The 57,671-nt window shown below is 45.1% G+C and carries 50 protein-coding genes, 2 rRNA genes and 1 pseudogene (2 of these 53 cut by a window edge); 32 read left to right on the top strand and 21 right to left on the bottom strand.

From position 1 onward, the window contains the following. From ACH19P_RS08525 to ihfA, 7 genes are all read left to right on the top strand, one after another. Positions 1-2,246 (top strand): 23S ribosomal RNA (locus ACH19P_RS08525); it begins 639 nt to the left of the window's first position. Positions 2,247-2,369: 123 nt separating this feature from the next. Next, positions 2,370-2,484: ribosomal RNA gene (rrf, locus tag ACH19P_RS08530) — 5S ribosomal RNA — on the top strand. Positions 2,485-2,819: 335 nt separating this feature from the next. Further along, a complete protein-coding gene (locus tag ACH19P_RS08535) occupies positions 2,820-3,866 on the top strand; it encodes a DUF2066 domain-containing protein (RefSeq protein WP_462158164.1) in 1,047 nt (348 codons plus the stop codon). 3 nt (positions 3,867-3,869) lie between these two features. After that, complete coding sequence (hda, locus tag ACH19P_RS08540; protein ID WP_462158165.1) at positions 3,870-4,574, top strand: DnaA regulatory inactivator Hda; 705 nt, start codon at positions 3,870-3,872, stop codon at positions 4,572-4,574. A gap of 93 nt (positions 4,575-4,667) precedes the next feature. Continuing rightward, positions 4,668-5,648: a phenylalanine--tRNA ligase subunit alpha gene (pheS, locus tag ACH19P_RS08545; RefSeq protein ID WP_462158166.1), complete on the top strand. Its 981-nt coding sequence runs from the start codon at positions 4,668-4,670 to the stop codon at positions 5,646-5,648. Positions 5,649-5,661: 13 nt separating this feature from the next. Further along, a complete protein-coding gene (gene pheT, locus ACH19P_RS08550; protein ID WP_462158167.1) occupies positions 5,662-8,049 on the top strand; it encodes a phenylalanine--tRNA ligase subunit beta in 2,388 nt (795 codons plus the stop codon). Positions 8,050-8,051: 2 nt separating this feature from the next. Next, positions 8,052-8,351: an integration host factor subunit alpha gene (gene ihfA, locus ACH19P_RS08555; RefSeq protein ID WP_022943602.1), complete on the top strand. Its 300-nt coding sequence runs from the start codon at positions 8,052-8,054 to the stop codon at positions 8,349-8,351. Between the two features lie 41 nt (positions 8,352-8,392). Here ihfA and ACH19P_RS08560 read toward each other — a convergent pair whose 3' ends face one another. Next, entirely contained in the window at positions 8,393-9,187 is a 795-nt protein-coding gene (locus ACH19P_RS08560; protein ID WP_462158168.1) for a DUF2989 domain-containing protein, read from the bottom strand. A 285-nt stretch (positions 9,188-9,472) separates the two neighbouring features. Here ACH19P_RS08560 and ACH19P_RS08565 point away from each other — a divergent pair, with 285 nt between their 5' ends. From ACH19P_RS08565 to ccoG, 9 genes are all read left to right on the top strand, one after another. Then, positions 9,473-10,918 carry a glyceraldehyde-3-phosphate dehydrogenase gene (locus ACH19P_RS08565; protein ID WP_462158169.1) on the top strand — a complete coding sequence of 482 codons (1,446 nt, stop codon included), beginning with the start codon at positions 9,473-9,475 and terminating at the stop codon, positions 10,916-10,918. Between the two features lie 154 nt (positions 10,919-11,072). Further along, the gene (locus ACH19P_RS08570) at positions 11,073-12,200 is read left to right on the top strand and encodes a M14 family metallopeptidase (RefSeq protein ID WP_462158170.1); all 1,128 of its coding nucleotides are present in this window, start codon (positions 11,073-11,075) and stop codon (positions 12,198-12,200) included. Positions 12,201-12,558: 358 nt separating this feature from the next. Continuing rightward, positions 12,559-14,061 carry an alanine/glycine:cation symporter family protein gene (locus ACH19P_RS08575; protein ID WP_462158171.1) on the top strand — a complete coding sequence of 501 codons (1,503 nt, stop codon included), beginning with the start codon at positions 12,559-12,561 and terminating at the stop codon, positions 14,059-14,061. Between the two features lie 158 nt (positions 14,062-14,219). Further along, positions 14,220-14,549, top strand: a complete 330-nt coding sequence (locus tag ACH19P_RS08580) for a hypothetical protein (protein ID WP_462158172.1) — start codon at positions 14,220-14,222, stop codon at positions 14,547-14,549. Next, positions 14,546-14,827, top strand: coding sequence for a YeaC family protein (locus ACH19P_RS08585; protein WP_462158173.1), 282 nt, complete (start codon positions 14,546-14,548; stop codon positions 14,825-14,827). The genes ACH19P_RS08580 and ACH19P_RS08585 overlap by 4 nt, the downstream gene beginning before the upstream one ends. Next, entirely contained in the window at positions 14,817-17,519 is a 2,703-nt protein-coding gene (locus ACH19P_RS08590; protein WP_462158174.1) for a DUF349 domain-containing protein, read from the top strand. The genes ACH19P_RS08585 and ACH19P_RS08590 overlap by 11 nt, the downstream gene beginning before the upstream one ends. Next, positions 17,516-18,088 carry a DUF1439 domain-containing protein gene (locus ACH19P_RS08595; RefSeq protein ID WP_462158175.1) on the top strand — a complete coding sequence of 191 codons (573 nt, stop codon included), beginning with the start codon at positions 17,516-17,518 and terminating at the stop codon, positions 18,086-18,088. Before ACH19P_RS08590 ends, ACH19P_RS08595 begins: the two co-directional genes overlap by 4 nt. Positions 18,089-18,161: 73 nt before the next feature. After that, positions 18,162-19,583: a sigma-54 interaction domain-containing protein gene (locus ACH19P_RS08600; RefSeq protein WP_462158176.1), complete on the top strand. Its 1,422-nt coding sequence runs from the start codon at positions 18,162-18,164 to the stop codon at positions 19,581-19,583. A gap of 158 nt (positions 19,584-19,741) precedes the next feature. After that, positions 19,742-21,121, top strand: a complete 1,380-nt coding sequence (gene ccoG / locus ACH19P_RS08605) for a cytochrome c oxidase accessory protein CcoG (protein WP_462158177.1) — start codon at positions 19,742-19,744, stop codon at positions 21,119-21,121. Positions 21,122-21,165: 44 nt separating this feature from the next. Here ccoG and ACH19P_RS08610 read toward each other — a convergent pair whose 3' ends face one another. Together ACH19P_RS08610 and ACH19P_RS08615 are read right to left on the bottom strand one after the other, a co-directional pair. Beyond that, entirely contained in the window at positions 21,166-22,077 is a 912-nt protein-coding gene (locus tag ACH19P_RS08610; protein WP_462158178.1) for a M14 family metallopeptidase, read from the bottom strand. A gap of 119 nt (positions 22,078-22,196) precedes the next feature. Beyond that, positions 22,197-22,595 carry a hypothetical protein gene (locus ACH19P_RS08615; protein WP_462158179.1) on the bottom strand — a complete coding sequence of 133 codons (399 nt, stop codon included), beginning with the start codon at positions 22,593-22,595 and terminating at the stop codon, positions 22,197-22,199. A 183-nt stretch (positions 22,596-22,778) separates the two neighbouring features. On the opposite strand from ACH19P_RS08615, the gene ACH19P_RS08620 reads away from it, so the two are divergent. From ACH19P_RS08620 to ACH19P_RS08645, 6 genes are all read left to right on the top strand, one after another. Continuing rightward, the gene (locus tag ACH19P_RS08620; protein ID WP_462158180.1) at positions 22,779-23,339 is read left to right on the top strand and encodes a GbsR/MarR family transcriptional regulator; all 561 of its coding nucleotides are present in this window, start codon (positions 22,779-22,781) and stop codon (positions 23,337-23,339) included. Positions 23,340-23,663: 324 nt separating this feature from the next. Continuing rightward, entirely contained in the window at positions 23,664-25,844 is a 2,181-nt protein-coding gene (locus tag ACH19P_RS08625; RefSeq protein WP_462158181.1) for a prolyl oligopeptidase family serine peptidase, read from the top strand. Between the two features lie 109 nt (positions 25,845-25,953). Then, positions 25,954-26,442, top strand: coding sequence for a GNAT family N-acetyltransferase (locus ACH19P_RS08630; protein ID WP_462158182.1), 489 nt, complete (start codon positions 25,954-25,956; stop codon positions 26,440-26,442). Positions 26,443-26,517: 75 nt separating this feature from the next. After that, positions 26,518-27,069, top strand: coding sequence for a cytochrome b (locus tag ACH19P_RS08635; RefSeq protein WP_462158183.1), 552 nt, complete (start codon positions 26,518-26,520; stop codon positions 27,067-27,069). 2 nt (positions 27,070-27,071) lie between these two features. Continuing rightward, positions 27,072-27,650: a YceI family protein gene (locus ACH19P_RS08640; RefSeq protein WP_462158184.1), complete on the top strand. Its 579-nt coding sequence runs from the start codon at positions 27,072-27,074 to the stop codon at positions 27,648-27,650. A gap of 186 nt (positions 27,651-27,836) precedes the next feature. After that, complete coding sequence (locus ACH19P_RS08645) at positions 27,837-29,033, top strand: isocitrate/isopropylmalate family dehydrogenase (RefSeq protein WP_462158185.1); 1,197 nt, start codon at positions 27,837-27,839, stop codon at positions 29,031-29,033. Positions 29,034-29,036: 3 nt separating this feature from the next. On the opposite strand, the gene ACH19P_RS08650 is transcribed toward ACH19P_RS08645, so the two are convergent. Together ACH19P_RS08650 and ACH19P_RS08655 are read right to left on the bottom strand one after the other, a co-directional pair. Further along, entirely contained in the window at positions 29,037-29,426 is a 390-nt protein-coding gene (locus ACH19P_RS08650) for a hypothetical protein (protein ID WP_462158186.1), read from the bottom strand. Positions 29,427-29,530: 104 nt separating this feature from the next. Then, positions 29,531-30,463: a LysR family transcriptional regulator gene (locus ACH19P_RS08655; RefSeq protein ID WP_462158187.1), complete on the bottom strand. Its 933-nt coding sequence runs from the start codon at positions 30,461-30,463 to the stop codon at positions 29,531-29,533. 163 nt (positions 30,464-30,626) lie between these two features. Between ACH19P_RS08655 and ACH19P_RS08660 the strand changes: the two genes are divergently transcribed. Next, positions 30,627-31,037 (top strand): hypothetical protein, encoded by a 411-nt coding sequence (locus ACH19P_RS08660; RefSeq protein ID WP_462158188.1) that lies wholly within the window; start codon positions 30,627-30,629, stop codon positions 31,035-31,037. A gap of 26 nt (positions 31,038-31,063) precedes the next feature. On the opposite strand, the gene ACH19P_RS08665 is transcribed toward ACH19P_RS08660, so the two are convergent. Next, positions 31,064-35,122: a hypothetical protein gene (locus ACH19P_RS08665; protein ID WP_462158189.1), complete on the bottom strand. Its 4,059-nt coding sequence runs from the start codon at positions 35,120-35,122 to the stop codon at positions 31,064-31,066. Between the two features lie 174 nt (positions 35,123-35,296). On the opposite strand from ACH19P_RS08665, the gene ACH19P_RS08670 reads away from it, so the two are divergent. Then, positions 35,297-36,265 (top strand): NAD(P)H-quinone oxidoreductase, encoded by a 969-nt coding sequence (locus tag ACH19P_RS08670; RefSeq protein WP_462158190.1) that lies wholly within the window; start codon positions 35,297-35,299, stop codon positions 36,263-36,265. A 72-nt stretch (positions 36,266-36,337) separates the two neighbouring features. Here ACH19P_RS08670 and ACH19P_RS08675 read toward each other — a convergent pair whose 3' ends face one another. Together ACH19P_RS08675 and metG are read right to left on the bottom strand one after the other, a co-directional pair. Continuing rightward, positions 36,338-36,640, bottom strand: coding sequence for a YdeI/OmpD-associated family protein (locus ACH19P_RS08675; RefSeq protein WP_462158191.1), 303 nt, complete (start codon positions 36,638-36,640; stop codon positions 36,338-36,340). 138 nt (positions 36,641-36,778) lie between these two features. Continuing rightward, positions 36,779-38,808, bottom strand: a pseudogene (metG, locus tag ACH19P_RS08680) (methionine--tRNA ligase). 169 nt (positions 38,809-38,977) lie between these two features. On the opposite strand from metG, the gene apbC reads away from it, so the two are divergent. The 3 genes from apbC (at position 38,978) to ACH19P_RS08695 (ending at position 43,231) form a co-directional block, all read left to right on the top strand. Further along, positions 38,978-40,063 carry an iron-sulfur cluster carrier protein ApbC gene (gene apbC / locus ACH19P_RS08685; protein WP_462158192.1) on the top strand — a complete coding sequence of 362 codons (1,086 nt, stop codon included), beginning with the start codon at positions 38,978-38,980 and terminating at the stop codon, positions 40,061-40,063. A 2-nt stretch (positions 40,064-40,065) separates the two neighbouring features. Next, on the top strand, positions 40,066-40,656 hold the full coding sequence (dcd, locus tag ACH19P_RS08690; protein ID WP_462158193.1) for a dCTP deaminase: 591 nt from the start codon (positions 40,066-40,068) through the stop codon (positions 40,654-40,656). 79 nt (positions 40,657-40,735) lie between these two features. After that, complete coding sequence (locus ACH19P_RS08695) at positions 40,736-43,231, top strand: EAL domain-containing protein (RefSeq protein ID WP_462158194.1); 2,496 nt, start codon at positions 40,736-40,738, stop codon at positions 43,229-43,231. On the opposite strand, the gene ACH19P_RS08700 is transcribed toward ACH19P_RS08695, so the two are convergent. Together ACH19P_RS08700 and ACH19P_RS08705 are read right to left on the bottom strand one after the other, a co-directional pair. Then, the gene (locus ACH19P_RS08700; protein ID WP_462158195.1) at positions 43,173-43,952 is read right to left on the bottom strand and encodes a CLCA_X family protein; all 780 of its coding nucleotides are present in this window, start codon (positions 43,950-43,952) and stop codon (positions 43,173-43,175) included. The genes ACH19P_RS08695 and ACH19P_RS08700 overlap by 59 nt on opposite strands. A gap of 8 nt (positions 43,953-43,960) precedes the next feature. Continuing rightward, on the bottom strand, positions 43,961-44,554 hold the full coding sequence (locus ACH19P_RS08705; RefSeq protein WP_462158196.1) for a tRNA-uridine aminocarboxypropyltransferase: 594 nt from the start codon (positions 44,552-44,554) through the stop codon (positions 43,961-43,963). Between the two features lie 123 nt (positions 44,555-44,677). On the opposite strand from ACH19P_RS08705, the gene ACH19P_RS08710 reads away from it, so the two are divergent. The 3 genes from ACH19P_RS08710 to ACH19P_RS08720 all read left to right on the top strand — a co-directional run bounded on the left by ACH19P_RS08710 (position 44,678) and on the right by ACH19P_RS08720 (position 47,214). Then, positions 44,678-45,019, top strand: a complete 342-nt coding sequence (locus ACH19P_RS08710; RefSeq protein ID WP_462158197.1) for an Hpt domain-containing protein — start codon at positions 44,678-44,680, stop codon at positions 45,017-45,019. 89 nt (positions 45,020-45,108) lie between these two features. Then, on the top strand, positions 45,109-46,326 hold the full coding sequence (locus ACH19P_RS08715) for a pyridoxal phosphate-dependent aminotransferase (RefSeq protein ID WP_462158198.1): 1,218 nt from the start codon (positions 45,109-45,111) through the stop codon (positions 46,324-46,326). Between the two features lie 60 nt (positions 46,327-46,386). Beyond that, complete coding sequence (locus ACH19P_RS08720; protein ID WP_462158199.1) at positions 46,387-47,214, top strand: DMT family transporter; 828 nt, start codon at positions 46,387-46,389, stop codon at positions 47,212-47,214. Between the two features lie 17 nt (positions 47,215-47,231). Here the strand turns inward: ACH19P_RS08720 and ACH19P_RS08725 are convergent, their stop codons facing one another. From ACH19P_RS08725 to ACH19P_RS08755, 7 genes are all read right to left on the bottom strand, one after another. Continuing rightward, positions 47,232-47,903 carry a M15 family metallopeptidase gene (locus ACH19P_RS08725; RefSeq protein WP_462158200.1) on the bottom strand — a complete coding sequence of 224 codons (672 nt, stop codon included), beginning with the start codon at positions 47,901-47,903 and terminating at the stop codon, positions 47,232-47,234. Then, positions 47,900-49,030: a succinyl-diaminopimelate desuccinylase gene (gene dapE, locus ACH19P_RS08730; RefSeq protein WP_462158201.1), complete on the bottom strand. Its 1,131-nt coding sequence runs from the start codon at positions 49,028-49,030 to the stop codon at positions 47,900-47,902. The genes ACH19P_RS08725 and dapE overlap by 4 nt, the downstream gene beginning before the upstream one ends. Before the next feature lie 5 nt (positions 49,031-49,035). Next, complete coding sequence (locus ACH19P_RS08735) at positions 49,036-49,383, bottom strand: ArsC family reductase (RefSeq protein ID WP_462158202.1); 348 nt, start codon at positions 49,381-49,383, stop codon at positions 49,036-49,038. Positions 49,384-49,397: 14 nt separating this feature from the next. Further along, positions 49,398-49,877 (bottom strand): PTS glucose transporter subunit IIA, encoded by a 480-nt coding sequence (locus tag ACH19P_RS08740; RefSeq protein WP_462158203.1) that lies wholly within the window; start codon positions 49,875-49,877, stop codon positions 49,398-49,400. Then, positions 49,874-50,257: an ACT domain-containing protein gene (locus ACH19P_RS08745; protein WP_462158204.1), complete on the bottom strand. Its 384-nt coding sequence runs from the start codon at positions 50,255-50,257 to the stop codon at positions 49,874-49,876. The genes ACH19P_RS08740 and ACH19P_RS08745 overlap by 4 nt, the downstream gene beginning before the upstream one ends. A gap of 237 nt (positions 50,258-50,494) precedes the next feature. Further along, positions 50,495-52,639, bottom strand: coding sequence for a phosphate acetyltransferase (pta, locus tag ACH19P_RS08750; protein ID WP_462158205.1), 2,145 nt, complete (start codon positions 52,637-52,639; stop codon positions 50,495-50,497). Positions 52,640-52,641: 2 nt separating this feature from the next. Beyond that, positions 52,642-53,841, bottom strand: a complete 1,200-nt coding sequence (locus ACH19P_RS08755; protein ID WP_462158206.1) for an acetate kinase — start codon at positions 53,839-53,841, stop codon at positions 52,642-52,644. Positions 53,842-54,018: 177 nt separating this feature from the next. Between ACH19P_RS08755 and yfbV the strand changes: the two genes are divergently transcribed. Then, positions 54,019-54,465, top strand: coding sequence for a terminus macrodomain insulation protein YfbV (yfbV, locus tag ACH19P_RS08760; RefSeq protein ID WP_462158207.1), 447 nt, complete (start codon positions 54,019-54,021; stop codon positions 54,463-54,465). On the opposite strand, the gene rlmA is transcribed toward yfbV, so the two are convergent. Genes rlmA through xthA form a run of 3 tightly spaced genes read right to left on the bottom strand, consistent with a single transcriptional unit; the run spans position 54,450 to position 56,698 of the window. After that, a complete protein-coding gene (rlmA, locus tag ACH19P_RS08765) occupies positions 54,450-55,259 on the bottom strand; it encodes a 23S rRNA (guanine(745)-N(1))-methyltransferase (RefSeq protein ID WP_462158208.1) in 810 nt (269 codons plus the stop codon). The two genes, yfbV and rlmA, sit on opposite strands and share 16 nt — an antisense overlap. Continuing rightward, positions 55,256-55,885, bottom strand: coding sequence for an energy-coupling factor ABC transporter permease (locus ACH19P_RS08770; protein ID WP_462158209.1), 630 nt, complete (start codon positions 55,883-55,885; stop codon positions 55,256-55,258). Before ACH19P_RS08770 ends, rlmA begins: the two co-directional genes overlap by 4 nt. A 3-nt stretch (positions 55,886-55,888) precedes the next feature. After that, complete coding sequence (xthA, locus tag ACH19P_RS08775; RefSeq protein WP_462158211.1) at positions 55,889-56,698, bottom strand: exodeoxyribonuclease III; 810 nt, start codon at positions 56,696-56,698, stop codon at positions 55,889-55,891. 331 nt (positions 56,699-57,029) lie between these two features. Here xthA and ACH19P_RS08780 point away from each other — a divergent pair, with 331 nt between their 5' ends. Next, on the top strand, positions 57,030-57,470 hold the full coding sequence (locus ACH19P_RS08780; RefSeq protein WP_462158212.1) for an exonuclease III: 441 nt from the start codon (positions 57,030-57,032) through the stop codon (positions 57,468-57,470). Between the two features lie 100 nt (positions 57,471-57,570). Here the strand turns inward: ACH19P_RS08780 and ACH19P_RS08785 are convergent, their stop codons facing one another. Continuing rightward, positions 57,571-57,671: the 3' end of a DUF481 domain-containing protein gene (locus ACH19P_RS08785; protein ID WP_462158213.1), read on the bottom strand. It continues 988 nt past the right edge of the window; 101 of the gene's 1,089 nt are visible here — the last part of the coding sequence; its start codon lies beyond the right edge, outside the window — the gene reads right to left on this strand; it ends in the stop codon at positions 57,571-57,573.

Consider the following 57,671-nt stretch of genomic DNA (forward strand, 5'->3'; position numbering starts at 1 on the left):
GTTGCAAGGTATAGACCCGAAACCCGGTGATCTAGCCATGGGCAGGTTGAAGGTTGAGTAACATCAACTGGAGGACCGAACCCACTAACGTTGAAAAGTTAGGGGATGACCTGTGGCTAGGAGTGAAAGGCTAATCAAACCGGGAGATAGCTGGTTCTCCCCGAAATCTATTTAGGTAGAGCCTCGGACGAATACCATTGGGGGTAGAGCACTGTTTGGGCTAGGGGGTCATCCCGACTTACCAACCCCATGCAAACTCCGAATACCAATGAGTACTATCCGGGAGACACACGGCGGGTGCTAACGTCCGTCGTGGAGAGGGAAACAACCCAGACCGCCAGCTAAGGTCCCAAAGTGTATGTTAAGTGGGAAACGATGTGGGAAGGCTAAAACAGCTAGGAGGTTGGCTTAGAAGCAGCCACCCTTTAAAGAAAGCGTAATAGCTCACTAGTCGAGTCGGCCTGCGCGGAAGATGTAACGGGGCTAAACATACCACCGAAGCTGCGGCTGCGAGCTTTGCTCGCGGGGTAGGGGAGCGTTGTGTAAGTGGCTGAAGGTGTGCCGGGAGGCATGCTGGACATATCACAAGTGCGAATGCTGACATGAGTAACGACAATGCGGGTGAAAAACCCGCACGCCGGAAGACCAAGGGTTCCTATCCCATGTTAATCAGGGTAGGGTGAGTCGACCCCTAAGGCGAGGCCGAAAGGCGTAGTCGATGGGAAACGGGTTAATATTCCCGTACTTGGTATAAATGCGATGGGGGGACGGAGAAGGCTAGGCAGGCACGGCGTTGGTTGTCCGTGTGAAAGTATGTAGGCTTGAATCTTAGGAAAATCCGGGATTCTTTAAGGCTGAGATACGAGACGACACTCTACGGAGTGGAAGCTGTTGGTGCCATACTTCCAGGAAAAGCCTCTAAGCTTCAGTTTATATCGAATCGTACCCCAAACCGACACAGGTGGTCAGGTAGAGAATACTAAGGCGCTTGAGAGAACTCGGGTGAAGGAACTAGGCAAAATAGTACCGTAACTTCGGGAGAAGGTACGCTCTTGAGTGTGAAGGACTTGCTCCGTAAGCACTTGAGAGTCGCAGTGACCAGGTGGCTGGGACTGTTTATTAAAAACACAGCACTGTGCTAAATCGCGAGATGACGTATACGGTGTGACACCTGCCCGGTGCCGGAAGGTTAATTGATGGGGTTAGTCTTCGGACGAAGCTCTTGATCGAAGCCCCGGTAAACGGCGGCCGTAACTATAACGGTCCTAAGGTAGCGAAATTCCTTGTCGGGTAAGTTCCGACCTGCACGAATGGTGTAACCATGGCCACGCTGTCTCCACCCGAGACTCAGTGAAATTGAAATCGCAGTGAAGATGCTGTGTACCCGCGGCTAGACGGAAAGACCCCGTGAACCTTTACTACAGCTTGGCACTGAACATTGAGCCTACATGTGTAGGATAGGTGGGAGGCTTTGAAGCGGTGACGCCAGTTACCGTGGAGCCATCCTTGAAATACCACCCTTGTATGTTTGATGTTCTAACGTTGGCCCCTGAATCGGGGTTGCGGACAGTGCCTGGTGGGTAGTTTGACTGGGGCGGTCTCCTCCCAAAGAGTAACGGAGGAGCACGAAGGTTGGCTAAGTACGGTCGGACATCGTACGGTTAGTGTAATGGTAGAAGCCAGCTTAACTGCGAGACAGACACGTCGAGCAGGTACGAAAGTAGGTCATAGTGATCCGGTGGTTCTGAATGGAAGGGCCATCGCTCAACGGATAAAAGGTACTCCGGGGATAACAGGCTGATACCGCCCAAGAGTTCATATCGACGGCGGTGTTTGGCACCTCGATGTCGGCTCATCACATCCTGGGGCTGAAGTCGGTCCCAAGGGTATGGCTGTTCGCCATTTAAAGTGGTACGCGAGCTGGGTTTAGAACGTCGTGAGACAGTTCGGTCCCTATCTGCCGTGGGCGTTTGAGAATTGAGAGGGGCTGCTCCTAGTACGAGAGGACCGGAGTGGACGAACCGCTGGTGTTCGGGTTGTCATGCCAATGGCACTGCCCGGTAGCTACGTTCGGAATCGATAACCGCTGAAAGCATCTAAGCGGGAAGCGAGCCTCGAGATGAGTTCTCACTTGGAGTTCGACTCCACTAAAGGGCCGTTGAAGACTACAACGTTGATAGGCAGGATGTGGAAGCGCTGTGAGGCGTTAAGCTAACCTGTACTAATTACCCGTGAGGCTTAACCATACAACGCCAAAATGGTGTGAGACTGTTAAGTTAGAAGTTAGAAATTAAAGACTGAAGTAGACGTTTACTTATAAAGCTTTCCGAATTAATACTGATTGCAATAGCGATTAGTAACCAACTTTGCTTGGTGATAATAGCGTTCTGGACCCACCTGACCCCATGCCGAACTCAGAAGTGAAACGGAACTGCGCCGATGATAGTGTGGCATTTGCCATGTGAAAGTAGGTCATCACCAGGCTCCTAATTAAAGAAACCCGTTGCAGCAATGCAGCGGGTTTTTTTGTGTTTGGGGGTTAAGCTCTATTGAATAACCTCGAGCTTGCTGCAACTGCAGGTCGGTCTTTAGGCCGACATGACAGACGGTAGTAGCGCACTGCAGGAGCATATTACCGAAAAGGCCCAAAATACATCATACTCACGCCACTGTCATGGTAACCCCTAAAGCAAAATATTTTCAATAAAATCCAAAGGATTAAGCCATGCTTCATAGAGTGTTTTAATCGCTGCTTACCTTTTGCTTTGTGCCTGAGTTTGTTTTAGGATCAGGACATTCTCACTAAGGTTAAGAACGAAGTGATTCGAAATTTATTATTACTTATCTTTGCGTTAACTGCCTACAGCACTCAAGCAATTGAAGTAAAAGGCCTCTACCAGTATCGTCAGCCTGTGGAAGACAAGACAAGAGAGAGTCGTGCTACGGCCAGTAAAAATGCGTTGCTGAATGTGATTGTTAAGGTTACTGGCGACAAAAACTCGGCTTCAAACAGCGCTGTACGTGGGGCTCTATCTGATATTTCTAACTATATGACTAAGTACGAATACGCTGACAACAAAGGCCAGTCTTACTTAGTAGTTCAGTTTGATAGCAGTAAAGTCAACGCGCTCGTTAGAGACGCAGGGTTACCTTTGTGGGGCAATCGTCGACCACTTGTAGTTATTTGGATGGCAATTGAAGATGGTTGGCAGCGAGATTTATTGACTCCCGACTCACATCCACAAGTTCAGGCGCTACTGGCAGACAGAGCGACACGCCGAGGTCTCCCTGTTGTGACACCATTACTTGATTTGGAAGATCATCGGCGTGTATCAGTTGCTGATGTGTGGGGTAATTTTAGTGAATCTCTTGATGCTGCCTCACAGCGTTATATGGCTGAAAGGGTTGTATCTGCGCGCTTGTACTCAGATCCAAATTCTGATGCTTGGACGCTCGAATGGCGTTTTACCAATGAAGATCAATTTGAGGCAATCAAACACAAAGGTGACCAGCAGCAAGTTATTTTGGACATGGTCGACTCCCTTGCCAGCGAGTTAGCCAATGAATATGCTGTTGATGCGAGTTCTGGCTACGATACCCAACAACAAACACTTAAACTGTATAACACTCGTAGCTTTGTTGATGTTGAATATGCATTGCGCCGCCTTCGTAGTCTTAGTGTAGTGACCGACGCAACCGTTAGCCATATCACCAAAGGACGGGTTGATATTACCGTTAGCCATACTGGGGATGTCGAGGATCTGAAAAAGGCCCTAACTTTAGATTCTTATTTTGTTGATTATCGTGATCCTAAAAAATTCTATTATTCTGATAATAATGATGATCTTGAGTACGCGTGGCAATAACGAATGATGCATAGTTCACAACTGGCATTGCCAGTCACCTTGCCCGATGATGAAACATATTCGAGCTATTTCGGTGGTGAAGATTCACTTGAGGTTAATCATCTCAAAGCGGCGTTTGATCATTTGAATGAGCAATTCCACTACACATATCTGTGTGGATTGGGAGACTCAGGTAAATCTCACTTACTTTACGCAACCTGTGTGCACGCTCATGAGCTGGGTCTTTCAAGTATGCTGATTTCATTGAGCGAAGTTCAACAGTATGGGCCTCAAGTACTTGAAGGGCTTGATGCGCTGGACGTGGTATGTATTGATGATTTGCATGTTATTGCAAATGACGAAGCGTGGGAAAAAGCACTGTTCAACTTTTTCAACCGATTTAATGAACCCGGAAAACTGTTATTAATCTCCGCAGACTTACTGCCAGATATGCTGCACATCGCATTACCTGATTTGGAGTCTAGGTTGAAATGGGGTACCACCTTGCAGATTCGCTCGATGAGTGACGATGACAAAGCGCATGCCCTCACTAACCGTGCGAAAATGCGTGGATTAGAATTGTCTAACGAGTGCGCACGATTTTTGTTAACCCGATTAAGCCGAGATATGCGCGCATTGTTGGATGTATTAGACAAGCTGGACCATGCGTCAATGGCAGCGCAACGCAAACTGACAATTCCATTCATAAAAGCCACACTTAAGCTGTAGAAACAGGCCTAGAGGGCTAGAATACATGCGGCCCTTTAGTTATCATAAGTAGTTAAATAAACACTTTAAATTATCACCCTAGTCAGGTATCCGATGAACTTAGAAGCGATTTTGGCTGACGCCTTGAAGGCGGTAGAAACAGCCAGCGAAATCGCGCACTTAGAAGATGTGCGCGTAAATTACCTTGGTAAGAAAGGTGAAATAACAGGATTACTTAAAACACTTGGTCAAATGGCGCCAGAAGAGCGTAAGAGCGCAGGTCAAGTAATTAACGAAGCTAAACAACAAGTTACCGAAGCAATTAACACCAAGCGTGAAGTGTTAAGTGCTGCAGCATTGGAAGCAAAACTAGCTGCCGAAACAGTTGATGTGACGCTTCCTGGTCGCAAAATGGCCTCGGGTGGTGTACACCCAGTAACACGCACTATTGAACGTATTGAGTCGTTCTTTGGTGAACTCGGCTTTGCAGTGAAATCTGGCCCTGAAGTAGAAGATGACTTTCATAACTTCGATGCGTTGAATATCCCTGCGCATCACCCAGCTCGAGCAGATCACGATACATTTTATTTCAATCCGAAATTGGTACTTCGTACGCAAACCAGTGGTGTGCAGATCCGTACTATGGAAACTGAGCAACCACCACTAAGAATTATTTCTCCGGGCCGAGTTTACCGTAACGATTACGATCAGACGCACACGCCAATGTTCCATCAAGTTGAAGGCTTGATGGTTGATACCGATGTGAGCTTCACAGAGTTAAAAGGTATTTTGCACGATTTCTTACGCAACTTCTTCGAAGAAGACATGGAAATTCGTTTCCGCCCATCTTACTTCCCTTTCACGGAGCCTTCAGCGGAAGTAGATGTAAAAGGTAAAGATGGTAAATGGTTAGAGGTTCTTGGTTGTGGCATGGTGCACCCAAATGTACTTCGCTCAGTCAATATCGACCCAGAAAAGTACACTGGCTTTGCCTTTGGTATGGGCGTTGAACGTTTAACCATGCTTCGCTATGGCGTGACAGACTTACGCGCATTCTTCGAAAATGATATGAAATTCCTAAACCAGTTCCGTTAAGAGGTCGACAGAAATGAAATTCAGTGAAAAGTGGTTACGCGAGTGGGTTAACCCAGCTATCGACGCGAACGAACTGGCAGAGCAACTTTCAATGGCTGGTCTTGAAGTAGACAGCGTTGATGCTGCGGCAGGCGAATTCAGTGGTGTGGTTGTTGGTGAAGTGGTTGAATGTGGCCAGCACCCTGACGCAGACAAATTACGTGTAACCAAAGTGAATGTTGGCCAAGACGAGCTATTAGATATCGTGTGTGGTGCGCCAAACTGTCGCCAAGGTCTTAAAGTAGCGGTTGCCAAAGTCGGCGCGGTATTACCGGGTGACTTCAAAATTAAAAAAGCCAAACTTCGTGGTCAGCCATCTCACGGCATGCTTTGTGCGTTCGTTGAATTGGGTATCAGTGAAGAAGGTGACGGCATCATGGAATTGCCAGCTGATGCGCCAATCGGTCAGGATTTACGCGAATACTTGGCACTCGATGACAACATTATCGACGTTGATTTAACCCCTAACCGCAGTGATTGTTTGGGTATTAAAGGCCTTGCTCGTGAAGTCGGTGTACTAAATAGCCTCGATGTCAACGAGCTAGAAATCCCAGGTGTAGCGCCAACAATTGATGATGCTATCACCATTGAACTTGTGAACGAGCAGGCATGTCCTCGCTATCTTGGTCGTGTTATTAAGGGTATTAACCTAGACGCGCAAACACCGCTATGGATGGTCGAAAAGCTGCGTCGCAGTGGGATTCGCTCAATCGATCCAGTTGTCGATGTAACTAACTATGTACTTATAGAGCTGGGTCACCCTATGCATGCATTTGACTTGAATGCAATCGAAGGGGGCATCAAAGTACGCAACGCTAATCCAGGTGAAGAATTAGTCTTACTTGATGGCAACACAGCAAAATTGAACGAATCAACACTCGTCATTGCAGATCACAACAAAGCGCTGGCAATGGCCGGTATTTTTGGCGGTGAGAAATCAGGTGTGACAGAGAGTACTGCTGATATCTTGTTAGAAAGTGCGTTTTTCAACCCAGTTGCCATTGCAGGTCAAGCACGCAGCTATGGTTTACACACAGACGCTTCACATCGTTATGAGCGTGGTGTTGATTTCGCATTGCAACGCGATGCCATAGAGCGTGCAACAGCACTCCTACTAGAGATTGTTGGTGGACAAGCAGGTCCTGTTGTTGAAGCAGTTGCACCAGAACAATTACCAAAAGTTACGGCTGTACAATTACGTCGTGAACGCCTCGACCGTGTCATTGGTTACCATATCAATGATGAAACAGTGACGAATATCCTTCGTCGTTTAGGCCTTGATGTGCAATTCGAAAACAATACCTGGCAGGCTGATGTACCTAGCTATCGTTTCGACATTAGCATTGAGGAAGACCTCATCGAGGAAGTGGCACGTGTATTTGGTTACAACAATATTCCAAATGAAGCACCACTTGCTAAGTTGAACATGACGCAGCACAACGAAGCAACTGTATCAGTTAAGCGTATGCGCGATACTTTGGTGACTCGTGGTTACCAAGAGGCAATTACGTATAGTTTTGTCGACCCTAAAGTACAAAACGCGATTCACGGTGAAGAAAATAGCTTGGTATTGCCGCATCCGATCTCAATTGAAATGTCGGTTATGCGTAAATCACTTATTCCAGGTATGTTAAGTACATTGGTATATAACCAAAACCGTCAACAACCACGTATCCGTTTCTTCGAGCATGGCTTAAAGTTCATTGCTGATGAAAGCGCTGAAAATGGTGTGCTTCAAAAGGCCGTCATTGGTGGGGTAGTTACGGGGAGCTGTTATGGCGAACATTGGGACTTACAATCTCGTCCAGCGGATTTCTTTGACGTAAAAGGTGATGTTGAAGCGTTACTTGCATTGTGTAATGACAATGCGCGTTTCAGTTTTAAAGCTCAGCAATGTGACGGCCTTCACCCAGGTCAAAGTGCCGCAATTTATGCTGGCGACGAATGTGTAGGTTTCATCGGTGCCGTACACCCGCAATTGCAGAAGCAGCTTGGTATCAACGGTACGGCGTATGTCTTTGAAGTAGAAGTTGAATCTATTTCAAGTCGTTTGTTACCAAAAGCGGTAGGGATTTCTAAGTTCCCTTCAAACCGCCGTGATATCGCTATTTTGGTCAAAGATGACGTAAAAGCAGGCGATGTTTTAGCAGCGATAGAAAAAGTTGGCGGAAATCAATTGGTTGACCTAAACTTATTCGATGTGTATAAGGGTACAGGAATTGAGCCAGATTATAAGAGTTTGGCAATTGCTCTAACACTACAAGCGGTTGATAGAACGCTCGAAGAGAAAGATATCAACTTAGTTGTCGACAACGTCGTAGCCACACTGGCTAAAGAGTTTAACGCATCGTTGAGGGACTAGATATGGCGCTTACTAAAGCCGACATAGCTGAACACCTATTTGAGAAGTTGGGGATCAATAAAAAGGATGCCAAAGAACTAGTTGAAGCGTTTTTTGAAGAAATCCGCTCAGCTCTAGAAAATGGGGAGCAGATTAAGCTGTCCGGCTTTGGCAATTTTGATCTTCGCGATAAAAAAGAGCGACCAGGTCGCAACCCGAAAACTGGGGAAGATATTCCTATTTCGGCGCGTCGCGTGGTCACATTTAGACCCGGTCAAAAACTGAAAACCCGAGTAGAAGTCGGTACCAGTAAGCTAAAATAAGAAAAGCAGCCTTTTGGCTGCTTTTTTACTTCCTAGCCTCATTAAGACTTAGGCGAGTGGAACGTCCCCGAGACTATTTGGTCGTAGGTCGTTTGTGCTAAGTCGTCTAATCTGTCCGTGTCATGACCGGCTTCTTTGGTATAAGTAGTTAATGCGTTGTAGTCGATATTCTCTATCCCCGCGAGGGTAGCAATTCTCGCAAAGGTATAGGCCAAGTTGTAATCATGCCTTTGGTAATGGATATTCACCAATGAGGTCAGTACTTCTGGATTTGGTACTGTGTCTGGTTGATTTAGCTCTAAGTTACGATATAAATGCTGCAAGGTTTTGTCTGTATCGACTTTCATGTAATAGCTTGCCAGATAAAATTGCGCATCCTGCGAGTTAGTGACCTTAGGGTCTTTCTCCATTGCTAATAAGCGCCTAATCGCATCCTGATCATTGTTTCTCGACCAATGATAAAATAGAAGTCCGGGATGATTGGTGCCTTTGGTTTCAAACAACAGGCGATTTATTTCTTTTTGGGCGGTGTGGTAACCCGTATATCGAGAAGTGGTTTTTTCCTTTAGCTTGATGTGCTGAATCTGTGCTGCTAATTCCACACATTTACTGTATTTTTCGAAATGTTTGAGTAGCTGATACTTATTTTCTAGGTCTGGCTTATTCGTTTCATCAAGTCTGGCCATAATCACGTCGGCGCGCTCGTATCGGCAATGGCTATCGGTATTGAGATCTTCACATAACATCGCATGGCTTTCACACACCTCACGGATAGTTGGCTCGGAGTCACAGCCAGCAATAGCACCAATAAACATCACGCCAACTAGTAATCGCATAATTTACCCTTTTAAACAGTTTCTAACAGCTAGTGTAGTCCATGCAGGGGTGCACTTACAGCTTGTACCTAGGGTATATTGATCCGCAACAATAAATAACTATCTGTCGTAAAAACAAACGGCTAGGGCTAATGGGGTGCATAGAGGTGGTTATTATCAAAACTTTGCATTAGAATATGGCCGCCCGACATGCGGTAAATTGTCCTGTATCACGCTCTCACTTTGTGATGGACAGCTCACACGTCGGTTTGATATCCGTTCAAATAAATTTCAAAGGCAGAAACAATGACCTCATCTCACGAGCAAGAATACTTGAACAGTTGGCAGGAACGCCAAGACTTCGCTGAAAGTATGCAACCAATCATCGGTAGATTGTACCGCAACCGTGGTATCGAAATTGCAGTGTATGGCCGTCCACTAGTCAGCGCCAGCACTATTGATATCATCAAAGCGCACAAAACCGTTGCTCAATTTGAAGAATCAAAACTTCGTTTACGTGAAAGCTTCCCGTTCTTAGAAGCTATCGGCAAAATGGAGCTTAACTCTGCACGCATCGATATCGGTAAGCTTGCTTATAACTACCTATATAAAGATGGCGCAAACGGTCGTTCTGTAGAAGAATATCTTAATGATGAGTTAGCAGAAATCACCAATGCGGGTGATGCAAAAGAACCACGTGATGTTGTTCTTTACGGTTTTGGACGTATCGGCCGTCTACTTGCTCGTCTACTTATTGAAAAATCAGGTCCTTACGCAGACCTTCGCCTTCGCGCAATCGTTGTTCGTGGTGGTAAAGATGGTGACCTAGAAAAGCGTGCAAGCTTACTACGTCGTGATTCAATCCACGGCCCATTCAATGGTTCTATTACTGTTGATAAAGAGCGCAACGCAATCAAAGCAAACGGTAGCTACATCCAAGTTATCTACGCTAACTCTCCAAGCGAAGTTGATTACACTGCGTACGGTATCGACAACGCGCTTATCGTTGACAACACAGGTATCTGGAAAGATGAAGCAGGCCTAGGTCAACACCTAGAGGCAAAAGGTGCAGCTAAAGTACTTCTTACTGCTCCAGCTAAAGGCAGCATCAAAAATATCGTCTATGGTGTGAACAACCAAGATATTAAGCCTGAAGACAAGATTGTGTGTGCGGCGAGCTGTACTACAAATGCTATCACGCCAACGTTGAAAGCGTTGAATGACAAGTTTGGTATCCGCAATGGTCACGTTGAAACGGTTCACTCGTACACTAATGACCAAAACCTTATCGACAACTACCACAGCGCTGAGCGTCGTGGTCGTGCAGCAGCATTGAACATGGTTATCACTTCAACAGGTGCGGCCAAAGCTGTATCTAAAGCGCTTCCAGAGCTTGAAGGTAAACTAACTGGTAACGCTATCCGTGTTCCTACACCAAACGTATCAATGGCGATTTTGAATCTAAATCTTGAGAAAGCGACGTCAGTAGAAGAGCTTAACGCTTTCCTACGTGAAACTGCGCTTTACTCAGATCTTCGCGATCAAATCGACTACACAGCGTCAACTGAAATCGTTTCTACTGACCTTGTAGGCAGCCGCTATGCAGGTGTTGTAGATTCACAAGCAACAATCGTTGATGGTGAACGTGTTGTACTTTACGTATGGTACGATAACGAATTCGGCTACAGCTGCCAGGTAGTTCGTTGTATGCAAGACATGGCTGAGTGTACTCACCCAAGTCTACCGCGCTAAGCAACAAAACTACTTTAATAGCCGGCACTGAGTGTCGGCTTTTTTATTGCTAAAATTGTTCGCAAGCGATGTTGAGCAGAAGTACCACTTCTCGCTAACAACGTTTGTGACGCCATTTAGATATTTATTTCGCGCTTTAATTTTAGGAGCAACCATGAACATCACGAGTAATTTCGACAGTGGTAACATCAAGGTTATCGCTTGTGAAAACCCGATGGATATTCAACTTGAGATCAACAAGGACAACCAGTCTGATTTTTATCAATGGTTCCATTTTCGCCTAGAAACCTCTCCGTTTGTTGAGCACCGTCTTCACATCAACAAATTGGCTGAGTCTGCGTATCCACAAGGTTGGGATGATTATCATGCAGTTGCTTCTTATGACCGTCAAACTTGGTTCCGTGTACCCAGTCGTGTTGAAGATGATGCGTTAGTTATCGATTTCGAACCTGAGTGTTCACAGGTATTTTTTGCCTATTTCGCGCCATATAGCTATGACCGTCACCTTGATTTAATTTATTGGGCGCAAAGCCACGATATCTGTCACGCTCAAAACTTGGGATTAACGCTTGATGGCCGTGATATGACGGTATTACGTATCGGCGAGCCAAGTGATGATAAGAAAGTAGTGTGGATCACCGCCCGTCAGCACCCAGGTGAAACAATGGCCGAGTGGTACGTAGAAGGTCTACTGCACAAACTACTGGATGACGAAGACCCACATGCAGCAGCGTTACTATCAAAAGCTGTTTTCTACATTGTGCCAAACATGAACCCCGATGGCAGTGTGCGTGGCCATTTACGCACTAATGCAGCAGGTATTAACCTCAACCGTGAGTGGGCTACACCAAGTATGGAAAAGAGCCCAGAAGTGTTCTTAGTACTTAATAAGATGCGTGAAGTGGGTCTAGACATGTATCTGGATATCCACGGTGATGAAGCGCTGCCTTACAACTTCGTTGCAGGTAGTGAAGGTATTCCTAGCTATGATGCACGCCTTGAGGGCCTTGAAAATAGCTTCAAACAGGCACTGTTGACTATCACCCCTGAATTCCAAGACGAATTTGGTTACGACAAAGATGCTCCAGGGCAAGCGAACCTAACCGTTGCTTCATGTGCGGTAGGTGAAGAGTTTAAAGCGCTCGCTTATACGGTGGAAATGCCGTTTAAAGACAACGCTAATCTGCCAGATGTAGATTATGGTTGGTCTGACCGTCGTTCATATCAGTTCGGACAAGACACATTAGGCGCAATTTTAGCTGTGGTTGATAAGCTAAGATAAACCCTATTTGCACTAGGCAAGGGTCTTGCTTAACCGTGATAATTACAAAGGCATTGGTTGTAAATTTCAGCCAATGCCTTTTTTGTATATCAAGCGTAGGCCGCTCACATGAAAATCCTGTTGATTAAACGCATTTGCATCTAACAAAGAAGATTGCTGGGTTAAGCTTAGGTGGTTACCATTGTGCAGTTACTTTGAAAATTAACTGTTAACAAACTGAGGTGGTATAAGTTAATATTCATTAAGTTGAAAAGCAGTAAGTCTCTTAGCTTGCTTAATTCTCACTGCCTTATGTTACGCATGCCTATTAGCAATGTATCGTAACTAAAAATAAGAAATATAATTATAGAGGATACCCATGGAAGCTTTTGTAAGCGCCGTTAACGACGTAGTGTGGAGTAGCGCACTCATTTACCTATGTCTAGGTGCAGGTCTATTTTATTCCGTATTAACCCGTTTCGCTCAAGTTAGACATTTCAAAGAAATGTGTAAGTTGCTTCTTAGCTCTAACGATTCAGACAAAGGTATTTCATCGTTCCAAGCACTCGCAGTTTCGCTGTCTGGTCGCGTGGGCGTGGGTAATATTGCAGGCGTTGCTGCAGCCATTGGATTCGGTGGCCCGGGTGCTATTTTTTGGATGTGGATTGTAGCCTTCCTAGGCGCCAGTACTGCATACGCTGAATCAACGCTAGGTCAAATCTACAAAGAAGAAGAAGACGGCCAGTATCGTGGTGGTCCTGCCTATTATTTTGACCGTTGTTTACAGCAAAAATGGCTTGCGATTTTGTTTGCTGTATCCGCCATTATTGCCTGTGGTGTGTTCTTACCAGGCGTTCAAGCAAATGCTGTTGGTAATGCCTTTACCCAAGTATTTGGTAACGGTGAGATGGTCACAACCAGTTTTGGTGAAGTAGGTAGCTTCAAGCTCGTTGCGTTGGCAATCATCTTAATGGTGTTAGCGTTTATCATTTTCGGTGGCATTAAGCGCATCGCGAATTTCACGCAAATCGTCGTACCCTTCATGGCTTTGGGCTACATTGTCTTGGCGTTGATTGTAGTGTTCTTAAACCTTGATAAAGTACCCAGTATCTTTTCGTTAATCATTTCTGATGCATTTACCGCGCAAGCTGGCTTTGGTGCGGCTATTGGTTGGGGTGTAAAACGGGGTATTTACTCCAACGAGGCAGGTCAGGGTACAGGTCCTCATGCTGCTGCAGCGGCCGAAGTTGACCACCCTGCACAGCAAGGTCTAGTCCAAGCTTTCTCTGTGTATGTAGATACGATATTTGTTTGTACTGCAACAGCACTGATGATCCTAATCACGCAGCAATACAATGTGGTAGGTGAGCTTCCTGCAGGACAATTCATTGTTCAAAACGTTGATGCAGCGACTGAAATTGGCTCAGCAGCATTCACACAAATGGCACTTTTCAAAGTGTTCGGTGGTTTTGGTGAAGCGTTCGTAGGTATCGCATTATTCTTCTTCGCGTTCACAACTATTCTGGCCTATTACTACATCGCAGAGACGAACGTAGCCTACTTAAATCGCTATGTTAAAGGCAGTATCCCACTGGTCATTGTGAAAATCGTGATTATGTTTATGGTGTCATACGGCATGGTGAATAGTTCAGGTTATATCTGGAACATTGGTGACATCGGCGTAGGTTTAATGGCGTGGATCAACATTGTAGGTATCTTGGCTATTTTCTTTGTCGCTAAACCAGCACTAACGTGTTTGCGTGATTATGAAGACCAGAAAAAAGCAGGTGGTGAAATTACTTTCGACCCCGTGAAATTGGGTATCAAAAACGCAACGTTTTGGGAAAAGCGTCTGGCTAAAAAGACGCAAACACCGGAATAATTACATTTTGGTTTGTTGATCAGAGTTTGAATCCAATGTCGTTTACTTATATAGACAATTGGCGCAAATTCAAAAAAGACATCGACAAATAAAACCAGTACAATGAGGCGCCATAGAGCGCCTTTTTTTATGGCGTGCAATTGCACTAAGGAGTACGCATGGCAATCATTTCTTGTCCGCAATGCCAAAAGTCGATATCTGATAAGCACAAGGCTTGTCCTCACTGCAACGCGGCCCTCGGCGACATGGATCAACAAACTAAACAACGTCTTGCTGCGCGCACCAAATTACAACAGCATCAATCTCTGATGAATCAGTCATTTGTAGCCCTGATTATTTTCCTTGGTGGCTTCTTAGTGCTTTATTGGCAACATCCTGTTCCTGGCTCGTGGCAGCAAACTGCTTGTTATGTAGCGATAGCCGTTGGGGTAGTGTGGTACTTAGTTAACCGTGTTCGTTTAGTGTTTTTGAAAAGAAAGAAATTATGAATATAGAGCAGTTAGTCCAGTCAATAACCCCTGAAGTATTTGAACGTCTTCAATATGGCGCATCGACTGGTAAGTGGCCCGATGGCACAGCCTTAACCGATGCACAAAAAGAACAAACAATGCAATTAGTGATGTTGTATCAAGCGAAAGTGCTCAAAAGCGACGAACAATTTACCGTTGGTGCGGATGGACAGTTAGTACAAAAATCAAAGCAAGAACTAAAACAACAATTTAAATCAGAAAACGAGATAGCTAGGTTTAGTGAAAATGATCTTTAAGCAGTTTTTTCAACCTAAATGGAAACACCCAAAGGAAACAACACGTCTTGGCGCGTTGTCAGCAATGGATTCACAACAAGACGAACAAATTATCCGAGAGTTAGCCAGTAGTGACCCCAGTTCTAATGTGCGTGCAGCTGCATTGAAAAAACTCAATGATGTAAGTTTGTGGTGGCAAGCATGTCAACAAGATGCAGAGCCAAGTATCAAGCGTTTAGCGAATCAAAAAGTGGGTCAAGCCATACTTGAATCGACGCAGACACTCTCCGATAGCGACAAAGAGCTTTATATCGATAGGTTTGCGCCAGAGAAGTTGCTAGAGCAATTGGCTCTACAAGAAAAGACTAACGCAGTTAAAATTAAACTGCTTAAACGCCTTCATAAACCACAATTACTTGAACAGGTTTTTCGAAGCGCTGATGAAGTGCTGCAACAACAGCTTTGTGAGATGGTTATTAATCAAGAATTAGCCACCAAGCTGCAAAAATTTGCCAAGGGTGATGCGAAAAGCCAACTCAACGAATATTTACAGCAGCAGCAACGTGCGCAAGACATGCCCATAGAAGTTGAGCAACAGTCAAAGTTGTTATTGGCCAAGCTCAATGCTCTTCGTGAAAAATCAGATTATCAGCTTGTAAGCACGCAGTTCACTGTGCTCAATAATCAATTCGAGCAGTTAGAGCTCTCCTGGCTTGGTGATGTGCAACGCGAACAGTGTGAACAAAAACACAGTGAATTAGTTATTAAGCTCAATAATCACATTGATAGGCTTAAAGGCGACTATGATCTGGAATTATCAAAACAGCAGGCTCGACAGCGAAGCGTCCTTGCACTGGCGAATCTCAGCGCATTAGCTGAGGAAATAGCCCATGCAATGTCACTGCGCTTTGATGGCAATGAACAGATTCAGACCGATTGGTTGCATGCAAAAGTTGAACAAGCACAAGACATGTTGCAAAACGAAGACTTGCAGCCGGGTCAGGAACTCAATAGTCAACGCGCTGAATTAGAACGTCTGTTTAAGCAAGTTGAACAATTGGCAGCATATGAACAGGATGTCGCGCACGTGCGCAGCGAGCTCGTCGAGTATCAAGCGCACAGTGTTCCTTCGACAACAGATGAGCTGGATGATGCGATGACGAAAGAAACGCAATTGCGGGTCCGTGTTCGTGAGGCTATCAAGGTGCTACCAAAAGAGCTTGCGGGTCACTGGCACCAACAATTCAAAGCAACTCAAAATCAGTGGCAAGCTCAGGTTAAGCCATTGACTGAAGAGCAAAGCAAACTGTTAGAAACCGCGAAAAAGAAAGCCAGAGATCTACGCCGTTTGACTAGCCAAGGGCGATACCGTGTGGCATTTGGCGTATTTAATGGATTACGCGAAGTGTATGAGCAACTTACCATGCACTTCCAACAACAGATTGTTCGAGAATACGAAACTATCGAAAACATGCTTAATGAAGCAAAAGATTGGCATCAGTATGCCGGTGAAGCGCAACAAGAGCAGTTGGTAACTGCGGCAAAGGAGCTTTGCAGTTTGCCATGTGAAGACGCCAATGCTCGATTGGAGCAAGTTAAGCGCCTACGCAAGAGTTGGCAGCTACTTGGACCTGAAGTGGATGCTCAAGCAAAAGAACAGTTCGAACAGGCTATAGAATTAGCATTCGAACCATGCCGTATTCATTTTGCTCATCAGCAAGAACAAAAAGAGCAGGCTGTTGCTCAGCGCGAGCAAATTATTATCGACATGCAGAAATTGTCTGAACAGCGGGAGCAATTAGACATCATAAATATCGAGCGATCATTTAATGTTATCGTCAAACAATGGCGTGATGCTAAACGACTCGAGAGCAAGATATACAACAAGTTCCATAAGCGTTTTACACAAGCTCAAGCTGATGTAGCGAATATTATCGAGTGTTATTACAAGGACAACGCAACAGCCAAGGAAGCATTGTTAGCGCAAGCACAACAGGTACAACTAGAAAACGTCTTTGCGGCTACAAATGAATTGAAAAATTTGCAGCAGCAATGGCAAAAAATTGGCTTTGCTGGCAAAGGTAAAGAACGCAAGCTTTGGCAAGCGTTTAGACGAATTAACGATGAGGTGTTTAAGCAGCGTGATGAAGCTAAAGCGGTCCAGCAAGAAGAGTTTGATGCACAAAAAGCTGAACAATCCGCTCAACTTGATACATTTTCACAAGTATTTTCACAATGCGACACGCTAGCTCAATTGCAAAAATTGGCTGCGGAAATCGCTACACTGAATGTGGTTAAAGAATTACATCAAGCAAAGCAAACTCTAATCGCTGATGTACAAAACTCCATCGAGAAGCTCACAAAGGCTGCACAAAGCGAACACTTAGTGAAGCTGCAAACGAGCTTGCGCGAAGATGCAGCGGTAAATCATCTATGGTTAAGCAATACACAGCTAGGCTTAAGTGCAGAGCAGTTGGTGGTTCGTTTAGAAATTGCCGAAAATGTTGATAGCCCAGCCAGTGATGCCCAACTACGTATGCAAGAGCAAGTTACTATGTTGGATGAAAAACACCATGGTGTGACCCATTCAACAGAGGTATTGCTCAAAGCGTGGCTACAACAAAGCATAGTGGCTGATGGCAAAGTAGATGGCGAGTATGCAGGTCAGTGTCAGCGTGTAATAGCGGTCCTAGAAAAAATGGTGTCCTCATGATGCAATGGATTAAAGCCTCGGTATTCATATTGTTCGCGACAGTTGTCACAGGTTGTGCGTCAACAGCGCCTCTGAGTATTTTTTCACTTAGTAGCGGTGAATTAGAGCAGAACTTATTAAAACAAAGCGACAAGTATCATACTTCAGGCTCGGTACTGGGTGTGCCGATGGACCTGCAGGTTAACGACATCGGTGTGGTGATTGGCGGTCAACAAAGCCCTAAAGGGATTGAGTTAGCGCTGGATAACACGGTGATGATGCAAGCATTGGCAATTAAAGTACCTGTGCGCGTGCGATTGAATATCGCTGCAATCCCGGTATTTAATGCCAATGACGACTCTATTTATTTACAAGACTTCAAGGTATTGAACGCTGATATAGATGCAATGGGCTATCGCGGTAAATTAGCACCACTGTCACAAGAGGTGCAGGAGCTTTTAACGCAAACTCTGAGCCAATATCCTGTTTATACATTAAACCAACAAGATCCGCGTCAGGCACTATTATCGCGTTTCAAATTGGCGCTTGATGTGCAACCTGGCGTTATAACGCTAACTTCAGGTCTGTAACGACAATACTTGCGCGGTTGCATGAGTTCTCTGTAAGATAACGATATATCGTTATCTTACTAATGCAGCCGCTATGGATTCTTCTCTAAAGCAATACCTACACGACCCACGTTTATTACTCGACGCTGCGGGGGAAGGCATCTATGGCTTTGACCTCGACGGTAACGCTGTGTTTATCAATCCTGCAGCAGAACGCATGACTGGCTGGAAGGCCAGTGAACTTCTGGGTAAACGTATCCATCAATTTCACCATCACAGCCATGCTGATGGCAGTGAATACCCGGCTGATGAGTGCCATATCTATCGGACCATGTTTGATGGTCAAACGCGGAAAATAAGCAATGAGGTGTTTTGGCGAAAAGATGGCAGCCAGTTTCCCGTTGAATATACATCCACACCTATCTACAAAGATAATCAGCTAATCGGGGCAGTAGCGATATTTCGTGATGTATCAACGCAGCGCAGTACTGAGCAAGCGTTGCGCGATGCGCTGCAACGTGTCAGTCAGCTAAGTGAGCAACTGCAAGCGGAAAATACTTATCTGTTAGAAGAGATCAATGCAGATTGGCAACATGGCGAGCTCGTTGGGCTTTCGCAGCCATTTCGTAACATGATGCAGCAACTGCAATTAGTCGCCAACACAGATGCAACCGTGCTTATCCTCGGTGAGAATGGCACGGGTAAAGAGTTGGTAGCGCGACATATCCATGCGCAAAGCATGAGAAAAGAGGCGCCGCTGGTTAAGGTGAACTGTGCTGTATTTGCGCAAAGTCTTTTGGAGTCTGAACTCTTTGGTCATGAAAAAGGTGCCTTTACAGGCGCAACACAAAGACGTAAAGGGCGCTTCGAGTTAGCTGATGGTGGCACCTTGTTTCTCGATGAGATTGGTGAATTACCTCTACCTGCTCAGGGTAAGTTGCTCAGAGTATTACAAGAGCACGAGTTTGAACGTTTAGGTGGGCAACAAACCATTAAGGTTAACATCCGCCTTATTGCGGCCACTAACCGAGATTTATGGGATATGGTTCAGCAAGGGACTTTCAGAATGGACCTATATTACCGCTTGAATGTGTTCCCATTGCGTGTGCCTGCCCTTAAAGAGCGAATAGATGATATCGAACTGTTGGCAAGCCAACTCTTAGCCAAATTGTCGCAAAAATTAGGAAGGAAATTTGACTCTATATCCAATAGAAGTCTTTCGTTACTGAAAAGTTATGATTGGCCGGGGAATATCCGTGAATTGCAAAATACGCTTGAACGCGCAGCGATTCTGACCCAAGGTAGCGTGCTTAACATTGAACGTTTCGGTGAGAGTGACGGTCAAGCTGAGCAGCCAATACACACACTGGCTGAATGCGAACGCAGTCATATCGCACGTATTTTAAGTCAATGTCATGGCAAAATTAATGGCCCTAACGGTGCTGCCCAGTTATTGGATTTGGCGCCAAGCACGCTGCGTTCGAAAATGAAAAAGCTCAATATTGAGCGAGAATAATTCGTTAACAACGATATATCGCCATTGGGAACGAAATGTCGTTGTTTTTGTTTTATCTAAATTAATTTAATTTAATATTATCAATGAGTTACGCGTGGTAAATGCTGGCACAGCAATTGCCATATAAGGGCGTTAATGTAGCAATCAAAAGCGTCCTTATGAAGTTTGATATTAAAGAAGAAGATCTCATCATTAAGCCCTATAAACAGTCAGGGCCAATCTATATTCGTGAACAAAAAGGTAAATTCCAAAAAATACGCAGAGTTCTTAGCTGGTGTCTAATGTTTGCCTTTATCGCCTTACCTTGGATTAGTTATCAAGGGCAACAGGCTGTGTTGTTTGACGTTGCCAACCAACAGTTTCGCATTTTTGGCGCCACTTTCTTCCCTCAGGACTTCATGCTAGTGGCATGGTTGTTTATGGCAGGCGCGTTTGCCTTATTCTTTATCACTAACTGGTTAGGCCGTGTTTGGTGTGGGTATTTGTGCCCACAAACAGTGTGGATGTTACTGTTTACCTGGGTAGAGCATCGTGTTGAAGGCACACGCAATCAGCGCATCAAGCTAGATAAGCAGGCGTGGCACGCGAAAAAATGGTTACGAAAAGGCGCAAAGCATGCGATTTGGATTAGCCTCGCGTTTTTCACAGCAACCACCTTTATGAGTTACTTCATTCCCGCGAAAGAACTGTATATGGATTTGTTGGTTTTGTCTTGGGGGGGGATCACAACTTTTTGGGTGTTTCTTTTTGCACTTTGTACTTATGGCAATGCGGGCTGGCTGAGAGAAAAAATGTGTATTTATATGTGCCCATATTCTCGTTTTCAGTCGGTTATGTTCGATAAGGACACCTTGGTCGTTACTTATGATCACACTCGGGGTGAAAGTCGGGGCCCGCGCAAGCGTAAAGTCGACCACAAAGAACTTGGTTTAGGAGATTGTGTAGACTGTAAGTTGTGTGTGGAGGTGTGCCCTGCGGGCATAGATATTCGCAACGGCTTGCAATATGAGTGTATTAACTGCGGTTTGTGTATTGATGCGTGCGACGAAACGATGGAAAAGTTTGCTTATCCTAAAGGGTTAATTAGTTATCAGAGCGAGCGTCAACAACAAGGAGGTCATACTTCAATTTGGCGGTTAAAGCTGGTGGGCTATGCAGTCATGACAGTCCTCGTATTTGGTGTTATGGCTATCTGGTTGCAAGGTCGCGTGCCGATTGAAGCCTATGTTACTCGTGATAGAGGAGAGCTGTCGCGTACAGATTATCGAGGTATTGTGGAAAACCCTTATCGGATATCAATTATCAATAAATCCCAGCAGCCGCATACCTATCAATTGCATATTGTGGGCATCGATGGGGCTAGTTTGTCTGTGCATGGAGATTTACATTTTGTTGGTGCAGAGCAAAAAGAAATACCTGTCACTGTGAGTGTAGATGAAGTTCACCTCACGCAAAAGGTCACACCGTTTAGATTCACTATACAGGCAGTGGGTAATAGCGAAGCAGTAATAGAAAAAGAATCTCGTTTTTATAGGTAGCAGATCAAAAGCCCAACTGTACGACGAGTTGGGCTTTACATATTTTACAACTGAGCGACAAAATCCAGTGCTGATGTTACCGCAGCGACCTGCGCATCAATACAATTCTGGTCATCGACTTTTGGACTATCAGGATACACCTCGGTTGTCGTCACATAAGGTGCGTTGGTGAGGCCCATACACAATCCGAGCTTCTTACCTGCATACTCAATAACACCGCGTTGCTGTAACTCAACACCAATCAGTTGGTTGTTTTCATCTGCTGGCGCTATGTGAGTGACCGATTCTACATGTTCAATAATGGCCTGTTGGAATAATGGCTGTGGGCGCTCTGTGTCAGCTACCAAATAGAAGCCATCTGGAATATTCCAGTTGTGGTTAGTAACACCGTCTCTTGCCGCAAGTGCTGGGCGAAATTGAGAGTTATCTGTATCCGTGGTCTCATGTAAATCGATATGGACCAACACATCCGAGCTATATGGAGCGATGAAATCTAACAGCAACTGCGCTTCTTGCGCATCAGAGCCTTCATAGAATGAACGGTTAGGATCAATAGCGTGTGGATTCCAGCGGTTAATCGTTTCGTATCCCCAAGGACTAACACACGGCACTACTAAAATATTGAAGGTGTCACAGTGGGCGCGGGTTACCGCATCGGCAAATGCCAGTGCACCGTGTACGCCACTCGTTTCGTAGCCATGAACTCCACCTGTTACCAAAGCAATTGGGCGACCCTTTTGCCAGTTTTTGTGTTTCAAAGCGAATAAGGCAAACGTTTGCTCATATTCTAACTGGCCATATTCAATGATGTCGTAGTTGGTACTAAGTTGATCAATCTTACTGCGTACTTCATCGTTATAACTACGCTGTTTAGCTTGTGTTTGGAACCAAGCTTCTTTGTGTTCCTCGGCCCAAGGCTGGCCGGGAACACCTATTGGATAAGTTTCGTTACTCATTACCCTTCCTACTCAACAAGTGTTTAGGCGCAGCTTAGAGTCTTTGCATCGATTGTCAACCGATACAGATGGCAGAATATCATTGTATCGTGAGATACAAAGGGAACGAGTAACGCTATTTAAAGAAACTTTTTGACGTAAGCAAGCGCGTCATCAAGCTCCGAGAAGATGATCTCACTCGTTTTGTTTTCTTTACCGAGTTGTTTGCGGATTTGGTCAAGTTGATTGATGGCGATAGCAGAATCTACCACGAACGCTATCGCTTTACAGCCATGCGCATACATGTGCTGAGCGATACTCACCATGCGCTGTTGTGCTTCTGGAGTTGCTGCTGGTACATCAATTGAATTACCAACATAGGCCCAGCTGTTAAGTTGATGTTCGCTAACCAAAGCCTCAAGCTGGAGGGCAAACGTCGCAATCATGCGATCGTTTATTGCGCCGCTGAACTCACCGATAATGACCGAACCGTCTAACGACAGTTGATATGAGCCACTGGCACACGAATAGTTATACATACATGCTCCTATGTCACTTATGGCGAGATTTTAATCATAATGTCCTTATTGTAAAGCATTATAGTGGTGAAAAAAGGTAAATATAGGCCATTAATACGCTTGTCTGTGCTTAAAGGAAGTTATTTGCTAGATTTAAATTAGATTGCGATAATTTCAGAAAAAATTGAAACAAGAAAGGTTGCTATGGAACTCACTGAAAAGATGGAAGCATTTGTAATGCACTGTGGAGAAATGGGGAGTCGTTGGGGATTCAACAGAACCATTGGACAAATGTATGCTTTGCTATTGATCAGTGAAGAGCCGCTTAGTGCAAATGAGCTGTCGCAGACTCTGCATATCTCTCGTGGCAATGTCAGTATGGGAATTAAAGAGCTTAATTCTTGGCAGTTGATTGCCACCAAACACAAACCAGGTGATAGAAAGGAATATTATCAGCCAGCTGGAAGCATTTGGCAGATGGCCAACAGGGTATTCGAGCAGCGTCGTAAGCGCGAAATAGACCCGACGCTAAGTCTTCTCAGAGACGGTTTACTAGATGAACCAAATAATCAAAGTGAAGCGTACGCACAAACACGAATGTTAGAAATACATGACCTACTTGAAATGATCACTGAGTGGGCATCTGAATTGCAACGGTTGAGTCCTGAGAAATTATCTACGCTAATGCGTCTCGGAGCGGGTGTCACTAAAATGTTGGACCTGCGTGATAAGCTAACATTAAAAAGTGGCAAAGAGAGTAATTAAACACGCCAACGTCCATTCAAATGCAGTGGTGTAATCACCCAATGACATCATTACAGTTTGTGTACCTTTTATTGTAAATTACACAATGGTCTAAGTGGATTAGGCTATATAACGAAACAATAGAGACAAGGTGTCCACTTTGAGTTAATAATTAGTTAATGGTTTCCAGCCTTACCAGATAACCAACTTTAGCTTAGCGAGTTGGTTTTCTTATGCCTCTCTTAAAATACCTCTGACGCTAGCGTCTTTGCTCGCACAAAGCTAGACAAATAGTACCTGTGACGCTAACGTGGGTCCGCTTATAACAACAAGATGAAAAATATTATGCTAAAACGAACACTCGCAGTTGCGGTTTGTGTTGCGCTAACAGGTTGCAATGATAAACCAGCAGACAAATCGACACAGACGCCAGTTGCAGAACAACAAACGCAAGTAACTGATAACGCAGTGGCAAAAAAAGGTTTTGAATACCCAACAACACGCCAAGGTGACGTAGTAGATACGTATTTTGAGCAAGCGATTGCCGACCCTTATCGTTGGTTAGAAGACGATATGAGCACGGAGACTGCAAGCTGGGTGGAGTCGCAAAACAAAGTAACATTCGACTACCTTCAACAAATCCCATACCGCGATGAGCTGAAAAAGAGCCTCAAAAATCTGATGGATTACGAAAAGGTGAGCGCGCCATTTCAAGAAGGTGAGTACACCTATTTCTACAAGAATGATGGCTTACAGAACCAATATGTCCTTTATCGTCAAAAGGGTGATGCTGAAGCGGAAGTTTTCCTCGATCCCAATACATTCAGTGAAGACGGTACGACGTCCCTAGCTGGCGTAAGCTTCAGTGAAGACGGCTCTTTAGCTGCTTATCAGATTTCCGAAGGCGGCAGTGACTGGCGAAAAGTTATTGTGCTTGATACCAATACTATGAAGCCGGTAGGCGAAACATTGGTGGATGTGAAGTTCAGTGGCATCGCTTGGTTGGGTAATGATGGTTTCTATTACTCGAGCTATGACAAACCAAAAGGCAGCGAGCTTTCAGCAAAAACTGATCAGCATAAACTTTATTATCACAAATTGGGCACAGCCCAACAGGATGATCAGCTTGTCTTCGGTGGTAGTGATGAGCAAAAACACCGTTACGTGGGTGGTGCGGTTACTAATGATCAACGCTTCTTAATTATTTCTGCAGCCGTTTCTACGTCAGGCAACAAGTTGTTCATCAAAGACTTAACTAAGGAAAACAGCCCACTTGTAACGGTTATTGATGATATTGCTTATGACAGTGACATTCTCGACAACGAAGGTGACACGCTGTTTATCGTGACGAATAAAGATGCACCAAACAAACGTGTTGTGACCGTAAATGCAAGTCAACCGACCGCTGAGAACTGGATAAATCTTATCCCAGAAACAGAAAATGTGTTGAATATCTCAAAAGGCGGCAACTATTTCTTTGCGCGCTATATGGTTGATGCAATCTCACAAGTGAAGCAGTTTGATAAGTCGGGCAAGCTAGTTCGTGAAATCCAGTTACCTGGCGTGGGCACGGCCTCAGGCTTTGGTGGTAAGAAAGAGCAATCGACCCTTTACTACAGTTTCACCAACTACAAAACGCCAGGCACTATTTTCAGTTTTGATGTCAATTCGGGTGAATCAAAGGTATACAACGAGTCGGGTGCGAAATTCGACCCATCTTTGTATGATTCAAAGCAAGTATTCTATACCTCAAAAGACGGTACTAAAGTGCCAATGATCCTGACTTACAAGAAAGGCATTGAACTTGACGGTACTAACCCAACGATCCTATACGGATATGGTGGCTTTAACGTCAGCCTAACTCCTCGCTATTCGGCAACGACAGCAGCCTGGCTTGAGCAAGGTGGCGTGTACGCAGTGCCTAACCTTCGTGGCGGTGGTGAATATGGTAAGAAATGGCACAAAGCGGGCACACAAATGCAAAAACAAAATGTGTTTGATGACTTTATTGCCGCGGCCGAGTACCTTATCGAAAACAAATACACCTCTAGCGATTTCCTTGCAGTGCGTGGTGGCTCAAATGGCGGTCTACTTGTGGGAGCTGTAATGACTCAGCGTCCAGACCTATTTAAAGTCGCACTTCCAGCGGTTGGCGTATTAGACATGTTGCGTTATCACACCTTCACTGCGGGTGCAGGCTGGGCGTATGACTACGGCACAGCGCAAGACAGTAAAGAGATGTTTGAATACCTTAAGGGCTATTCACCTGTGCACAATGTTAAAAGTGGTGTGAACTATCCTGCAACGCTTGTAACAACAGGGGATCATGATGACCGTGTGGTTCCTGCACACTCGTATAAATTTGCGGCGGAACTTCAGGCCAAAGACGGTGGTGAAAATCCTGTGATGATCCGCATTGAAACGAATGCGGGTCATGGTGCAGGTACACCGACCTCAAAAATCATTGAGCAATATGCTGATATCTATGGCTTTACTCTGTACAACATGGGTATTAAAAAGCTATAAATAATACGTGATTACGCATTTAATGAGCCGGCTCGTAGCCGGCTTTTTCATTTTTTAATCTATGTTCACGGAGTTAAGTTTGCATTTTGAATCTCAGCGGTTGCTTTTGATGCCACTATCTCTAGAACATTGGCCCGTGTTTTTGGCGCTTCACCAAGACCAAAGCGTCATGCATTATGTGGCAGATATGCAGTCTGAAGAGCATATAAGAGTGCGTTTTGAGCAGCGTGTAGGTGGCAACTCACACCACACTCATAAATTTTGTTGGGCAATCACCTGCAAACAAACCTCCGCGGTGTTGGGTGTGATTGGATATGACTTGGTTAATACTTCACACGCTGAGCTGGGTTACATGCTGCTACCGCGCTACCAAGGTTGTGGCTATGCGTCCGAAGCGCTTAATACGGTAGTTGGTGGTACGTCACAAAGCCATAATATTACTCGTTTTACTGCGACAGTCACGCAAGGGAATGAAGCTTCAAGAAAGTTACTGATTAATTGTGACTTTATTCAATTGCCCACCCGTAGCTCAGGCTACGTTATTAATGGAGAAGAAGTAAACGATTGGTGTTTTGAGTTGTGCACATACGCACAGTAATAGGTGCTGTTCTGTCATATTTCTTTTTATCTTAAACGCTTATCATCATGTCCATACTTCTTAGTGGACATTTCAATGCTTAAAAATTCCAAACACCATTACGGCTGGGTGACTATCTCAATGCATTGGCTGATGGCGATTGCCGTAATTGGCATGTTTGCCCTTGGCTTATATATGGTCGAACTGACCTATTACGATGCCTGGTATAAAGGCTCGCTTGATTTGCACAAAAGCGTAGGAGTTATTGTTGCGATTGTTCTTCTTATACGCTTAGCGTGGCGTTTGAGCCAACCTCAACCAGAAGCACTCACCCACAGTAAAATGCAAAAGCGGGCTGCCTCTGCTGTTCATGTGCTGCTCTACATTGTTTTAGTGTTGCTCATTGTCACGGGTTACCTTATTTCTACCGCAGATGGGCGTGCTATTGAGGTATTCGGTTTGTTTCACGTGCCAGCTTTGGGCTCATTCATAAACAACCAAGAAGACATAGCAGGAAAAGTTCATTTTTACCTTGCTTGGACAGTAGTCCTTACTGCTGCAGTTCATGCCCTAGCAGCGTTAAAACACCATTTCATCAATCGGGATCGCACCTTGGTGCGCATGCTTAAAGTAACCAAAGGAAATTAATTATGAAAAAGTTATTTGCTCAACTTGCCATTGCAGGCGCACTTGTCACATCGAGCTATAGTGTCAGTGCCGCCGATTATGTGATTGATACTCAAGGTGCTCACGCATTTGTAAATTTTAAAATCAAACACTTAGGCTATAGCTGGTTGTACGGACGCTTTAATACTTTCTCTGGTGAATTCAGTTACGATGCAGCCAATGCCGATGCGTCGAAAATTAAGGTTGTGATCGACACCGCCAGTGTTGACTCAAATCATGCAGAGCGAGACAAGCATTTGCGTGGAAGCGACTTCCTAAACGTCGAAAAGAACCCAAAGGCGACGTTTGAAAGTACAACAATCAAATTTTCTGATGCCGATAACGCGGTGGTTACCGGTGACTTCACTCTTAATGGTGTCTCGAAATCAATCAGTTTTGATATTCAGAAAGTAGGGGAAGGCGATGACCCATGGGGCGGTTATCGTGTGGGTTTTGTCGGTACAACAAGTATTGCCTTAAAGGATTATGGTATCGACTATAACCTTGGCCCAGCATCAACGCATGTTGACTTGGAACTGTCAATTGAAGGCATCCGTCAGTAGTAACATGCAGTTGTGCGGTGCTTGCCACCGCACAACACGCTATTTTTTCTTACTCATCGCCCACCTCTATTCAATATTTATATCCGTATCACCCTTATGAATACTAACCACAGCGCAGTAAAATTTGAGCCCGCGCAAGTCGGCTGATATAACAATAATTAGTGTCGTTACAATTGGAAGTCACTGATGACTATGAAATATACCCACACGGTTGGATTTATCGAGGGCGATGGCATAGGGCCTGAAGTTCTGCCGTTAGTACGTGATCTGATAAACCATGTTGTGGATGTGTGTTATCAGGGTGAGCACAGTATTACGTGGCGACCTTTATTATTGGGCGAACAAGCGGCGATGACTGGTGATGGCGAGTGGTTCCCACAAAGTACAGTTAGTGCTTTGCGAGAGCTGAAAGTTGCCCTAAAAGGACCAATGAGTAGCGCCATAGGTGGGGGATTTCGCTCATTGAATATCGCCTTGCGTGAAGAACTAGATTTGTTCTGTAATATGCGAGTTATCAAATCCTTGGCGGGTCTTCCATCGCCCCTGAGCAACGCTGAAGGTATTGATTTAGTTGTCTTTCGCGAATGTAGCGAGGATAGCTTTGCGAGTATAGAGCTTGGCGCAAACACGCCTGATGCGCAGCGATTAATTGAAGTATTAGAACAAGAGCTCGGATATTATCGTCTGCGTTTTGTTGATGACTGTGCGTTGGCGATAAAAAATTGCTCAAAATCAGCGACAGAGCGATTGGTCCAAAGAGCAGTCGATTACGCGCTATCACATAATCGCCTTAAGATTACTATAGTGCACAAGAGTAACGCATGGCAGCTTACTGATGGGCAGTTTCAACGTTGGGCTAGCGATTATATCGCCCAACATTATGAACTAAAGAAACACGAAAGTGGTGAGCAATACCTTCTAAATCCTGATGGAACAGAAATTTTGGTAGAACAAATGATGTTAGACCAAGTAATGCAGCGCCTTGCCCTGCAACCGCAGCAATTTGATGTTCTGATATGCAACAATCTCGCTGGTGATTTGATTTCGGACCTCGCAACGTCGCTGGTGGGCGGTGTGGGTATTGTACCCAGTGTGAACTGTAATAATGATATGGCTTTGTTTGAACCTAGTCATGGTCCCTTTAGACGGATTGCCGGAAGCGGTTTAGCGAATCCTAGTGCCACGGTGTGGGCTGGGGTGTTAATGTTGCAACATCTAGGGATGAACAATGCCGCCTTGATGCTTTGGCGCGCTTTAAAAGACGTAATAAATGCGCACGATGCGCTCTTCCAACTCGATACCCGAGAGAGCCTTAATCAAGGTGTAACGACACGCAATATTATCGCCGCTATTGAAGCGGCGATACCCATGCCAGATAGATAACCGTTATGCAGCGATTGCGCCTTGCAGTAACTCGCGAGCTCTGATGCGTGAGGGCTCTTGACTCCCTAAATTAGGCGCCAAACCTAGCTCATCGAGCATAGTAAATAGCATCTTGACCGGGACCGGGCAGTTGTTTTCATCGAGAATATCAGCTTGGTTTGTCGTCACTAACGCAGCATTAGGGTAATGTTCACGCAAGGCATCTAGAGTAATCGCGGTATCACCACACGCGCGGCAGTAACTACCAAATTCGTCGTTTAATTGAGCTAAAGCCTCATAGAAATCTTTCAGGCTTAATGTCGAGCCGCATGCCTGAAGTTGGGTTTGAATAAATGTGTCTAGTTCTGCGTTGATATGAATGCAATCATAGTGTTTGTATTGACGTGATAGCATGAGTGCCTCCAGTGGCGTCTTATTGTCTTACATATACCTTATGCTCAATCATGCTATTTATGAAATGGATGAAATCGATAATTAGTATTTACACTATAAATATTCTAGGTGTATTGCTGTAGTTTCTGTCTTAACCATAGGTGTGCGGGGCTGTGATGTACTAACGGACTCCACAGCATAGATACGCTGATTGGGACAATGGGAAAGGGCACAGGGCAAAGTGCTAGGTTTGCACTGTTGTGGGAAATTATATGCTCTGCAAGGCGTCGAGGTAACGTAGCCAGCAAGTCTGTTTCTGAACATAAGTCTGCAATAAGGCTGTGATGCCGTGCATACACTGCGATATTTCGCTTGTGGCCGAGTTGGATAAGCGCTTGGTCAACCCATCCTAACTTTTGTGGTTCTCGATTCTTAATAACGGGTTCTGGGCCAAAGCCACTGCGATTCAGCCAAATATGGGAGTGAGCTAGGTAGGTTTCAATATCTAACTGTTGATGAAGAGGGTGACTTTCTCTAGCAAGGCAACAGTAATTATCTCGCCACAAGGTTGATTGATGAAAAGATGCAGGCATTCGGGTAAAACGATCAATCGCGATATCCACCTGACCCTGTTCTAGTTCACTTAAGTTCACATCACTAGGATGAATTAAATCCACTTTGATGCCAGGATAATGGACTGCGACGTCACGCAAAAAATCCACTAATAATGGCGCAACGAGAAATTCATTGGCCATAATTCGGAAGGTATGTTGCGAGGTTTGTGGGTCAAACGTCGTTTCTTGAATAGTGATAGCTTGGGCCACACTCAGGAAGTGCTCTAGCTGTGGCTTTAATGCTAACGCCTTTTCTGTACACATCATACTACTTCCGCTTCGCACTAAAAGGGGGTCACAAAACAAGTCCCTAAGGCGTTTCAATGCGTTACTCATGGCGCTTTGAGTGAGTGCGAGTCGGTTCGCAGCATGCGAAACACTTCGCTCTTCAAGTAGCACGTGTAAATAGACCAACAGATTTAAGTCAACTTGACGTAAGTTCATAAGGACTCACAACTTATACTCTTTACACCTAATGTATCTCAGCTCTTTTGATAAAGCTAACTCCTTGCTAAATAACGATAATAGGCACAGTTAATAGTGAACTATTTTCAATTTAAATCGACCAAATTCACACGTATGCTATTGCCAAAAAGGAGCTATAAATATGGGTTTATTGACTAAACTGGCAGTTCTAGCCATGTTGATTTGTGCGCAGCAGGCTTGGTCCCATCCTCTCGAAGGGAGTTGGCAGTTTGTTTCAGGTGAGTACTTTACTGCATCGGGTAATTTTAAAGCCAAGGCGCCAGAAATTACCTCAACAAAAGTGATAGCAGGAGGACACTTTAATTACGTCACCCTTAAACATGACCAATTTCACTATGCAGCAGGTGGTCGCTATCAAATCATCGACACGCAATTCGTTGAATACATTGACTATGGCAATATTCCAACTTTGCTTGGTAAACGCTTAGCATTCGATTTTGAATTGGTGGGCGATGAATGGCATCACAGACTATACGAACAAGGTAAGCTCATTGAATATGAAATTTGGCGGCGTTTAGAATCACTTGAATAAAAAAAGGCGCTAATGAGCGCCTTTCTTTATGCAGATTGGGCCTCGTTGAAGCCATCATCCATGGGCTTTTTTACGCGGTTACCATCCTCTTGCGCTCTTAGACGCTCTAACTCAGCGGTGGTTTCAGCTAACGTTGTTTCAAGTTCGCTGAGGCGGTTTTGTGCCAATGTTGCACTTTTCGATAGTCGTTCAAGTGTCGCGCTTGAGTTTTGTTTCAAGAAGGTAATTTGTTCTCTTAGACGTTTGTTTTCGTCAATTTGCTCTTGCAAACGCTCGCTGTCGCCATTGTCTGTATTTTCAGGTTGTGCTGTTGCTTGAGGTGCAGGTGCGGTCAGTTGCTCTTGAAGCTCTTTAATCTTTTGTTGTAACTGCTCGTTGCTTGAAGTTAAGCGCTCAATGGTTGAAGCAGAGTTATTTTTCAAGAAACGTACTTGCTCCATTAATTTATCACTGGCTTGCTGTGCTTGCGCTTGTTCGGCTTTTGCAGCTTCAAGTGCCTCGGTTTGAATTTTACTCTGTTCACGCATTTGGCGTAAGTCTTCACGTTGCGTTTCTTGGTGACGTGCAGCAACGGTACTTTGCTCTTTGAGCATCATGTTTTCATTTTTGAGCCTATCAACCAAAGGTTGCTGCTCTTGCAATTGTTGTTGCACTCGCTCAATCTTAACTTCGAGTTCAGCCTTAGCTTGCTGCATTTCGTTGTGCTGTATGGTCAACGCGTCATGCTTTTGCGTCATTGCATCGCGCTCTTGCACGATAGCCGCGATTTCTTGGTCAAAATTATCGATGCGATGTTGCAGTGCTGCCACTTGTTCATCACTACCCGATTGCAACAACTCAACTTGCTTTTGTGCTTTTTCAAGCGCTTTTTGATTACTTGCTAACTCTGCTGCTTGAGTATCGATATGTTTTTGTTTTGCGACGATATCTTCACTGAGCTGCAGAGTTTGAGCAGTTAATTTTTGCTGCTCTTGCTGCAGTGTTTCTGTGCGTTTATCTGCATCTGCTTGGGCGTTATCAAGCTGAGTTTGAGTTTGTGTTAAAAGCTCTTGTTGCTGTGCAAGCTGTGTAGTTTGCTCTTCTATCAGCTGTTTATTGGCCGCAACTTCACTTGTTAGACCTTGATTTTGTTCACTAAGTTGCGTGTTCTCTTGCTGTAAGCTTGCAACTTGTTCATCAACATTAGATTGTGCTCGTTGCAATTGCTCTTGAGCTGCTGTCAATTCTACTTGTTGTTGTTCGAGCTTTTGTGTGTGCTGATCAATCAACTTCTGCCGAGCTATCACATTGTCTGTGAGTTCTTTGTTTTGCTCGCTTAATTTAGCGTTTTGCTGCTGTAGCGTTGAGACTTGCTCATCTAATTGGGCTTGTACACCACTGAGTTGTTCTTTCGCAGTCGCTAATTCTGCTTGTTGCTGTTCTAACTTTTGACTTTGCTCATCAATTTGTTTTTGACGAGCAGTTACTTGTGAGCGCAAATCTTGGTTTTGGTCGTCTAACTCAGTGTTGGCGAGCTGCAATGACGCAACTTGCTCATCAACATTAGACTGCGCACGCTCTAGACGTTCTTTTGCGCTTTGTAATTGATGCAGTTGTTGTTCAATTGTTGCTGTTTGTTCGTCAATTAAGGCTTGTTTGGCGTTAATGTCGTCACTCAGTTGCGCGTTTTGCTGGCCAAGTTGCTGTGTTTCCTGCTGTAGTAGCTCAGCTTGTTGTTGTGCTTGGGTCTGTACTTCGCTGAGTTGTTCTTGGGCCTCGGCTAACAACTGTTGTTGATTGACTAATTGCGCATTTAGCTCATCAATCTGCTGCTGAGATGTCTCTATTGCAGCGTTCGCTTGTGCGTTTTGCTGAGTTAACAATTCACATTGCTGCTGTAACTCGGCCGCCTTGCTATCACCCGACGCCATTGCTTCTTGTGCTTGCTGTTGTGCAGATTCAAGCTGTTGCTGTAACGTGGCCAATTCTTGGGTTTGTGAATTGATATGACTCTCAAAACCTTCGATACGCTCGCTAAGAGTTTGGTTTTGTGATGTCAGCTGTTCACATTGTGCGTTTAGCTCGGTGATTTGCTCGGCACTTTGGCTTTGCTGTTGTTCTGCGGCTTGCTGGGTTTGCTCAAGTTGCTGCTGCTGATCTTGTAATTGCTTAGCTTGCGTTTGCAGTTGTTCATTCGCGTTGGCAACTTGTGCTTTTAGCGATTGATTTTGTTCGTCATACTGGTTGCACTGCAGCTGTAATCGAGCCGTTTTTTCATCGCTGTCTGCAAGGGCACTTTGGACTTCTGCTTGAGCCTCAGCGAGCTGTTGCTGCTGCTGTTCTATTTGCTCGGCTTGGGCCTGGATCTGCTCTGTAGAGCTAGCAACTTGATCGTTCAGGGACTGATTTTTCAGCTCAAATTCATTGCATTGCTGTTCGAGCTTTGCCGCTTTATCGTTGCTTTGTGCAAGGGCCTGTTGGGCATCAGCTTGTGTTTGCTCAAGTAAATTTTGCTGCGTTTCTAATTGCTCAGCCTGGAGCTTGATTTGCTCATTGGCACTCGTAACCTGTTCACTAAGAGACTGATTGTGTTCCGTGAGCTCATTGCATTTTTGCTGTAATTCGGCTGTTTTCGCGCCGCTATCTGACAATGCATCTTCAAGTTGTTTACTAGAGGCTGCAAGTGCTTGCTCTTGCTCTCTGAGCAGCTGGGTTTGTTGCTCTAACTGATGTTGAGCTGCACTGATTTTTTCATTCAGGGATTGGTTTTGTGCAACGAGTTCATTGCACTGTTGTTGCAATGCTGCGCTTTGTTCGCTGCCGTCACTCAATGCTTTGTCTAGCTGCTCTTTTAGCGTGGAGAGCTGTTGTTGTTGCTGTTCCAACTGTTCAGTCTGACCGACAATTTTGAGTTGTGATTCACTCATTTGTTGGTTAAGCGTGAGGTTTTGAGTGCTCAACTGCTCACATTGTTGTTGCAAAGAAGCAGTCTTTAATTCGCTTTCCGCAAGGGCGGTAACAAGTTGGTCTTTAGCAGCCGTCAATTCTTGTTGACGTTGCTCTAACTCTTGTGCTTGTGCAGTAAGTTGTTGCTGGGATTCATTAATTTGCTTGTTAAGCGTTTCGTTTTGGGCTGCTAATTCATCACATTGCTGCTGCAATGCAGCCACTTGGGTGTCGCTGTTGGCAAGCGCGTTTTCAAGCTGTTGTTTGGTGTCATCAAGTTGTTGGCGTTGTTGTTCTAATTCTCGTTCTTGATTTTCGAGAAGTTGTTGTGATTGCGTAACTTGATTGGCTAACTCATGCTTTTGCTCTGCAAGTTCAGAACATTGCTGTTGCAATTGAGTTGCTTTATCGTCGCTGTCGGCAAGGGCCGTTTCTAACTGTTGTTGTGCGGTTTCAAGCTGTTGTTGGCGCTGTTCTAACTCTTGCTCTTGCGCTGAAAGTTGTTGCTCAGTTTTATTTACCTGTTCACTGAGCGCTTTATTTTGCTCTTCTAACTGTTCACATTTTTGCGACAGGTCAGCGGTTTTACTTTCACTTTCTGCTTTGGCGTTGGCTACGAGTTCTTGAGCATTAGATAAGTTTGCTTGCTGTTCTTGAAGCTGCTCAGCTTGCGTGTCGATTTGCGTTTGGCGTGCTTCAACACGCTCTAATAGTTCTTGGTTTTGCTGCACAATCGCATCGTATTTTTCTTGAAGATCTTCAAGGTTTTTAACGGCGACATGTTCAGCTTGAATAACTTTTTGTAAATGAGCTTGTACAGGCTCTAATTGTGCTCTTGCATAGGCTTCACTTTGCGCTTTGAAGGCATCCATGAATTGATCAGAGAACTGCATATCTGGATTAGGTTGGAATCCAGCGCCAGGATTAGGAGGTGGTGCAAAGCTGCCCTGAGTTGGGGGTGGTGCAGCTTGTTGTGTAGGAGCAGGTTGAGGTGCTTCTTGGGGGCGAACTGATCTATCTTCACTTCGCCATAATCGATAATGCTCAAGGACTTGCGAGCGATCGCCATCATAACGCTGTAGAATTTTTTCTAGCGTAATTGGTGTTCCCGCTCTGTGAAGTTCATCACAGATCGCCTTAATCTCACTATACTGAGCCATCAACCTATCCTCCCAACAGATATTTAGGATAGCATTAAAACTGCCAGTGAACAGCTTTTCTAATAAAAAAATTCGAGCTGTTTAATGGGTAGCAGCTAATAAGTACTATTTTAGTTGTAGTTTTGTCCCTAAAGGTGCTGTTTCTATCATACTACGTTAAATCGGGCTCACACAATGCTAACAATTGATTTAAATGAAAATAAACAACTAGTTATTGTTCAAACGCAAAAAACTAAAGTTAAACCCTCACATTTACTGATAAAAGTGTACGCCAGTGGCGTCAATCGTGCTGATTTATTGCAACGAAAAGGACAATATCCTGCACCAGCGGGTGACAGTGATATTCTTGGTTTGGAAGTCGCGGGGGTTGTTGAAGAAACCGGCGAAGGTGTGAGCCAAGACTGGGTTGGGAAACGGGTGATGGCCTTGTGCGCAGGTGGTGGATACAGTGAGTATGTAAGTGTTGATGTTGGTCACTGTATTGAAATACCAGAAAGTTATTCTTTTATTCAAGGGGCTGGCTTTTGTGAGGTATTTTTTACAGCCTATGATGCGCTGCTGCAATATCCTAATTTTGGCGCACAACATACCTTACTTGTTCACGCCGGTGCCAGTGGTGTTGGCACAGCCGCGATTACACTTGCCAAGGCACTTGGAGCTAAGGTTGTTGCCACTGTTGGCTCTGAAGTTAAGCGCAAGGCTTGTGAGCAATTGGGTGCAGATTTGGTGGTGAATTACCGAACTCACGACTGGGTTGATGTTATGCGTGAAGCAGGCATCTCTGCGGACGTGATTATCGACCCCATTGCCGGTGAATATTTGAATCGCGATTTAAACGTTATTGCTAAAGATGGACGAATTGTTGTCTTGGCTATGCTGGGCGGTCGTTTTAGTGAACAGTTCGACACCGCTAAGCTGTTGCTTAAGCGCGTGCATTTGATTGGCTCAACGTTGAGAAATCGCAGCCATGCTTACAAGTCAGAATTGGTTAGGCAGTTGCAATCGCAAATGGGTGAGCACATAAAACAGGGTCACTTACAACCTGTGATTGATTCTGTGTTCCCTTGGCAGCAGGCAGAGCAAGCGCATCAACGCTTGGAAAATAATGACAATATAGGCAAAGTCATTTTGACCCATGATTAAGTTTGCACACAAGTACCTCGGGTTTGCATACATCGATACAGTGCCTAGGAACACTTGTTAAAACAGTTGAATTTACGTAGCGTTTTTATCAATTAAGACGCTTTGTTGCCATTGGCTTGGCTTTTTGTCAGTGCGGTGAATGCAGCCCGGCCAACAACAAGGACGTTTTTTGCCTCTGAGCAAATCTTCGCTTGTCCTGCCGATACGCTTAATCCGTGTCTTTTCTTGTTTGGCGTTGTCAATCCAGCAAATGTATTCATTTCGGCTAATGGCAGTCAGTGACTCCCAGTTATCAATGAGATTTTTGTCTGTAAGTTCATCGGCTAAATCGGCGGGCATGTCATGAACCAGCCCACCTGAGAGTGTGATTGCCATCTTTATTCCCTTATGCGCATAGCAAGGTGTTGCAAAGACATGGTGCTTAGTCTTTGCAACTTACTTGTACACTTTAGTGTTATTTGATAGCAAACAGGCAAAAAAAAGGCCAGCATTTGCTGGCCTTTATCAATGTGTTTACATGACTCGCATGCCAGGCTTAGCGCCTTCATTTGGCTCAAGGATGTAAATTTCGTCTTTGCCAGGACCCGCAGCCAGTACCATGCCTTCAGATAATCCAAAGCGCATCTTACGTGGTTTAAGGTTTGCAACCATTACAGTGTGTTTACCGATAAGCTGCTCTGGTGAGTACGCTGATTTGATACCTGCAAACACTTGACGTTGTGAACCACCGAGGTCCAGTGTCAGCTTTAATAGCTTGTCTGCTTTTTCAACGTGCTCTGCGTTAATGATTTTGGCAACGCGCAGATCAACCTTGGCAAAATCGTCGAATTCGATTTCATCTGCAATTGGATCTTTTCTAATTCACCATTGGATTCTACAGCAACAGCTTGGCTTTGTGGCGCAAGACTCTCTTTAGATTCTTCGAGCATCGCGTTCACTTTATCCATTTCAACACGCTGCATTAGCGCTTTGAATTTATTGATTGGGTGGCCAAGTAAAGGCGTCGCCACTGTATTCCACGCAAGCTCGTCGTTTAAAAACTCACTTACGTTTGCAGCCATACCCGGAAGAATAGGGCGAAGATAGGTCATTAACACTTTAAATAGATTTAGGCCCACACTGCACACTTGATGCGCTTGCTCTAGCGTGCTTTCGTCTTTAGCGAGTACCCAAGGTGCTTTGGCGTCAATGTATTGGTTTGCTTTATCGGCAAGGGCCATGATCTCACGCACTGCACGAGAATATTCTCGGTTTTCGTAGTGCGTAGCAATGCTATCGCGCGCCGCTGCGAACTCAGATATCAGCTCAGGCTCAGCATTGATGGTACTTAGCTTGCCGTCAAATTTCTTTGTGATAAAGCCTGCACAACGGCTGGCGATATTAACCACTTTACCCACAAGGTCTGAATTCACTCGTTGAGCAAAGTCTTCGAGGTTTAAATCTAAATCAGTAATGCCACTGTTTAACTTCGCTGCAAAGTAGTAGCGAAGGTACTCAGGGTTTAAGTGCTCAAGGTAAGTGCGCGCTTTAATAAAGGTGCCTTTAGACTTTGACATTTTAGCGCCGTTTACAGTCACGAAGCCATGGGCAAATACATTCGTGGGCTTTCTAAATCCGGCGCCTTCAAGCATGGCTGGCCAAAATAGGCTGTGGAAGTAGATGATATCTTTACCGATAAAATGATAAAGCTCCGCATCAGAATCCTGTGACCAAAACGCATCGAAATCGATGCCAGACTTGTCACATAAATTTTTGAAGCTCGCCATGTAGCCGATTGGCGCATCTAGCCACACATAGAAATATTTGCCTGGGGCACCTGGAATTTCAAAACCAAAATACGGCGCATCGCGGCTGATATCCCATTGTTGTAGACCGTCTGCAAACCATTCGTCTAGCTTATTTGCCATCTCTTCTTGGATTGAGCCTGAACGTAGCCACTCTTTAAGCATGCCTTCAAATGCAGGCAAGTCGAAGAAGTAGTGCTCTGAATCACGTAATACAGGGGTTGCTCCTGACATCGCAGAACGCGGCGACTTTAGCTCAGTAGGTGAGTAGGTCGCACCGCAGACGTCACAGCTGTCACCATTTTGATCTTCAGCACCACAGCTTGGGCACGTACCTGTCACGAAGCGATCCGGTAAGAAAATTTCTTTTTCCGGGTCGAACAACTGCGAAATTGTGCGCTTTTTGATGTAACCGCCGTCGTTAAGGCGATTGTAGATCAGTTCACTGAGTGCTTTATTTTCATCAGAGTGAGTGCTGTGGTAGTTGTCGAACTCAATGTTGAAATCAGCAAAATCGCGCTGGCGCTCAACACTTACATTGGCGACCATTTGTTCAGGTGTAATGCCTTGTTTTTGGGCGTTAAGCATGATTGGCGTGCCATGCGCGTCATCGGCGCAAACATAGTAAGCTTCATTACCCTGCGATTTTTGAAAGCGTGCCCATATATCCGTTTGAATATATTCAAGTAAGTGACCTAGATGTGTTGGGCCATTTGCATAAGGCAATGCGCTTGTTATGAGAATTTTTCTCTTAGCCATAAAGTGCTCATTCCATCTCAGATAGGATTTCCCGAATAACTAAACTCAGCACGTGAATTCACTGCGAAGTTTACTTACCTTGGGTGAATAGACTGGTGTTAATGCCCCGAATGTTACATAATTTGGCGGCACATTTCATTACGCTTCTTTAATTATTTACGCAGTTACTATGTTTGGATTTGGCTCAGGTAAAAAACCGTCTTTGTTTTCAAAACAAACTTCTGAAAAATGGCAGGTTCAGTTTCAACAGCAACTGCTTCAATATCGCAGTGCCGCATTGCCCGTAGGTGTGCCGCAAAGCGCCGTACAGGCAACAAGTTCTGAGTCTGAATGTCATTTACTGATGCCATTTGCTTGTGCGCAAGAAGCGCCCAGTATTAGCGCTTATCTTTCCCAGAAACTGGGCCGTGAAGTCAGTGTCACAATCGATGTGGCTATCAATGAAACCCCTCGATTTGGCCACGTTAAGCACATTATTCTAGTAGCCTCTGGTAAAGGTGGCGTCGGCAAATCAACGTGTGCGGTGAATCTGGCTTATGCACTGCGTCATGAAGGCGCCAAAGTGGGTATTTTAGACGCGGACATCTATGGTCCCTCAATTCCTTTACTACTTGGGTTGCAAGGACAAAGACCTCAGGCGCTTGATGACAACACCTTGATGCCAATGCAAGCGAATGAATTAAGTGCGCAATCTATCGGCTTTTTAGTTGACCCTGAGGATGCCACGGTATGGCGTGGGCCGATGGCATCACAAGCTTTGATGCAACTATTAAATGAAACCCAATGGGGCGAATTGGATTACCTCATTGTAGACATGCCACCAGGAACGGGCGATATTCAACTGACTATGTCGCAAAAAGTACCGGCATCAGGCGCGGTGATTATCACCACGCCACAAGATTTAGCGCTTGCAGACGCCCAAAAGGGTGTTGCGATGTTTAATAAGGTGAACGTGCCTATTATTGGTTTGATAGAAAACATGAGCCAATTTGAATGTCCTCATTGTCATCAATCTAGCCCTATTTTCGGACAAGATGGTGCAATGAAGTTATCACAACGTTATGGCGTGCCTATTTTGGCTGAATTACCGCTTTCTATGGAAATCAGGATAAGTTCTGAACAAGGCAGTGATCTTCATAACCAACACCCTCATATCGCAGAACACTTTGCCCAGGCAGCACGGTTGTGCGCCAGTCAAATTTATTATCAATACAGCGCTACTCAAAGCGTTGAAATCATTTTTACGGACGATTAATCATGCGTTTATCAGATACCCATATAAAAGAATACTTACGCTCACAGCGCATTGTTATTACCCCAGAACCCAGTGAGCAAATGATTTCTGGTGTCAGTGTTGACTTGCGATTAGGTGACAAGTTTCGGGTATTCCAAGATCATTGTGCGCCATACGTTGACCTGAGCGGCCCTAAAGAGCAACTTAACGCCGCGATGGAATCAATCATGAGCGATGAAATTGTAATCGCCGACGGTGACGCCTTTTTCCTGCACCCTGGCGAACTGGCTCTGGCAATGACCTATGAGTCGGTAACGCTGCCAGCAGATATTGTTGGCTGGTTGGATGGTCGCTCTTCCTTAGCAAGATTAGGTTTGATGGTGCATGTAACAGCGCACCGAATCGACCCAGGTTGGTCCGGTAATATCGTACTGGAATTTTACAATTCTGGTAAATTGCCATTGGCATTGCGTCCAAATATGAAAATTGGCGCTCTGAGCTTTGAGACCTTGTCTAGTCCTGCTGAGAAACCTTACAACGCCCGTGTTGATGCGAAATACAAAGGTCAAAATAGTGCATTAGCCAGTCGAATAGGCGACGAAGGCGAGCAATAAAAGACCCTTTATAGGGAACATTATTGGACAAACTATCTAGCTCCCCCATACTTTAGGAAACTCTAAAGGAGGTTGCCGGATGCAGCTGTTTGGACGAAGGCCAGACTATTTTCAACTTATCTTGATAATGTTTGTGTGTGTAAGCGTTTTGCTTGGCACACACACCTTCGCCAATGAACAATCACCTGTTACTGCACACTTGTTTTCGAGTCCTCAACGCATTGGGCTCGCAGACGCCGTTCAAAAAGACTTTTCCTTTTCACCAATCTTGCAGCAAAATGACGTTATGCTGCTGCACCCTGACTCAGAATATTGGTTCAAAATCGAGCTTAAGCCGAGTCAATGCCAAGGCCAAGTATGTTATATCCAATCTCTCAATCCATCTTTGTTACACGTCAACTATTATGCTTTCTTAAATAACCAGCTCGTGTCTGATTCTGCAAGTGGAAGTATGTCTGCAGAATCTCTACGTCATTTGGGCGCCTCGATGCCGATAACAGGTAACGAAACGCTCACCGTGTACGTCAATATTCGCAGTGAACGCATGGCCTATTTTAGTTTTGACTACTTAGATGACTTAGCGTTTCACGCAAGACAGCAAGAGCAATGGTTACTGTGGTTTGCATTTGTGGGCTTGATGTCTGGGTTTTTAATTTATTGCGCGGCGATGTGTATTGCTTATCGGGCTTCCGTCTATGGCTTCTTCGCGCTTTATATAGCAAGCTCTTCGCTATTGTTACTTGTGCAAACGGGGGTAACCAAGCTCATTTTTCCCTATATGTTGCACTCGTTCTTGCTGCAGTATATTGGCTTGTTAGGGAGTTTAGCCGGTGTTTCTATCCTGTTGTTTTTATCTCGCGTTTTACGTATCGAGCGCCACCATCGAACCTACTTCCACATCGTTAAAGGCTTACTGATTGGTTGTTGCTTATTTGCGGTTAGTTCTCTGTTCATTCCCATTTCCATGCAAATGGGAGCGATGCGCGTTCTGGTAGGGGTTATCCTCCTTGTCGCTATTACGTTAAGCGCCAAGAGCAAGTACGACGAGCATCGAGATTGGTTTCTATTTTTTAGTTGGTTCCCATACATTGCTGCATACGCAGCAATGATGTGGTTGTTAGCTGCACCTTACGCCTACGGCATTTATATACATGCCATGTTTGCAGCGGCGACAATGGCAAATTGCATTCTTATTGGTATTGATTTCACCATTCGTGAGCGCAGAGCACTGAACAAACATAGAAAGCAGGTATATTGGGATAAAGGGACGGGGTTACCGAATAAGCAGCTCTTTTACAAGGCGTTGCATACAATCCAACCTCAGAGTCTTACTCTAATTATGTTTAAACCCAAGGGGTTGGTAGAAGCGAGAGCAAATTTTGGCATCGAACATTCTGACACTTACATAATGAAATTGATTTGCCAAACCGAAACAATGCTCGAAGGTTTACCTGTTGTGGCTCTCACACAAGAGCATGTAATTTGTCGATTCAGTGATGATATCTTCGCATTAGCTCTTGATGGTGAGCTGGAGATTAGCACGATTGAGCAAACTGTTTGCGTCATAAATGCAGCATTTAATGAAGGTGTATCTATTGATAATACCCACCTTATCGACCAAGTTGATTTTGGCGTTGCCAACATTCCAATCCATACCAGCTCTAAGCAACAGCTTGTGCGATTTGCAATGCAAGCACTTTACCGAGATAAAAATAATAGTCAGCGTTGGCATATGTACTCGCCAGAAGATTGTATTCGCTCACAAAAAAGATTGAGTTTAGCGTCAGACTTGCGTGTTGCATTAGATCAAGAACAATTTGAAATTTACCTTCAACCTCAAATAGAACTGTCATCGCAAAAGGTCTTTGGTGCCGAAGTATTAATCCGTTGGAAGCACCCAGACAAAGGCATGATTAGCCCTGTAGAATTTATACCCATTGCTGAGTCTGCTGGTTTGATTACAGAAATCACCGAATGGGTTATTACTGAGGCCGTCAAAACGCAATCTCGTATACTGGAACATCGTCAATCACATATGATGTCAATTAACATTTCCGGGCGTGATCTTTCCAGCCACTCTTTGCCTTCTCATATTCTTAGTGTGCTGCAAGAATATGGTGTGCCACCGAGTAGCATTATGCTCGAACTTACTGAATCGTCTACGATCGAGGGGAAGAAGAGCGCGATTAGTATATTAAATGAATTTAGGCAGGTTGGGGTGCAAATCGCCATTGACGATTTTGGTACAGGTTATTCATCCTTGGCGTATCTCAGTTACCTTGGTTTTAATGAGCTGAAAATTGATAAGCAGTTCGTTAGTAATATTGCTAATTCACCCAAAGATCAGTCGATTTGTCAGTCTACTTGTGAGCTCGCCCAAAGCCTACAAGCGACGGTTGTTGCTGAAGGGATAGAAAATGTTGTCGAGGCTCAATATATGGCGGGTTACGGTTGTCAGCTAGGACAAGGTTACTATTTTGCCAAGCCTATGCCGGTGGAAGATTATTATGATTGGGTCAATTTGGACCACGACTTTGGCTTATTGAGCGTCCTAAAGTCGAAAAATATTGGTTAAAACACTTGGCCATTTCCTGTGCTTCAAGGGCGTTGGGATATGCGCCTAGCTTCGCCAATTCACTTTGTTTGGTGCCACTGACCAAGTATTGATTTTTGATTGTTTGACTTTGAACATAATGCTCAAACGCACGCGCACTTAATTCCTCTGGCATGGCAAAGTAAAACTGCTTTGCACCCGCGTCTAACTTTGAACAGCGCCTGACAAATTCTGAAGGTTGGGCCAGCGAGGAGTCTAAAAACAATTTAGCAAAGAGTGTCAGCAAAGGTTGGTTGACTGGGTGTTCGTTAACATCATTGCGCGTTAACCACAATTTGCTCGCGAAATCTTTGGAACGCACTTTTCCCGTAAATAAAAACGGGCAAATGTAGTGATCAAATGCATGCCACCATTCATGGGCTAAGGCGCCGCTGCCAGCGTGCTTAGCAAGTGCCAAAGTACGCGTAGCACCGTGATAGTGGGCTTGCACACCCAACTGACCGCCTTGACCGAACGCAAGAGTCAGGGTTTGTCGTAAACCAATCACCTCAGGGGGGATTGCTAAAATTTGCGTTAAGTCTGCAAGTGCATCATAGATCAGATTCGCAGCGCGCTGACGTTCTTCAGTATTAACCCATTTACCCACACTAATTGCTTTGAGGCCAAAGGTGGCGCGTACCTCTGAGAAATCCGCATCGACCCCGAAACGATAATCAGGGCCCTTGCGATATTTATCGGCCATTAAACCTGTCATAGCTCATAACGACTTTTAACATGCTCAGGCATGTGCTGAGTTTGCACTTCAACAAAGCCATCGAGTAATTTGAACAGTGGCTTGGTGTCCAATGCCTCAAGCTGATGTAGGCAGTATGCGGTGGCTTCTAACGTGGACAAGCTGTTTTCTCTATTGGCTTTGCGAATACGATAGCGACTTTGCGGTGCATGCTCGAAGCTAATCGCTGTTAACGCATGGAGCCAAGGATTCTGTTGCCATAACTTGTGTACTTTGCTCCATGTACCATCTAAGACAATTATATGCTTAATGTTCGACTTCTCACTTTGGTTCAAAGTTTCTATATGTTGGGCGGTTTGGCTTGGATACAACACCGCGCATTGTGAAGCGTCTAAGGCAGTAACTTGGCTAAAGTCGTTCGGCATTTCGCCAATACAAATATGCGCATTTTTTAACGCAAGTTGTAATAAAGGCGTGGTACTTTTAGCCTGAGATACTTCGTGAGGGTGCTGCAGAATCCAAACACTAATTTGGTTGTTCACACTCTGAACAAAACGACATACACAGCAGGTAATTGGGTACTGGCACTGTGAACAAAGTGGGCGAGCCATGGATTGAGCCTAGATTATTGCATGGTGTAGTACATTGTAATGGTTTTAGTTATTTGCTCCAAGGTATCCATTTGCTATTCTCAATAAATACAAGTGAATAAATGAACGTAGGAAGTGCTCTGTATGGAAATTAAAATTGATGGTTCGGCATTGGAAGCGATGCAAGGATTACTGGGTGATCAGTTTGAAGATACATTGGAGTTTTGCTTCAGCGAGTTTTCACGATTACACAATGCATTTGAACAAAGTTTAGATAGCGATCAAAGTGAAGCGATAAGAAGTGTTCACAGTTTGAAATCTAATGCAGCACAATTTGGTGCAACAACACTTGCAGACACAGCGCGGGAAATTGAACTAGGTCTTAGCAAAGGTGAGCACCAACATCTAAAACCGTTTATTGACGCCTTGCCAGCAACAATAGAAATGAGCATCGAGCGCATGAAGCAATGGCAACAACAAAGTTGAAATAAATTCATTGATAACCGTTCGTTGTGTATAGCATTTTTGCCCTTGGACCGATAATCTAGCGGAACAACAATCACAAGGGTTAAAGCATGTCAGAAATACTCAAAAGCCAGAAGTTGCACGGCGTTTGTTACGATATTCGTGGGCCAGTTCTTCGCGCGGCCAAAGCAATGGAAGACGAGGGCCAAAAGGTTCTCAAACTGAATATCGGTAACCCTGCCGCCTTCGGCTTTGATATGCCAGAAGACATGCACAAAGACATCATCCGCAACCTTAGTTCCGCACAAGGTTATTGTGATTCAAAAGGCCTGTATTCAGCACGAGTAGCTGTATATCAACATTACCAACAACGCGGTCTGCACAATTTAAGCATCGACAACATCTTTATCGGTAACGGTGTGAGTGAGCTTATCCAAATGGTGACACAAGCGCTGGTAAATAATGATGATGAAATTCTGATCCCTTCCCCTGACTACCCGTTGTGGAGTGCCTGTGTCACACTCGCTGGTGGCAAAGCGGTTCATTATCGTTGTGATGAAGAACAAGATTGGTTTCCTGATATCGACGATATTCGCAGTAAAATTACGTCTCGAACCAAAGCTCTGGTGCTTATTAACCCAAACAACCCGACCGGAGCGGTATACAGCACGGCGCTGCTGCATGAGCTTATTACGCTTGCCCGTGAGCACAACTTATTGCTGCTAAGTGACGAAATCTACGAAAAAATTCTTTATGACGACACCCCGCATTGCTCGATAGCCTCGTTGTGCGATGATGTGCCCGTGATCACCTTCAATGGCCTGGCGAAAACATACCGAGCTGCGGGGTTACGTATCGGCTGGATGGTCTTGAGTGGGCCAACTAACCGCATGAGTGATCTCATTCAAGGTTTGGACATGTTGGCATCCATGCGCCTATGTGCAAACGTGCCGTCACAGTACGCAGTGCAACAGGCGCTAGGTGGCGTGCAGTCCATTGATGCATTAATTCAACCCGGCGGGCGGCTGTATGAACAACGAAACATCGCTTGGAAAGGGCTAAATGACATTGAGGGCATTAGTTGCGTCAAGCCAAAAGGTGCCTTATATGGTTTTGCTAAGGTCGATACCCAACGATTCAACATTACCAATGATGAAACCATGGTTCTGGACTTACTTAAGCAAGAGAAAATTTTGCTTGTTCATGGTCGTGGTTTTAATTGGCCTGAACCTGACCACTTCAGAATCGTGTTTTTACCACATAAAGATGAGCTAGCGCCTGCTATGCAGCGAATAGGGCGATTTTTTGACCGCTATAAGCAAGCTTAACTACCTCGTGAAATCTGGAGAGGGCACACTGTGTTAACGTGGCTGTGTGCGGCTTTAGCTATGGTCGCTTTCGCCCTCAACTCGCTATTAAATCGCGAAGCCCTTGTCGGTATGCATTTCGATTCATGGAGCTTCGCGCTGGTTCGCACTGTCAGTGGTGCACTGATGCTGTTGATTGTCGATAAGATAATTCCAGTGCAGCGGACTCCAGCACACACCACACAAGCTTATAGCTGGTGGGGCGCGATTGCCCTCAGTACCTATATGCTCGGCTTTTCATTAGCGTATGTGCGACTTGATGCAGGGATAGGCGCATTGCTGTTGTTCAGTGCTGTTCAGTTTACCATGATTGCCTACGCACTATTTTCTGCTAACGAGCGCTTTTCTGTCTGGCAATGGCTGATGCTATTGCTAGCCGCAGCCGCTTTTTTAGCACTTGTTCGTCCAACTAATAACGCCGTGGCGTTAGGCGGTGCTGCTTTGATGATTGTTGCCGGTGCAGCATGGGGAGTTTACAGTGTTTTAGGTCGTGGTGTTGAGCCTCGCACTGCAACGCGTATCCATTTTACACGTGCAGCTATTATCATGACGCCAATAGCACTGTTCGCATTTTTAGTGTCAAAACACATTGTGTGGACAGAAAAAGGGCTGCTGCTCGCTGTTACGTCAGGCGCTATTACTTCAGCGCTTGGTTACAGTGTGTGGTATGTCGTTGTTGCTCGTGTGAAAACCAGCCAAGCATCCATTATGCAGCTCAGTGTGCCACCCATTGCGCTTGTGCTAGGTGCCGTGTTGTTGCACGAACGTTTGAGCCCAGAAACGATGTTACTCTGTGCGACGTTACTTGGCGCCATCTTGGCCTTTACACTGTTGCGTTATCGCAACTAGGGCTGCGGGGTGTCAGTCTAAAGGCGGGCAAATATTGGTAATGAACTTGGCGTGTAAGCGCTCGAATCAGTCAATATGCTGTCGAGACCACCGATTTTGGCATCGGTGATAGCATCGGCGATGGCCGCAACACTCTGCCATTTGAGCATGTGCGAGGCGCTTTCAAGGTGGCTCAGGTGCCAAGGCTCGGCAGCAACACCTCCTTGATAGTGGTCATAGGGTCTAAAAAAACCAAACTCAGCCATATTTTCATCAAGCCAGTGTGTGAGCGCAGAAAATGGCCCGTTTACAGCGTATTCTTCTTCAATAAGTTGTAAGTCATACCCCACAGATACAGCGCTTGGGTCCCACACATCCATATCTGAACCAAAATGATGACGGCTCGCCCCAGGTAACGCGGAGAAAAGCATGATAGCTTCAATGCGGGCAATATCACTTAAAGACGATATATCAACCACATTTTGTTCAAGATCATAGACAGGACGCAGCCCAGAGAACTTATTGTTCCAAATCATCGCTTGACGCTCAAAAGAGCGAAATGATGAGGCAATAGTGAGATTTATACCATCAGCGTGCGCGCGTTGTTGCATGCGCAAAAAATCATTTACTGCGCCTTGGTGCAGTAAATGATGGTTCACCGATGCTAAGTGGGCGTCGCTGCGTCCAGTGGCACACAAAGCTAAATTCATGTTAGTAATTGCGTCAAAATCCCTTCGTAAATGGCTGCAAGTTTATCAAGGTCTTCACAACTTACGCATTCATCTACTTGGTGTATGGTTGCATTGCGCGGACCTAGTTCAATCACTTTGGCACCGGTGGGTGCGATAAAGCGACCATCTGAGGTGCCGCCACTAGTTTGTAACTCGGCCTCATAGCCCAGTTCATTGCGAATAGCTGTTTGCACCGCATTAACCAATTCCCCTGGCTCAGTAATGAACGGCTGGCCGTTGTGAATCCATTTTAAATCATAGGTAACATGGTGCTGTGCAAGCAAAGCAACCACGCGATCTTTAATTTGCTCAGCGGTTAACTCAGTGCTGTAACGAAAATTAAATTGTACTTCCAACTCGCCGGGGATGACATTACCGGCGCCAGTACCTGCGTTGATATTGGAGATCTGCATGCTGGTGGCAGGGAAAAACGCATTGCCTTCATCCCATTGCTCTTGGCAAAGCGCCTGCAAGAAACCGCTGGCTTGATGCACTGGGTTGTTTGCAAGGTGCGGATAGGCAACATGACCTTGTTTGCCTTTAACCGTGAGATAAGCTGTGAGTGAGCCTCTGCGGCCGTTCTTAACCACATCGGCAAGTTTGTCAGTGGATGAGGGTTCACCGACAATGCACATGTCTATTTTTTCATCGCGCGCTTCAAGCGTGTCAATGACGCGGGTAGTGCCATTAATAAACGGCCCTTCTTCATCTGAGGTAATGAGAAACGAAATAGACCCTTTGTGATCTGGGTGTTTAGTGACGAAACGCTCGGTTGCAACCACCATAGCAGCCAAAGAGCCTTTCATGTCTGCAGCGCCACGCCCATGCAAGTAGCCTTCATGTTCTGTAGCTGCAAACGGTGGGAAATGCCATTTCGACTCATCCCCTGTGGGGACTACATCGGTGTGCCCAGCAAAGCAAACGTTTGGTTGTGTATTGCCACGTCGAGACCATGTATTGAGCGTGTCGACAAAAAACATGGGTTCGTTTTTAAAGCCTACTTTGGCGAGGCGCTCTGAAATTACATGTTGGCAGCCGGCGTCATCGGGTGTTACTGATGGGCGGCGAATTAGCTCTTTGGCTAGCGTGATGACATCACTCATCAATAGTCCTATGCGCTTAGGGCGTCATAATCAGCTGCTTTATAGCCGATTAACGATTGATCATTACTAAGAAGAATAGGGCGCTTAATAATCGCTGGAGACTCAAGCATAATTGCCAAAGCTGAGTTTTTATCGATGTGTTGCTTTTGTTCATCGCTTAGTTGGCGAAAAGTAGTACCGCGTTTGTTGAGCATCGCTTCCCAGCCGAAAATACTCTCTAGTTTAGTGAGTAACTCAAGGTCTAACCCTTGCTTGCGGTAATCGTGGAAGACGAATTCAAGGTTATTGTTTTCAAGATGCTTTTTAGCTTTTTTGATGGTGTCGCAGTTGCTGATACCGAAAAGAGTAATGGTCATAATAATTAGAATACTTAACTGACGAATAAAAGTGGGTCATTTGCTTCAACTTGCTTGTGGCAGAAGTAGATGCGTTTTGACGCCGATGAATTTGTGACAATGATAGCGACGGTCGGTGTTGAATTAAACTGCCTTAGGTCGAAATACGCAATTTCTTCTCCCTGTTTGACGCGCGTCGCATTGATGTAACTTAGTTTTGCTTTGTTGGTGATGGTGTGTTCTTCAAGATACAAATGTACCATGATATGTAACCCGTTACTGGCTTTAAAACGCCATTGCTTAGCACCTTGGCACACATCCACGAGCTGACCATCACACGGCGCGACGAGACGATGGCCGCGCATTTGTACACACACGCCTGAGCCTAACAAACCGAGTGACATAAGTGCTATAGGTGCAGCGTCTAACGGGGAAACACTGCCACTAACAGGAGAATAGATGGTTTGGCTTTTGGGAAGGTCACTGGCAACACAAAATTCAGCGGGTAAGTTCATGAGCGAACTGTGTATCCTTCTTTTTTTAGTGAGGTCATGGCGTTTTTAGCTTCTTTACGTTTCACCAAGATATAATCTGTATCAAAGGTAGAGATAGCAAATATAGGAATATTTGCTGCCGCGAGTACACCGGAAATATTAGACAAGATCCCCGTTAATGAAAACCCCAATGGCCCGAGTACTTCAAACGCCACCCAGCCAGGCTCTTGCTCAAGACTGTCGAGTTTAATGTCGCTGTTGCAGACGATGGATAATTCTTCAGCGGTTTTACCAACAAAATACACTTCGCTTCTAAAGATTGCCGAAGGGATGTCTGACAAACTATCGAAGCTATGAATGGTGAAATCGTGCGGGAGCAACTGTAGCGTTTGTTTGGCCATTCAAATCCCCTTTGTTCTAAATCTGTTATACCTAAATTCTAGGCACTTATCCACTGTAAGTTGCTCACATTTGCTGTGGATAAGTTTGGGGGTAGCATGGTTAGTTGTTTGTAATGCTATGAAATTTATAAGAAATTAAGCTTTGATTGTTTATTGATCAGCATGAGGCTGATTGTTGCACCTGCAGAAACAAAAAAGGCACGATTTGAGCACGTGCCTTTTGAAAATAGGGATGCGCTACTGAGCGTCAGCCTGAATAGCGGTTAGCGCAATGGTGTAGACGATGTCGTCAACTAAGGCGCCTCGGCTTAAATCATTTACAGGCTTTCTCATACCTTGCAGCATAGGTCCGATACTGACAAGCTCAGCACTGCGCTGTACTGCTTTGTATGTAGTATTGCCTGTATTGAGGTCCGGGAATATGAATACCGTTGCTTGGCCCGCGACTGGGCTGTTCGGTGCCTTCTTACGGGCCACATTCTCCATAATTGCCGCATCATATTGCAGTGGCCCATCAATGATGAGATCTGGGCGCTTTTGTTGTGCTAACTCTGTCGCCTGTCTTACTTTCTCAACGTCTGCGCCTGCGCCAGAGCTACCTGTGCTGTAGCTTATCATTGCAACGCGAGGTTCGATGCCAAAGGCTGCCGCAGAGTCTGCGGATTGAATCGCGATATCGGCAAGTTGCTCAGCGCTTGGATCAGGATTGATGGCACAGTCGCCATAGACCAGCACTTGATCGGGTAATAACATAAAGAATACAGACGATACCAAGGATGAACCTGGCGCAGTTTTAATTAATTGCAATGGCGGACGAATGGTATTAGCAGTCGTATTCACCGCACCAGATACGAGACCATCAACTTCGTTGACGGCGAGCATCATGGTGCCAAGCACCACGTTGTCTTGCAGCATTTCTTCGGCGATAACCTCGGTCAAGCCTTTGCTCTTTCGCAACTCAACCATAGGCGCAACGTATTGATGCCTGATTTTTTCAGGGTCGACTAAACGCATGTGCTCGTTGAGTTCGACACCTTGCTGCTCGGCAATTCGGGTGATCTCACTCGGGTCGCCCAACAGCACCGTATTTGCAATGCCACGCTCGCCGCATATCGCAGCTGCTTTGATAGTGCGAGGCTCCTCACCTTCAGGTAATACAATTGTTTTGTGCGCTTTGCGGGCTTTGTCTGTTAGTAAATAACGAAATGCTGGTGGCGAGAGTTTACGCGTTTTCTGCGACTGTTCAGCAAGCGAGTCTAACCAATCAGAGTCAATAAACGTAGCTTGGTGAGATTTTACTTTGTCGACGCGTTGTTCGTCATCACAGGGCACTTCTAAGTTGAAGTTGTGCAGTAATAAGGACGTGCGCCACGTATCGTGTTCGGTCGCCAGAATAGGCAGGCCTGTTTGCTCCATCGCTTGATGGCATAACTCCATGATACGTGGCTCTGGCTCAATTCCACCGGTAAGCAAAATTGCCCCGATTTTCGTACCGTTCATTGCTGATAAGCAGCCTGCAACCAATACATCAGAACGATCTCCCGGTGTCACTAATAACACCCCAGGAGAAATGTGATTCAATAAGTTTGATACGGTACGCGCACAAAAAGTAACGCGGCGAAGTCGGCGGTGCAGTAAGTCACCTTGGTGGATAACACGAGCACCTAGGTACTTGGCCAAGTCGATGCCTCGCGGTGCGACTAATTCAAAGTCCCAAGGAATGGTGCCGAGTAATTGGAAAGGGTGCTTACGAAACAGTGGCATTGACGCGAGTCTGTTGATTTCGTTTTCAAGCATATCTGGATTGTACTGTTCAACCAAATCAGCGCGGGCTCGACCTTGCTCATCCAACGGCGCATTCACTTTGTTAAAAATACAGCCAAGCACACGAGGGTGAGCAACGCCACCATAGTTACCTGCGGCAATTTCTAACTTGTCTTCTAGTTCTTCTACTGTGTCGTTACTTGGTGTGACTACGAAAATGATGTCTGCGCCAAGGGTTTGCGCTATTTCGCGATTAACACGGCCAGCGTAAGGCTGGTTTCTGGTCGGGACCATGCCTTCGATAATGGCGATTTCTTCGTCCTTAATACCACTTTCGAAGCGCTCAACAATTTCTTCTAATAGTGTGTTACCTCGGCCCGTACCGATCATGTTTTCTGCATAGGATAATGAAAATGGTTCTGGCGGATTAATGCCTGAACCAATTTTAACGATTGCAGTGGATTTTTCTGGGCCAGATTCCCCACGACGAGGCTGAGCAATCGGTTTGAAAAAATTCACTTTTAATGCTTTTTGCTCAAGCGCGCGAACTAAACCTACAGAAACCGACGTTAACCCCACGCCTGTAGACACAGGAATTAACATTATGCGACGTGACATGATTATACCTCCTGCGCCAAACGCGCCGCGTCTTGGCAAATCATCCATTCTTCATTGGTTGGCATGACCAGCGCGGTAATTGGGCTCGAATCTGTTGTAATGATGCCTTCTTTACCAAAGCGTGCATCGGTATTTCTTTGTGGGTCAACTTGCCAGCCTAAGAAACTTAGGTGAGCGAGCACTTTGCCACGAATGATGTCAGAGTTTTCGCCAATGCCACCGGTAAACACGAGCGCGTCTAAACCGCTCAAAGGCACAAGATACGCAGCGATTTGTTTGGCGAGACGGTAGCAGAAAATATCAAGAGCGAGAGTCGCTTGTTCATGGCCTTCAAGGTACGCTTCTTCGATAGTACGACAGTCATTCGATAGCTCACTAATACCAAGCAAGCCACTTTCTTTATTCAGCATGGTACTGACATCTTGTGCGCTGTAACCCAACTGCACTGTGAGGTAATCAAACAAGCCTGGGTCAATATCGCCACTGCGAGTTCCCATCACCACACCTTCGAGTGGTGTCAAGCCCATGCTGGTATCCACACTGGCGCCATTCTTAATGGCACAGACCGAACAACCATTGCCTAAGTGGGCGGTGATAATGCGATGATCGTGCGCATTTAATGCTAATGCCTTCACTGCCTGTGCCGATACAAAGTTGTGGCTGGTGCCGTGAAAGCCGTAACGGCGCACGCCATGTTCTTTGTACAAGGAATACGGAAGGGCGTACAAATATGCTTGCTTTGGCATAGTTTGATGGAATGCGGTATCGAATACCGCCACTTGCGGTAGTGCTGGGAATGCAGCCTGCGCCGCTTCAATGCCCGTTAAATTAGCAGGATTGTGCAATGGTGCTAACTGAGCCGTATGTTTAATTGCGGCTAATACGTCAGAGGTGATCACTTGAGAGCCGGTGAAATGCTCTCCACCATGGACCACGCGGTGACCAACCGCAATGATATTGTCTGCCAAAGCACGTTCGTTGATAAGGGCGACAAGCGTATCAATTGCAACTTTGTGATCGGCGTTGCTAGGTAATGCGTTTTGATGTTTTGAGCCAGCGATTTTATACTTAATGGTGGCATCATCGTTGAGCAAACGCTCAGCTAAGCCACTGAGTAATTCTTCGCCGGTTTCGGCATTCATAACTGCAAATTTAAGGCTGGAGCTGCCGCAATTTAATACAAGGACGTGTTGTACAGACATTTGGTGGACCTGTGGTTGAATATCAAAGTTCGAGACCCCATGTATACCAAGGCTAACGCAGTGTTCATTGCCCATACTTGGTCATGAACGATGTGTAAAAATAGACTAAGGTATAATTGTAAGGGTCTGTATATTTTACCTTAAATTTCGACAGATGGTTAGTTGTAAGGGGCGTAAATGCAAAAAAGTCTTATTTCACAAATGCAGCGAGGCTACAGTTACGCCAAGCTGTGGCCTGCCCGTCGTGAACTTGCACCTTTGTTCGTAGAAAACAGAGTGACCAGTGCAACGCTTTTTGCTGTCAAAGTGATGCCAGCTGTGGCTATTACCAGTCTAGTGATTCAATTGCAGTATTTAGGGTCCGACTATGCGGCACCCGCGTTAGCGTTTGCGTTATTGATTCTGTCGCTCCCCGCGCAAGGTTTATTGTGGCTGGGTAAGCGTGCGTCTTCTGAATTACCGCCGTCAATGGCGACATGGTACAAAGAGCTGTATAGCAAGATGGTAGCGAAGGGGTATCAAGGCGCGCCAGCAAAAGCCAAACCCAGATACCTAGAATTGGCTCACCTTCTAAAAGACATGTTTGAAAAGATGGATAAGGCTTTTCGTCAGGATCTTTTCTGAAACACGCTCATATAGAATTGTGCTTGTACTGTGAAAGCCTTGTTTTGAGATAGCGCTGTGAGCTGCTCTTCATTGAACTTCCATGCAAATGGCGTCATCAGGCTTAAATCTTTCGCTGTTTCGCCAGCTAATATCAGCTCTTTTGTTAATAACTCGTGTGAGACTAGCTCAAAGCCCTCTGGCACCTCAGTTTGTTGGTGTTCTTTGACGTCTTTGTAGATAATTTCTTTGAGTTCTTTGAGATGTAATGGGCCAGGCGAAACTACGACCAGATAGCCATCATCAATCAGCAATCGGCTACTTTCTTGCGCAAACACAGGAGCGAAAACACTCGTTACGACTGAAGCACATTGTGGCGCCAAAGGGATCTGTTTGCTTGATGCTACCGCAAACTCACATTCTGGGTAGCGTTTGGCTGCATAGCGAATGGCCGGTTTAGCGATATCAATACCAAATACTTGGCCAGAATGGGTGAGTTTTTTGGCTAGTTCGCTCGTGTAGTAACCCTCACCGCAGCCCATATCAACGATTTGTGTGGCATCTTGGTGCAATGTTGATACTTTGAGGGCTAATGCGTCTCGTAAAAAGGCATAATGATCAGCACTTAAGAATCTGCGCCGCGCTTGCACCATATCTTGGTTATCACCTGGTTGTTTCGATTTCTTAAATTGCACCGGTAATAAATTGATATAGCCTTCTTTGGCGTAATCGAATTGGTGACCTTGTTGGCAAAACAAGCTGGTGTCTTTGGCTTGTAATGGGCTTTGACATAATGGGCAGCAATAAGCACTCATTGGGCGAGGTATTCCTTATCGTAAAACGTGCGCACCCAGTGGGGGCGATATATAACTAAAATGGTCATGGCCATACCGCTGAGCATCGCTTCAGGGAACCAAATTAGCGCACACAAGATGATGTAATTATCTAACAAAGTAGTCCAGTCATAACTACCAATTGCCCAAAAATAGGTGGCCGTTACCACTATTTTTAAGCAATTAGCTAACGCCGCGCAGAGGAAACTACAAATAAACACGTAGACGAATAGGTGCCTAGGCAAGGTATAGTAAACAATGCTAAATACGGCGTAACTAAAGTAAATAGGGATGAGTGCAGTGGTGAGTATATACACCGCGCTTTGCTCCCAACTGATAATAGAAAAGCTTGCAAGTAAGACTGTCGCGAGCACTGCAGCCAAAGACGCCAATCTCCAACCTAGAATTAGGGTGATGGCGGTCACCCCTAAAATATGTATGTCTAACCCAGCAAAGATACCTGCTTTTATTCGCCAAAGTAACGCTAATACAAGTGCACAAGCGAAGAGCCCAGTTTGACGTGCGGGTCGTGCTACTAATCCAATCAGCGTCGATTTATTGATTGTCAGTGCTAAGATAACTACGAGGACAATATAACTGGGCAACATGGTTTAACCTTTGAATGTGCTCCATACCGGAGCGTGATCCGAGGGTTTTTCAATGCCTCTTAGTTCGTAATCAATGCCGCTGTCTTCAAGTGTTTCAGCGAGTAACTTGGTCGCCAAGATAACATCAATTCTTAGGCCTCTGTTATCATCAAAACCTTTGGAGCGGTAGTCAAACCACGAGAATTGGTCGTCTACATCTGGATACGCTTGCCTAAACGTGTCGACAAATCCCCAATCCAGTAGCTTAGCCAACCATTCACGCTCTTCGGGTTGAAATGAACATTTGCCCGTTTTCAACCAGCGTTTCATGTTCGGCTCACCAATACCAATATCAGCGTCAATAGGTGATATGTTGATATCACCCATAACCACTAACTTGGACTCTGAGTTGTACTCGTTAGTGAGCTCAGTCATCAAGTCTGCGTAAAATTGGCGTTTGTATGGAAATTTAAACTCATGACTGATGTTATCGCCTTGTGGGAAATAGCCGTTAAGTACCGTGATATCTTCGCCTGTGTCATTTTCAATCGTGACGGCAATCATGCGCTTTTGATGTTCTTCGTTGTCTGTTGAGAACCCTTTTTTAACCATTTTTGCAGGCTGCTTGGTGAGCATGGCCACACCGTAATGAGCCTTTTGGCCATGAAAATAAACGTTGTAGCCCATTGCTTCTACATCGGCAACAGGGAACATTTCGTCATGTACTTTTATTTCTTGTAGGCCAATAACATCAGGTTGATGTTTTTCAATTAGCGCTTGTAGTTGGTGCAAGCGAGCACGAATACCATTGATGTTAAAAGAGATGATTTTCATTGTTCTAGTCCCTTTGCAGACTTTCTTGTGCGGATTGGCGCAGTATATCAACCTAACGATAAAGTAAAAGAGAGCAGGATATAAATGCACAGAAATATCTCTCCATGAGGTAGTGATTACGTTGAAAAAATCACCTTAATCGGTGCGTCTTCCTTGGGGCTAAAAAAGGTAAATTATTAAACTATCTGTAAATAGTAATAGTAGTGAGTTTTTGAATTGTTAACCTAAAAATTTATTTTGTAATGCATAGAAAATGCATTTGACAAGGTGGTTTCCGTCTATAAAATGCAGATCGTTTTTTAACCACCCGTTCAATTAGTGGAGTAGTCCCATGTTAAAATTCGCTACTGTTTTATTACCAGTTGTTTTCGCGTCATCTGCAATGGCTGGCACAGCAAACCAATATTTTGCTAAGAATGATTCTATTGAATCTCAATTATGTGTTACTGCAGCGAACAGTGGTTTATTGGCCGCGAAAGTTGAAGGTAAGAAGCACGGAATTAACATCAGCCGAATTTCTTCGAGCTTATATTGTAATGGTCAGGATATCCGTGACATTGCAAAGAAAGTTGAAGTTGTAAAAGTGGTTGAGCAAGCTCCGAAAGTAAACCTCTACGCTAAAAACGCGGCGCATGATACACAGCTATGTATTGATGCTGCTGAAAAAGGCCTAGCTCGTTTAGCGTTTCACGGCAAACGCGTTTCTGACCTTAAATGCAACGGTCAGCCAGTACAAAAATTTGTAGAGCAGTACGGTCAATCAGCGAAGTAATGACGCTAAGCTTGTATTGCTACTAAATATGTTCACATAAACATAGTGTGTGAATAGATATAAAAAAGCCTTCATCTAGAAGGCTTTTTTATTTGTGTCTTTACAATTCAACGCCAAAAGAGAAGATCATCTTATAGTCGTCTTGTTTGGGAACAGTGCCATCTGCGTTCGCGACAGGTGACTCTAAGTAATCCCAGACTA

The sequence above is a fragment of the Pseudoalteromonas sp. GB56 genome, from assembly GCF_054923835.1.

What these genes read in the sequence shown, in the direction of transcription:
- ACH19P_RS08590 (WP_462158174.1), top strand. Translation starts at nt 14,817, where the DNA reads ATGATCTTTAAGCAGTTTTTTCAACCTAAATGGAAACACCCAAAGGAA.
- ACH19P_RS08715 (WP_462158198.1), top strand. Translation starts at nt 45,109, where the DNA reads ATGTCAGAAATACTCAAAAGCCAGAAGTTGCACGGCGTTTGTTACGAT.
- ihfA (WP_022943602.1), top strand. Translation starts at nt 8,052, where the DNA reads ATGGCGCTTACTAAAGCCGACATAGCTGAACACCTATTTGAGAAGTTG.
- hda (WP_462158165.1), top strand. Translation starts at nt 3,870, where the DNA reads ATGATGCATAGTTCACAACTGGCATTGCCAGTCACCTTGCCCGATGAT.
- ACH19P_RS08745 (WP_462158204.1), bottom strand. Translation starts at nt 50,257, where the DNA reads ATGGCCAAACAAACGCTACAGTTGCTCCCGCACGATTTCACCATTCAT.
- ACH19P_RS08665 (WP_462158189.1), bottom strand. Translation starts at nt 35,122, where the DNA reads ATGGCTCAGTATAGTGAGATTAAGGCGATCTGTGATGAACTTCACAGA.
- ACH19P_RS08700 (WP_462158195.1), bottom strand. Translation starts at nt 43,952, where the DNA reads ATGGCCGATAAATATCGCAAGGGCCCTGATTATCGTTTCGGGGTCGAT.
- ACH19P_RS08620 (WP_462158180.1), top strand. Translation starts at nt 22,779, where the DNA reads ATGGAACTCACTGAAAAGATGGAAGCATTTGTAATGCACTGTGGAGAA.
- ACH19P_RS08565 (WP_462158169.1), top strand. Translation starts at nt 9,473, where the DNA reads ATGACCTCATCTCACGAGCAAGAATACTTGAACAGTTGGCAGGAACGC.
- ACH19P_RS08735 (WP_462158202.1), bottom strand. Translation starts at nt 49,383, where the DNA reads ATGACCATTACTCTTTTCGGTATCAGCAACTGCGACACCATCAAAAAA.
- ACH19P_RS08720 (WP_462158199.1), top strand. Translation starts at nt 46,387, where the DNA reads ATGGTCGCTTTCGCCCTCAACTCGCTATTAAATCGCGAAGCCCTTGTC.
- ACH19P_RS08670 (WP_462158190.1), top strand. Translation starts at nt 35,297, where the DNA reads ATGCTAACAATTGATTTAAATGAAAATAAACAACTAGTTATTGTTCAA.
- ACH19P_RS08755 (WP_462158206.1), bottom strand. Translation starts at nt 53,841, where the DNA reads ATGTCTGTACAACACGTCCTTGTATTAAATTGCGGCAGCTCCAGCCTT.
- ACH19P_RS08645 (WP_462158185.1), top strand. Translation starts at nt 27,837, where the DNA reads ATGACTATGAAATATACCCACACGGTTGGATTTATCGAGGGCGATGGC.
- ACH19P_RS08585 (WP_462158173.1), top strand. Translation starts at nt 14,546, where the DNA reads ATGAATATAGAGCAGTTAGTCCAGTCAATAACCCCTGAAGTATTTGAA.
- ACH19P_RS08630 (WP_462158182.1), top strand. Translation starts at nt 25,954, where the DNA reads ATGCCACTATCTCTAGAACATTGGCCCGTGTTTTTGGCGCTTCACCAA.
- dcd (WP_462158193.1), top strand. Translation starts at nt 40,066, where the DNA reads ATGCGTTTATCAGATACCCATATAAAAGAATACTTACGCTCACAGCGC.
- xthA (WP_462158211.1), bottom strand. Translation starts at nt 56,698, where the DNA reads ATGAAAATCATCTCTTTTAACATCAATGGTATTCGTGCTCGCTTGCAC.
- apbC (WP_462158192.1), top strand. Translation starts at nt 38,978, where the DNA reads ATGTTTGGATTTGGCTCAGGTAAAAAACCGTCTTTGTTTTCAAAACAA.
- ACH19P_RS08580 (WP_462158172.1), top strand. Translation starts at nt 14,220, where the DNA reads ATGGCAATCATTTCTTGTCCGCAATGCCAAAAGTCGATATCTGATAAG.
- ACH19P_RS08570 (WP_462158170.1), top strand. Translation starts at nt 11,073, where the DNA reads ATGAACATCACGAGTAATTTCGACAGTGGTAACATCAAGGTTATCGCT.
- ACH19P_RS08615 (WP_462158179.1), bottom strand. Translation starts at nt 22,595, where the DNA reads ATGTATAACTATTCGTGTGCCAGTGGCTCATATCAACTGTCGTTAGAC.
- ACH19P_RS08600 (WP_462158176.1), top strand. Translation starts at nt 18,162, where the DNA reads ATGGATTCTTCTCTAAAGCAATACCTACACGACCCACGTTTATTACTC.
- pheT (WP_462158167.1), top strand. Translation starts at nt 5,662, where the DNA reads ATGAAATTCAGTGAAAAGTGGTTACGCGAGTGGGTTAACCCAGCTATC.
- ACH19P_RS08740 (WP_462158203.1), bottom strand. Translation starts at nt 49,877, where the DNA reads ATGAACTTACCCGCTGAATTTTGTGTTGCCAGTGACCTTCCCAAAAGC.
- ccoG (WP_462158177.1), top strand. Translation starts at nt 19,742, where the DNA reads ATGAAGTTTGATATTAAAGAAGAAGATCTCATCATTAAGCCCTATAAA.
- ACH19P_RS08640 (WP_462158184.1), top strand. Translation starts at nt 27,072, where the DNA reads ATGAAAAAGTTATTTGCTCAACTTGCCATTGCAGGCGCACTTGTCACA.
- ACH19P_RS08655 (WP_462158187.1), bottom strand. Translation starts at nt 30,463, where the DNA reads ATGAACTTACGTCAAGTTGACTTAAATCTGTTGGTCTATTTACACGTG.
- ACH19P_RS08635 (WP_462158183.1), top strand. Translation starts at nt 26,518, where the DNA reads ATGCTTAAAAATTCCAAACACCATTACGGCTGGGTGACTATCTCAATG.
- ACH19P_RS08650 (WP_462158186.1), bottom strand. Translation starts at nt 29,426, where the DNA reads ATGCTATCACGTCAATACAAACACTATGATTGCATTCATATCAACGCA.
- ACH19P_RS08675 (WP_462158191.1), bottom strand. Translation starts at nt 36,640, where the DNA reads ATGGCAATCACACTCTCAGGTGGGCTGGTTCATGACATGCCCGCCGAT.
- ACH19P_RS08595 (WP_462158175.1), top strand. Translation starts at nt 17,516, where the DNA reads ATGATGCAATGGATTAAAGCCTCGGTATTCATATTGTTCGCGACAGTT.
- ACH19P_RS08705 (WP_462158196.1), bottom strand. Translation starts at nt 44,554, where the DNA reads ATGGCTCGCCCACTTTGTTCACAGTGCCAGTACCCAATTACCTGCTGT.
- ACH19P_RS08560 (WP_462158168.1), bottom strand. Translation starts at nt 9,187, where the DNA reads ATGCGATTACTAGTTGGCGTGATGTTTATTGGTGCTATTGCTGGCTGT.
- pta (WP_462158205.1), bottom strand. Translation starts at nt 52,639, where the DNA reads ATGTCACGTCGCATAATGTTAATTCCTGTGTCTACAGGCGTGGGGTTA.
- ACH19P_RS08770 (WP_462158209.1), bottom strand. Translation starts at nt 55,885, where the DNA reads ATGTTGCCCAGTTATATTGTCCTCGTAGTTATCTTAGCACTGACAATC.
- ACH19P_RS08780 (WP_462158212.1), top strand. Translation starts at nt 57,030, where the DNA reads ATGTTAAAATTCGCTACTGTTTTATTACCAGTTGTTTTCGCGTCATCT.
- rlmA (WP_462158208.1), bottom strand. Translation starts at nt 55,259, where the DNA reads ATGAGTGCTTATTGCTGCCCATTATGTCAAAGCCCATTACAAGCCAAA.
- ACH19P_RS08725 (WP_462158200.1), bottom strand. Translation starts at nt 47,903, where the DNA reads ATGAATTTAGCTTTGTGTGCCACTGGACGCAGCGACGCCCACTTAGCA.
- pheS (WP_462158166.1), top strand. Translation starts at nt 4,668, where the DNA reads ATGAACTTAGAAGCGATTTTGGCTGACGCCTTGAAGGCGGTAGAAACA.
- ACH19P_RS08610 (WP_462158178.1), bottom strand. Translation starts at nt 22,077, where the DNA reads ATGAGTAACGAAACTTATCCAATAGGTGTTCCCGGCCAGCCTTGGGCC.
- ACH19P_RS08695 (WP_462158194.1), top strand. Translation starts at nt 40,736, where the DNA reads ATGCAGCTGTTTGGACGAAGGCCAGACTATTTTCAACTTATCTTGATA.
- ACH19P_RS08575 (WP_462158171.1), top strand. Translation starts at nt 12,559, where the DNA reads ATGGAAGCTTTTGTAAGCGCCGTTAACGACGTAGTGTGGAGTAGCGCA.
- ACH19P_RS08660 (WP_462158188.1), top strand. Translation starts at nt 30,627, where the DNA reads ATGGGTTTATTGACTAAACTGGCAGTTCTAGCCATGTTGATTTGTGCG.
- ACH19P_RS08625 (WP_462158181.1), top strand. Translation starts at nt 23,664, where the DNA reads ATGCTAAAACGAACACTCGCAGTTGCGGTTTGTGTTGCGCTAACAGGT.
- yfbV (WP_462158207.1), top strand. Translation starts at nt 54,019, where the DNA reads ATGCAAAAAAGTCTTATTTCACAAATGCAGCGAGGCTACAGTTACGCC.
- ACH19P_RS08710 (WP_462158197.1), top strand. Translation starts at nt 44,678, where the DNA reads ATGGAAATTAAAATTGATGGTTCGGCATTGGAAGCGATGCAAGGATTA.